The sequence below is a fragment of the Dokdonella sp. genome (genome assembly GCF_035703485.1).
Taxonomy (GTDB): domain Bacteria; phylum Pseudomonadota; class Gammaproteobacteria; order Xanthomonadales; family Rhodanobacteraceae; genus Dokdonella.
Genome location: NZ_DASSYD010000009.1, coordinates 1 through 41,254 on the forward strand (window position 1 = coordinate 1; position 41,254 = coordinate 41,254).

General features: G+C 59.5%; 38 protein-coding genes. 20 read left to right on the forward strand and 18 right to left on the reverse strand.

Features of this window, described 5'->3' with window-relative positions; translation table 11 throughout:
• The coding region (locus VFN25_RS00660) for an XdhC family protein (RefSeq protein ID WP_325137733.1) at positions 1-988 on the forward strand (988 nt) is incomplete at its 5' end.
• Positions 972-1,592 (forward strand): nucleotidyltransferase family protein, encoded by a 621-nt coding sequence (locus VFN25_RS00665; protein ID WP_325137735.1) that lies wholly within the window; start codon positions 972-974, stop codon positions 1,590-1,592. The genes VFN25_RS00660 and VFN25_RS00665, both read left to right, overlap by 17 nt.
• Before the next feature lie 59 nt (positions 1,593-1,651).
• On the opposite strand, the gene VFN25_RS00670 is transcribed toward VFN25_RS00665, so the two are convergent.
• A complete protein-coding gene (locus VFN25_RS00670; protein WP_325137737.1) occupies positions 1,652-2,839 on the reverse strand; it encodes a putative peptide maturation dehydrogenase in 1,188 nt (395 codons plus the stop codon).
• A gap of 170 nt (positions 2,840-3,009) precedes the next feature.
• Between VFN25_RS00670 and VFN25_RS00675 the strand changes: the two genes are divergently transcribed.
• The gene (locus VFN25_RS00675) at positions 3,010-3,315 is read left to right on the forward strand and encodes an NHLP-related RiPP peptide (protein WP_325137739.1); all 306 of its coding nucleotides are present in this window, start codon (positions 3,010-3,012) and stop codon (positions 3,313-3,315) included.
• On the opposite strand, the gene VFN25_RS00680 is transcribed toward VFN25_RS00675, so the two are convergent.
• A complete protein-coding gene (locus VFN25_RS00680) occupies positions 3,282-5,948 on the reverse strand; it encodes a putative peptide modification system cyclase (RefSeq protein WP_325137741.1) in 2,667 nt (888 codons plus the stop codon). The two genes, VFN25_RS00675 and VFN25_RS00680, sit on opposite strands and share 34 nt — an antisense overlap.
• A 327-nt stretch (positions 5,949-6,275) precedes the next feature.
• Here VFN25_RS00680 and VFN25_RS00685 point away from each other — a divergent pair, with 327 nt between their 5' ends.
• Entirely contained in the window at positions 6,276-6,596 is a 321-nt protein-coding gene (locus tag VFN25_RS00685) for an NHLP-related RiPP peptide (protein WP_325137743.1), read from the forward strand.
• On the opposite strand, the gene VFN25_RS00690 is transcribed toward VFN25_RS00685, so the two are convergent.
• The gene (locus VFN25_RS00690) at positions 6,597-9,257 is read right to left on the reverse strand and encodes a putative peptide modification system cyclase (protein WP_325137745.1); all 2,661 of its coding nucleotides are present in this window, start codon (positions 9,255-9,257) and stop codon (positions 6,597-6,599) included.
• Between the two features lie 178 nt (positions 9,258-9,435).
• Between VFN25_RS00690 and VFN25_RS00695 the strand changes: the two genes are divergently transcribed.
• Entirely contained in the window at positions 9,436-10,302 is an 867-nt protein-coding gene (locus VFN25_RS00695) for a pirin family protein (protein ID WP_325137747.1), read from the forward strand.
• Positions 10,303-10,424: 122 nt separating this feature from the next.
• On the opposite strand, the gene VFN25_RS00700 is transcribed toward VFN25_RS00695, so the two are convergent.
• The 3 genes from VFN25_RS00700 to VFN25_RS00710 are packed head-to-tail and all read right to left on the reverse strand — an operon-like array spanning position 10,425 to position 14,280.
• On the reverse strand, positions 10,425-11,156 hold the full coding sequence (locus VFN25_RS00700) for an SDR family NAD(P)-dependent oxidoreductase (protein WP_325137749.1): 732 nt from the start codon (positions 11,154-11,156) through the stop codon (positions 10,425-10,427).
• Positions 11,153-12,481, reverse strand: a complete 1,329-nt coding sequence (locus tag VFN25_RS00705) for an FAD-binding oxidoreductase (protein WP_325137750.1) — start codon at positions 12,479-12,481, stop codon at positions 11,153-11,155. The genes VFN25_RS00700 and VFN25_RS00705 overlap by 4 nt, the downstream gene beginning before the upstream one ends.
• Entirely contained in the window at positions 12,478-14,280 is a 1,803-nt protein-coding gene (locus tag VFN25_RS00710) for a monovalent cation:proton antiporter-2 (CPA2) family protein (RefSeq protein WP_325137752.1), read from the reverse strand. The genes VFN25_RS00705 and VFN25_RS00710 overlap by 4 nt, the downstream gene beginning before the upstream one ends.
• Before the next feature lie 160 nt (positions 14,281-14,440).
• Between VFN25_RS00710 and VFN25_RS00715 the strand changes: the two genes are divergently transcribed.
• Positions 14,441-14,737 (forward strand): hypothetical protein, encoded by a 297-nt coding sequence (locus tag VFN25_RS00715; RefSeq protein WP_325137753.1) that lies wholly within the window; start codon positions 14,441-14,443, stop codon positions 14,735-14,737.
• A gap of 15 nt (positions 14,738-14,752) precedes the next feature.
• Here VFN25_RS00715 and VFN25_RS00720 read toward each other — a convergent pair whose 3' ends face one another.
• Positions 14,753-16,237, reverse strand: a complete 1,485-nt coding sequence (locus VFN25_RS00720; protein ID WP_325137755.1) for a RimK family protein — start codon at positions 16,235-16,237, stop codon at positions 14,753-14,755.
• Positions 16,238-16,528: 291 nt separating this feature from the next.
• Here VFN25_RS00720 and VFN25_RS00725 point away from each other — a divergent pair, with 291 nt between their 5' ends.
• Complete coding sequence (locus tag VFN25_RS00725; protein WP_325137757.1) at positions 16,529-17,026, forward strand: GNAT family N-acetyltransferase; 498 nt, start codon at positions 16,529-16,531, stop codon at positions 17,024-17,026.
• Between the two features lie 14 nt (positions 17,027-17,040).
• On the opposite strand, the gene VFN25_RS00730 is transcribed toward VFN25_RS00725, so the two are convergent.
• The gene (locus VFN25_RS00730; RefSeq protein ID WP_325137759.1) at positions 17,041-18,492 is read right to left on the reverse strand and encodes a hypothetical protein; all 1,452 of its coding nucleotides are present in this window, start codon (positions 18,490-18,492) and stop codon (positions 17,041-17,043) included.
• A gap of 128 nt (positions 18,493-18,620) precedes the next feature.
• Positions 18,621-19,298, reverse strand: a complete 678-nt coding sequence (locus tag VFN25_RS00735; RefSeq protein ID WP_325137761.1) for a hypothetical protein — start codon at positions 19,296-19,298, stop codon at positions 18,621-18,623.
• 120 nt (positions 19,299-19,418) lie between these two features.
• Here VFN25_RS00735 and lptM point away from each other — a divergent pair, with 120 nt between their 5' ends.
• From lptM to VFN25_RS00780, 9 genes are all read left to right on the forward strand, one after another.
• Positions 19,419-19,550: an LPS translocon maturation chaperone LptM gene (lptM, locus tag VFN25_RS00740; protein WP_325137763.1), complete on the forward strand. Its 132-nt coding sequence runs from the start codon at positions 19,419-19,421 to the stop codon at positions 19,548-19,550.
• An 11-nt stretch (positions 19,551-19,561) separates the two neighbouring features.
• Complete coding sequence (gene dapF / locus VFN25_RS00745) at positions 19,562-20,392, forward strand: diaminopimelate epimerase (protein WP_325137765.1); 831 nt, start codon at positions 19,562-19,564, stop codon at positions 20,390-20,392.
• Entirely contained in the window at positions 20,385-21,068 is a 684-nt protein-coding gene (locus VFN25_RS00750; protein ID WP_325137767.1) for a DUF484 family protein, read from the forward strand. The genes dapF and VFN25_RS00750 overlap by 8 nt, the downstream gene beginning before the upstream one ends.
• A gap of 4 nt (positions 21,069-21,072) precedes the next feature.
• Positions 21,073-21,969, forward strand: a complete 897-nt coding sequence (locus tag VFN25_RS00755; protein WP_325137769.1) for a tyrosine recombinase XerC — start codon at positions 21,073-21,075, stop codon at positions 21,967-21,969.
• 163 nt (positions 21,970-22,132) lie between these two features.
• Positions 22,133-22,474 carry a PRC-barrel domain-containing protein gene (locus VFN25_RS00760; RefSeq protein WP_325137771.1) on the forward strand — a complete coding sequence of 114 codons (342 nt, stop codon included), beginning with the start codon at positions 22,133-22,135 and terminating at the stop codon, positions 22,472-22,474.
• Positions 22,475-22,666: 192 nt separating this feature from the next.
• Complete coding sequence (gene hslV / locus VFN25_RS00765; RefSeq protein ID WP_325137773.1) at positions 22,667-23,200, forward strand: ATP-dependent protease subunit HslV; 534 nt, start codon at positions 22,667-22,669, stop codon at positions 23,198-23,200.
• A gap of 169 nt (positions 23,201-23,369) precedes the next feature.
• Positions 23,370-24,707 carry an ATP-dependent protease ATPase subunit HslU gene (hslU, locus tag VFN25_RS00770; RefSeq protein WP_325137775.1) on the forward strand — a complete coding sequence of 446 codons (1,338 nt, stop codon included), beginning with the start codon at positions 23,370-23,372 and terminating at the stop codon, positions 24,705-24,707.
• 128 nt (positions 24,708-24,835) lie between these two features.
• On the forward strand, positions 24,836-25,450 hold the full coding sequence (locus VFN25_RS00775; protein WP_325137777.1) for a hypothetical protein: 615 nt from the start codon (positions 24,836-24,838) through the stop codon (positions 25,448-25,450).
• Between the two features lie 121 nt (positions 25,451-25,571).
• Entirely contained in the window at positions 25,572-25,919 is a 348-nt protein-coding gene (locus VFN25_RS00780) for a DUF971 domain-containing protein (protein WP_325137779.1), read from the forward strand.
• Positions 25,920-26,043: 124 nt separating this feature from the next.
• Here VFN25_RS00780 and VFN25_RS00785 read toward each other — a convergent pair whose 3' ends face one another.
• The 9 genes from VFN25_RS00785 to rpmH all read right to left on the reverse strand — a co-directional run bounded on the left by VFN25_RS00785 (position 26,044) and on the right by rpmH (position 35,989).
• Positions 26,044-27,927: a DUF2207 domain-containing protein gene (locus VFN25_RS00785; protein WP_325137781.1), complete on the reverse strand. Its 1,884-nt coding sequence runs from the start codon at positions 27,925-27,927 to the stop codon at positions 26,044-26,046.
• Positions 27,924-28,457, reverse strand: a complete 534-nt coding sequence (locus VFN25_RS00790) for a LemA family protein (RefSeq protein WP_325137783.1) — start codon at positions 28,455-28,457, stop codon at positions 27,924-27,926. The genes VFN25_RS00785 and VFN25_RS00790 overlap by 4 nt, the downstream gene beginning before the upstream one ends.
• A 25-nt stretch (positions 28,458-28,482) precedes the next feature.
• The gene (locus tag VFN25_RS00795) at positions 28,483-30,720 is read right to left on the reverse strand and encodes a S9 family peptidase (RefSeq protein WP_325137785.1); all 2,238 of its coding nucleotides are present in this window, start codon (positions 30,718-30,720) and stop codon (positions 28,483-28,485) included.
• Between the two features lie 63 nt (positions 30,721-30,783).
• Complete coding sequence (locus VFN25_RS00800; RefSeq protein WP_325137787.1) at positions 30,784-31,476, reverse strand: glutathione S-transferase N-terminal domain-containing protein; 693 nt, start codon at positions 31,474-31,476, stop codon at positions 30,784-30,786.
• Positions 31,477-31,567: 91 nt separating this feature from the next.
• Positions 31,568-32,182 carry a YdeI/OmpD-associated family protein gene (locus tag VFN25_RS00805; protein ID WP_325137789.1) on the reverse strand — a complete coding sequence of 205 codons (615 nt, stop codon included), beginning with the start codon at positions 32,180-32,182 and terminating at the stop codon, positions 31,568-31,570.
• A 40-nt stretch (positions 32,183-32,222) separates the two neighbouring features.
• A complete protein-coding gene (mnmE, locus tag VFN25_RS00810) occupies positions 32,223-33,569 on the reverse strand; it encodes a tRNA uridine-5-carboxymethylaminomethyl(34) synthesis GTPase MnmE (RefSeq protein WP_325137791.1) in 1,347 nt (448 codons plus the stop codon).
• Positions 33,570-33,611: 42 nt separating this feature from the next.
• Entirely contained in the window at positions 33,612-35,339 is a 1,728-nt protein-coding gene (gene yidC, locus VFN25_RS00815; RefSeq protein ID WP_325137793.1) for a membrane protein insertase YidC, read from the reverse strand.
• Between the two features lie 109 nt (positions 35,340-35,448).
• On the reverse strand, positions 35,449-35,829 hold the full coding sequence (rnpA, locus tag VFN25_RS00820) for a ribonuclease P protein component (RefSeq protein WP_325137795.1): 381 nt from the start codon (positions 35,827-35,829) through the stop codon (positions 35,449-35,451).
• 19 nt (positions 35,830-35,848) lie between these two features.
• Positions 35,849-35,989, reverse strand: a complete 141-nt coding sequence (gene rpmH, locus VFN25_RS00825; protein WP_092408490.1) for a 50S ribosomal protein L34 — start codon at positions 35,987-35,989, stop codon at positions 35,849-35,851.
• Positions 35,990-36,156: 167 nt separating this feature from the next.
• Between rpmH and dnaA the strand changes: the two genes are divergently transcribed.
• From dnaA to VFN25_RS00845, 4 genes are all read left to right on the forward strand, one after another.
• Positions 36,157-37,479 carry a chromosomal replication initiator protein DnaA gene (gene dnaA, locus VFN25_RS00830; RefSeq protein ID WP_325137800.1) on the forward strand — a complete coding sequence of 441 codons (1,323 nt, stop codon included), beginning with the start codon at positions 36,157-36,159 and terminating at the stop codon, positions 37,477-37,479.
• 207 nt (positions 37,480-37,686) lie between these two features.
• Positions 37,687-38,787 (forward strand): DNA polymerase III subunit beta, encoded by a 1,101-nt coding sequence (dnaN, locus tag VFN25_RS00835; protein WP_325137803.1) that lies wholly within the window; start codon positions 37,687-37,689, stop codon positions 38,785-38,787.
• A gap of 76 nt (positions 38,788-38,863) precedes the next feature.
• Positions 38,864-39,937, forward strand: a complete 1,074-nt coding sequence (gene recF / locus VFN25_RS00840; RefSeq protein ID WP_325137805.1) for a DNA replication/repair protein RecF — start codon at positions 38,864-38,866, stop codon at positions 39,935-39,937.
• A gap of 75 nt (positions 39,938-40,012) precedes the next feature.
• Positions 40,013-41,254: ATP-binding protein (locus VFN25_RS00845; protein ID WP_325137807.1), on the forward strand; the 1,242-nt coding region annotated here is incomplete at its 3' end.

The following is a 41,254-nucleotide window of genomic DNA, read 5'->3' on the forward strand; positions in this document are numbered from 1 at the left end:
CGGCTTGATTGATTGCGCGAACCGTCTTGCCGAGCAATCCGTGGATGCGGTGGTGGGCGTCGTCATTGAAATTTCCGGCAGCAGTGCGCGGAAGTGTGGGGCGATGTCGTTGTTCGATGGTCGTGGCCATCAAGCCGGAACGCTCGCGGGTGGTGGATTGGAACGATCCCTTGCACAGTCTGCGCGTCAGGTTTTGGCCACGGGTTACGCCTCACTGCTTGTTTTCGATAGCGCAGATGACAGCAGCAACGCGGCCCCTGGTTCGGATCAGCCCGGCGATTCCTTGCGCATCCTCATGTTGCCGATGCCTTCCCAGTCATCGCCGTTGCGAGATGCCTTGGTCAGTGCATGCCGTCGCAGTGCCTGGTTGCGCTTGCGGCTCGAACTCGGCGGTGGCCAGTTTGCTCCCGGTTTCGGCGAAGCACGCATCGGTGCCGAGGTGTTTGGTTTCGACAATCGTGGCCTCGCTTTGGAGGATGCGCATGCATTCGATCGCCATGTCACCTTGAGTCTCGCCCCACCGCCACGCATCGCACTCCTGGGTGGCGGCGCCGAATCGCTGGCCATCGTGCGCCAGGCCCATCTCCTCGGCTGGTTCGCCGAAGTGGTCGATGCGCGCGCCGACGCGGTGACGTCGGCAACCAGTCGTCAGATCGACCAGCAACATGACAACAAGCCGGAGTCGCTGCCGACCTTGCTCTCGGAACGTCACTTCGATGCGGTCATCATCGGTGGCCATGATTTCGACATTGATCTTGCCCATCTGCGCCAGCTAGGTGCCTGCGGAATCGGCTACATCGGCCTGCTCGGGCCACCGGAACGGCGCGAAGCCTTGCTCGCCAGGGTCGGCGATATTGTTGCCACCCAGCTTGAGCCGCGTTTGTACGCACCAGCCGGATTGCGCCTCGGCGGGGACGGACCCGAGGTCACTGCGTTGGCGATCATTGCGCAGCTTCAATATTACTTTTCACATGACGCACACGCCTGAGGATCAGGCTCCTCGGCATGGCGTCATCGTTCTCGCGGCGGGTTCATCACGACGGTTGGGAAAGGCCAAGGCGCTGATCGAGGTCGATGGTGAAACGCTGGTGCATCGAGCCGTTCGATTCGCGCTCGAGACCGCGCCGTTCGATTGCATCGTGGTCAGCGCGGAAGGTGACCCACGAATTCCTGCGGCGGTTGCCGACCTCGCGTGCCGGATCACACCCTGCGCCGATGCCAGGCGTGGAATGTCGGTTTCATTGCAGGCCGGGCTGCGCTCGCTGGCAGCGGAATGCGAAGCGGCATTGATCGTGCTGACCGATCAACCGGCGCTGACTTCCAGGCATCTGTGTGCCTTGCGCGATGCGTGGTGCAAGCAACCCGCCAATGCGGCGGCCAGTGGCTACGCCGAGACGATTGGCGTTCCGGCGATATTGCCGCGGCGGTGGTTCAAGGACTTGATCGATCGCGACAACGATCACGGTGCACGTGATCTTCTGCGCGCTCGCAAAGATGAGGTCTGCGTGATTGCTGCACCCAGTCTCGCCTCTGACATCGACACCGAAGCTGATCTTGCCCGCCTCGAATTCACGACATCGACAAAGCGATAATTGTAGGAGCCCCCTTCAGGCGCTCCTGCGAAAGCTCGCCGAAGCCACGCTGCAGCCCTTCACGCGCGGGTATCCGCTGCACGTGGCCAAACGCTGCCAAGCGGATCAAACTCGACCTCATCGACGAGATCGCCACGCCAGCCAAAACCGCTGACCGCGAGCACGCCTTCGAGCATCGGATCGAGGCCAAAGATCTCCTCGATATCACGTTCATTGACCGCCGCGGTGATGAAGGCGGCGAGTCCGCGTTCGGCGGCGGCGAGATACAAGGTCTGCGAAAGATGACCGGCATCGAGGATCACCGCTCGATAGGCCTTGGCGTGATTGCGATACTTCCAGAACGTGCGGCGGAAGCGGCTGGCCAGCACGATCAGCACATGGGCTTTCATGAAATGGCGCTGGCCGGCGACAATGCGCAGGGCCAGCTCAGCACTCTCGTTTTCCGGAACATCGCCCAGCGGTTCGAGCGCGTGATCAATCGGGTGGTAGTGATAGAGACCGGACTTCACGCCTTCGACATTCTGCACCAGCAGATAGGCCTCGGTCGGGTGCAAGCCGCCGGCCGACGGCACGGCGCGCTTCATGACGGTGATGCCCGGCTCATCGCTGACCGCGCGGGCGCCGAAGGTGCGGAACATGATGCTGGCGAAATCCTCGGCTGACATCGGTTTCGAGGTATCCCAGTTGCGACAGGTCACGCGTTGCCGGATCAGCGCTTCGAGTTCGGTGTCAGACGGCTTGGCCAAGCCGATGCGTTGTTCGGACGGAACGCGCTCGCGTACGGGCGCTTCAGGAGTGCCCAGCCGCTCAAGGAATGGTCGATCGGTTTCGCGGCCAAAGCGACGCTCGGCTTCCAGCGTATCGATTGCGCGCCAGCGCGTGTGCCGTTGCGCGACGGCCGAGATTCCCTTCCAGTGGCTGGCCCGTACGTTGTCATCCTGATCTCGCATGTCGGCGTGTTCGGCGGCATCGCTGATCAGGATTCCCTTCGCAAGCAGACTTTCAAGCGACGCGCCAGGCTGCCGACTGTTGAGCTCTCCCCAATCAATCCATGCATCGGGGGACAGCTGTCCAAGCGCATGCACTTCGTCGGCATCGAGCACCTGCTCTTCATCGAGATGAGCGGTCAGGGCAATCCATTCGCGGACCGACTCGACACCGGTGCCGCCCTCGACCAATCGGCCCAGGTCAAAATCCAGGCGTTCACGCGGTTCGACAAAAACCACGGCGCAACGGCGTACTTGCATGGAGCAGTTTCCAGACGAAAGAGATCTGCTAGCCTACGCAGCGCGGGGCGTGGGGGACAAGGGTCAAACGTGTTCTTCGTCGCGCGGGCTGATCGGTTGCGGGCGCACGGATGCTTCGCAACGTCGACTGTCGGCCCTCCATCCATTCCAACTAGCCTGGGGAAAGTGAAATGAGCGGATCACGCTTGCCGAAGGAACAAGAACTTCAGCTGATGAAGAAGCTGTCGACTGATGATGACTATCGCGCTCGATACGAGAAGAGTCCTGCCGATGCCTTGAAGGAAATCGGCGTATCAGACGAGCAGATTTCAGCGCTGGATACTGCTGCGCTAAAGCCGGGCAAGCTGGCGGAGAAAGCTGATATCGCAACCGCACACGGCAAGCTGGCCGAGGCGAATATCAGTGAGCATGTCTGTCTGATCTTTCCCTTGATGCGTCTCAACTATGGCGATGATGGTTCGGACAAGACGGCCTGAAGACGCGAAAGTCGAAGTTTGAGGGCCGGGTGCGTTCTTGCATCCGGCCATGCCTCAAGAAATGATTTCATCATTGCGTTGGCTTCTGCGAACTTGTGGCTTTCAGCAGCGAGTTCAGCACCACGCAGAAAAGCGAGCGTTGTGAACTTGACGTTGATGACCATCAGCAAGTGGCCCTGGCTCGATTCGGCATAGGCGCGGCCGCGATGCTGAGCAAGCCACTGAGCCTCGCCAATAGCCTTGTCGAACTGCTTCTGGTCGGCATAGGCGTCAAGCAGGGCGGCATGGGTTAGAAACAACTCACTACCATCGAGCAAGGAAGTGAGCTTGGTAGTCGCGAGTTTGCTATTGCCTTGTGATCGATCAACTTCAGCCTGCGCAACCGCCTGCAGTTTGCGAATCACGGAATAGTCGGGATATGCATCAGCTCTCAATTGCGAAAGCGCGGTTCTAGCCAGACTTGTATCGCCCTGTCGTGCGGCCAGAAAGGCGATCATGGCGATTCCGGAGTCGACCATCGGTCGCGCACCTGCTGCGTCGCCTTGCTGCTGCCTGGACGTAGCCAGAAGCGCCTTGAGCTCGTCCGCAGTTCGCTTGTCGCTGCTTTCAAGCTCCGCCTGCAGGCCAAACGTTGCGATTTCGTAGATGTGCGCCAGGCTGGCTGCACCAGAGGCTTGCCTGGCTGCATTGGCAAGTAGCGTTTGCGCCGATTCAAACCGACCTTGGTCGACTAGAAATGAAGCGGAAAGCATCTTGCGAATACTGCTGACGGCAGGGTTATCCGTGGCGTTGGCGTCGGCGGATTTCGATAGTGTGGCCTCGGCCGCTTTGAACCCGCGTTTTGCGGCCTCGGTCGCCGCGTGATATTCGGTGCGAGCTATTCCAGCTGCCTCGGCATCAGCAAAATTTTCAAACGCCTCGGCAAACTGCTCATTGCCGAGATTGAGAATTCCTAAAAGGTGCAGGGCCGGCGTTCGATTCGGATTCTGCGGGGCGGCTGATGCCTGCGCAGCTTCAAGAACGCTCTTGTCGAAGCGATTGGCATCACGCCAGGCTACATAGGCATATCCTCCGGTTCCGGCGAAAAAATCGGGGTAGGCAGCGGCAAGCGCCTTCCAGCGCGGCAAGACATCCGACTTCGACTCAACCGTCGCCAGCATCACCTCCGCAAACAGCGCATCGCGCGTCGTCAAGCGTTCCCGCTTGGCCAGTGCGAGTTTCAATGCGTTCGTTGCTTCGATTGATTTGCCGGTACTGAAATACATTACGCCAAGACGAATATTTGCGGAAGCGAAGTCTGGATCGATGCCGAGGGCTTGCTGACACAAGGCTATCGCTTCCGGAAACCGGCCTCGGCCATTTTCGGCCGTGCACAAGGAAAAGGCTTTCAGCGCATCGAGATTCTTCGTCGTTACTTTTTCCAACGGCTTGGATTCTGTCGACACCGTCGCCAGGGCCTCACCGAGGCGCACGCGCAGGCGCTCGTTGATCGTATCCAGCGAGGGCAGGATCGATTCCTTGCCGATGCCGTCGGCGGTTTCGGAATAGACCGTCGTCTGCGTGTGCGGATCGATCACTTCGGCGGTAATGCGCACGCGTCCACCGATTTCGGCAATGGTCGGCAGGATCAGTGCTCGCGCGCCATCCCGGATGGCGACTTCAGAGCCGACCTGGCGATCGACTTCGGTCTCGTCCGGATCGCGCTGCATGCGCGTAATCGTGTCGCGGACTTTCAGATCGGGTAGCACGTTGACATAGCGCGATTGTTCGAGGCCGATGCGCAGCGCGCTTTCGAGGGCATCGTCGAATACCGTTTCGCCGGTGAGATTGTGCAGGCTGCCGACCACGACCCAATCCCGACTGGCAAAGGCGATGGCCGGGTCAGGTTTGAGGAACATCAAGGCCGGAATCGCAACCAGAGCGATCACCACGAGCGCTTCGATCACCACCGTTGCCGGACGACGCCAGAATGGCACTTCGCGATGCGCCTTGCTCGACCACGGCGGCGCCTTGAGCGGAGCGAGGCCTTCCTCGCCAACCTCGAATACCGCCACCGGTTCGGGCACGCCACGGAATCGATAGCGACCGTGCGTGCGCCAGCGGATATCGGCGAACTGAGGCCCAAGTTCGCCCTGGGCGCGGTGGGCCAGCGAGTAGGCGATGTTCGAGAGCAGGATCTGGCCGGGCAGGGCCAGGTTCATCAGCCGCGACGTCACCGGTTTGACCAGGCCTTCAACCTCGACCGGCTTGGCCCCCTTGGCAATGTCCTCGGCATTGTTGTCCCAGACCACGACATCGCCGACGTGGATTCCGACCCGGGCCGACAGGTTCGCTTTCTCTGCGGCATTGAGCTGCTTGAGGCCACGCAGGTAGTCCAGGGCATAGGCAACCGCCTGGACCGGACGATCGAACATCATCATGAAACCATCGGTCTTGTCGATCTCGCGACCGTGATGGCGCTCGGCCAAGGTACGGGCCAGACGATCGTGCTTGCGGATCAGTTCCGCCGCTGCCAAATCGCCCATGCGTTCGACCAGTCCGGTCGAATCAACCAGATCGCAAAGCAGCAGAGTACGCAGCAGCGAGCTGGCGACACTGTCGGGCGTTGAAACCGGAGCGTTCAAAGCAGTCACGTGATGGATCGATCCATAGCCAATTTCATATCCTCCCATTGTGCGCTGCATGCATCACGCATGCCACTTTGCACCCTCGCGATCCTTTGAAAATCGCACTAGCAGCCTGTCGGACTATGCCGGTTGAGGCGAAAATTCGGCTGGGCGAGGCCAGATTTTCGACGGTTTGCAGGCCCATAGTGGTGCTATGGGTCAAAAATCGGCGGAAATATGGACCGTTCAGGCGGATTCGCAGCCCAGCCGAGTCAACTCCGACAGGCTGCTAAACTCAGCATGCCAGTCCAGACGGCTGGCCACGTTACTGCTGCGACCATGCCAGGATGCTGATTGTGGCAGTTTCGTGCGACCAATCCACAGGGGGAAGTCCAAATGCCAGATTCAACATTGAGCAGAGACCAGGCAGTCACACTGCTCCGCAAGCTTGGTAGCGACGATGCATTCCGTAGTTTGTTTGAGGCCCAGCCAGCAGAGGCGCTTCGATCAATCGGTGTTGCTGCGGAGACGATCGAAAAACTGGATGCCAAATGCATGACTCCGGCCAAGCTGGCGGACAAGGGCGCATTCCTCTCCGCATCGGGCCAGCTCAACGATTCAGTTGTGACCAACGCGATGACGATGAATACGCCGAAGCTCAATCTCAAAAGCTGATCAATTGGCTTGCTTGGCGAGTTTGGCACGGAGAGTTTTTGCACGAGCCGCAATCCACTCCGGACTACCGTCAAGCGGCCATACCTTTTCGAACTCGGAAAGTGCCCGTCGAGCCGACTCCTGTTGGCCAAGTTGGCTCGAATATTCCGCGTCGTAGAGCAGCGCAAGATTTGACTGCGCGACATCAAACGGGACGAACGCAGAGCCAACACTTGACTGTGTGTAAGCACGACCCCGATGACTTGCCAGCCATCGGGCTTGTTCGCGAGCTGATCGGTAGTCACCTGTTCGTTCAAATGCCTCCATCAAGAGCAAGTGGGTGACATTCAGTTCGGTGCCATCGACAAGGCCGTTCAATGTTTGCACATCGACTGATGAAGACTTGTTGGATAGTTTGCGTTGCGCGTCGACAATCGCCTTCAGCTTTATGAGATCCGGGAAGTCTGTCGTAGTCAGCGCCGTGTCCACCTTGTCCAGCAATTTCGTTGCGAGGGCATCGTTCATGTATTTGCTTGCCATGTAGGCGCGGAACAACAAGCTCGAGTTTCGTGAATATTCGCTCTCATCCGCGCTCTGCATGGATTCTTGCCCGCTGAGCAATTTGTCGGTTCTACCCAGACCTGACCGCTCATTCTCGGATGCAAGAATCATTCGCGTGCCGAGTTCGGCATCGTGCAGCTGTGATGCATTTTCCTCACTCAGGCGCATGCGCTGGCGGTCCGGGCCATCGAGAAGCAAACGTGATTCGTCCCATTTGCCCTGATCAATCGCAAAGGCCAGTTTGTAGGTTTGTAGCGAAATCCGAGTATTTTCGGAATCGGCAGCTCGTCCCGCAGCCAGAAGTTGCGCAACCTTCTTGTAATTCCTCTGAGCAGCGTACGCGGCCGCATAGAACGTGTTCTGGTAGTGGATCCCCAGGCTCTCGGCGAGCGCGAACTGCTGCGCGGCCTCGCTGTATTGCTCGCGCCCGGTCAAAAGCGTGGCGAGCAGGTAGATACCGGTGCCCCTGTTCGGGTTCTGCGCTACCGCGTTGCGTTTCGTCGCTTCGAGTGCTTCGGAATAGTCATTTGCGTAGGCCCACGCATAGAATCCATAGGTGCCCTGGGCCGGGAAAAAGTCGGGAAACGACTGCGCAAGCGCCTTCCATTTTCGCAACGACTCCCGGGGCGAAACGAAATCGGCGAGCATGGCTTCAGCCATGAACTTGTCGCGAGGGGAAAGACGTTCTTCGGAAGTCAAAGCCGTATTGAGCTGCTTTCTGGCTTCTTCACGGTGTCCCTGGATCAACAAGGCTCCGGCAAGATCGATTCTGGCCCGTGAAAAATTGGGATCAAGAGCGATCGCATTCTTCAACAACACATTGGCCTGGATGATGTCACCCTTGTTGCTTGTCGTTGTTGCAAGGGAAAAAGCCTTCAGCGAATCGAGGTTTTCAGTCGCGACCTTTTCCAGCGGCATGGATTCGTTCGACACCGTTGCCAGGGCTTCGCCGAGGCGTACGCGCAGGCGCTCATTGATCGTGTCCAGTGAGGGCAGGATCGACTCCTTGCCGATGCCGTCGGCCGTCTCCGAGTACACCGTGGTTTGCGTGTGCGGATCGATCACTTCGGCGGTGATGCGCACGCGCCCACCAATCTCGGCGATGGTTGGCAGGATCAGGGCGCGAGCTCCGTCACGAATGGCCACTTCCGAGCCGACCACACGATCGACCTTGGTCTGGTCCGGATCACGCTGCATGCGTGTGATCGTGTCGCGCACTTTCAGGTCGGGCATCACATTCACGTAGCGCGATTGTTCGAGGCCGATGCGCAGCGCGCCTTCGAGTGCATCGTCGAACACCGTTTCACCGGTGAGGTTGTGCAGGCTGCCAACCACGACCCAGTCGCGCTGGGCAAAGGCGATGGCCGGATCCGGCCGCAGGAACATGACCAGCGGCACCGCGATCAGGACGGCGATGATCAGCGCCTCGAAAACCACTGTAGTCGGCCTGCGCCAGAAAGGAACTTCACGATGGGCCTTGCTCGACCACGGCGGTGCCTTGAGCGGAGCGAGGTCTTCCTCGCCGACCTCGAAAACCGCTACCGGATCGGGAACGCCACGAAAACGATAGCGGCCGTGCGTACGCCAGCGCGCGGTTTCCAGATACTCGCCCAATTCTCCTTGAGCCCGATGGGCCAGTGAGTAGGCGATATTCGAAAGCAGGATCTGGCCGGGCAGGGCCAGGTTCATCAGGCGTGAGGTGACCGGTTTGACCAGACCTTCGACTTCGGTTGGCTTGGCACCCTTGGCGATGTCCTCGGCGCTGTTGTCCCAGACCACGACATCGCCAACGTGGATGCCGACCCGGGCTGACAGGTTCACTTGCTCGGCTGCGTTGAGCTGCTTGAGGCCGCGCTGGTAGTCCAATGCAAAGCCGACCGCCTGGATCGGGCGTTCGAACATCATCATGAAACCGTCGGTCTTGTCGATCTCGCGACCGTGATGGCGATCGGCCAGGGTGCGTGCCAGACGGTCATGCTTGCGGATCAGTTCCGCCGCGGCGAGATCGCCCATGCGCTCGACCAGTCCAGTTGAATCGACCAGATCGCAGAGCACCAGAGTACGCAGCACCGAACTGGCTCTGGATTGTGGTTCCACTTCGGCGACAATGCCTGCGCTCACGTCCCATCCCTGTTTTTCGCAGCGGGACAAACTATTGTGCGCCAGGTAGTGCACAAATTCCAGCTCAGCGGCGGTCGGCAACCCGTTCTGGGCGCGAAACGGACCGTTCAGCAGGCGACACTTGCAGGCAGGACTGACAAGCTCCATGTAGCTGGTCTTCCCGCAATCGGAGCTTTGCATGAACACTCAGGCGTCCATACCCTCGGGTTCTCGTTCAGTTAGCCGAGTCGTCAAGGGTCAAGCGGTCAGCGACGGAGCCGGGGTCAAGCTCAACCGGATCATCGGTCAACGCGATTTCGACATGCTCGATCCATTCCTGATGCTTGATGAATTCCGTTCTGATCAAGCCGACGATTATCTGGCCGGTTTCCCGAATCATCCGCATCGTGGTTTTGAAACCGTGACCTACATGCTCGCCGGGCGCATGCGCCATGCCGACAACCAGGGCAACAGCGGCTTGCTCTCGCCCGGCAGCGTGCAATGGATGACCGCCGGGCGCGGCATCCTGCACTCGGAAATGCCCGAGCAGGAAGACGGTTTGATGTGGGGCTTCCAGCTCTGGGTCAACCTGCCGGCCCGGGACAAGATGACCGCACCCCGCTATCAGGACATCCCTGCCGACAATATCCCCGAACTTGAACCGACCACAGGCGTTGCCTTGCGTGTGATTGCAGGCCGGATCGACGACGTGGTCGGGCCGGTCAGCGGCGTCGCCACCGAGCCGGTCTATGTTGACCTGTCACTGCAGCCGGGCCGCGCGTTTGATGTGCCATTGCCCGCAGGCCACAACGCGTTTGCCTATGTATATGAGGGTTCTGCTTCGATCGGTGCCGGGCCGGCTGCGAAAACCGTTGATCGTGGCGGACTGGCGGTGCTCGTCGAAGGTGATCGTGTGCATGTCGCGGCTGGCGACAGCGCCACCCGGTTGATCATCGTCGCCGGCAAGCCGCTACGCGAGCCGGTCGCCAAACACGGCCCGTTCGTGATGAACACTCCCGAGCAGATCGTCGAAGCCATCCGCGATTTTCAATCGGGCGCGTTCTGATCTGGCGGATCAAAGACCTTGAGTTATCCCTTCTCCCGAGGGTGGAGAAGGGACTGTTGATCCAACACCATCGAATCTGGCCCATCGTCTGCACTCGAATGCGAAGACTTGCCAGCGAATCCTCACTCTTTCATTTTGCGAAAAGCAAACCAGGGCAGGCTGCGGATGAGCAGGGCGATCACGCCCCACCAGCGCGGTTCGTAGCGATCGAATGAGCCACGCGCCAGTCTGGAAACAACCTTGCGCGCGACGGCGTCCGGCTCGGCCGCGGGTAGCGGCAATTTCATGCCGTAGGTGAGATTGCTGCGCAGGAAGCCAAGCCGGTAGAACTGCACATGCAATGAAACCGGAGAATGTCGGTGACGCAGACTCTCGAAGAAGGTTTCGAGACCCCGCTTGGCCGCCGCATAGACGATATTGCGGCTGCGCCCGCGGGCCGCGGCAATGCTGCCGAAGCCGACGATCGAGCCCTTCGTTTCGAGCAGGCCGGGCAACAGCGCATGGGCGATGGCCAGTGGCGCATGCAGGTTGATGGCGAGCAGCTGGCCAATTGCAGCAACCGGCAACGAACCATCGTCATCGCTGCGCGACATGCCAACAGCAAGCAGCAGGGCGCTTGGCGGCGGAAGTGCGGCGAGCGCCTGCAGCACGCAGCCTCCCGGATCGGCGGTCGCGGCCAGGTCCATCGCCAGGGTTTCCACGACAGCCTTGAATCGCAGCCGAAGGTCGCAGGCAAGTGCTTCGAGATCGCGCGCATCCGAGGCGATCAACAGCAAGGCTTGGCCCGTGCGCGCCAGTTCCAGACTGAGGGCGCGGCCAAGGCCGCTGGAGGCGCCGACAACGATGGCCGTCACAGCTCCAGCCTCCGCGTCAGTTCGGATTGTTGCAACTGATTCGGGTCGAAGACACGTAGACCATCGCGATGCGAGGAGAAGTCCGCGATACCGCGTTGCACACAGGCTGCGCTGAGACTTGAATCCTTGATCAGATTGGGCCGACCGGCGTGGATCAGGGCCAGTTCGGTGAGTGACTCGATGAAAGCAGCCTGCGTTTTCGCCTTCGGTTGCGGAATCTGGATGGCCAGCGATATGCCCTTGCCATCGAAGCTGAAGCCCTCGGCAACGCCATCGAACAATTTGCTCGCAATCAGGCTGATTCGCGGTCGAAGGCGCGCGACTTCGGCCTCAAGTGAGGCGACGAACTCGTCGTAACGCGCATGCGGCAGCAACCATTGCGCCTCGACAAATCCTTCAGCGCCGAAGCCGGCGTAGTAGGCGCGCGCATCATTGAGTGGAAATAGCGCGGATTCGATTCCGACATGGGTTTGGCCGGGACCATGGCGACGGCGAATCAGTTGGTTCATCGCCGCGATGCCGCCGCGATTCCAGGCGCACACGGGCCATGGCTTGACTGCGATCGGCAGGTCAGCGGCGCGCTTGGTCTTGCCCGTGATCGGCTCCTTGGATTCGAGACCGAAGCGAATCACGCCGCGACCGAAACATCCGGGTTGGCCATCATGCCAACCGTACAACACAGGTGCAGTGGCGTGCGCGAGCAGGACTTCGCGAGCCTCACGCAGACCGGCCACGGCGACGCTGCGCAGCGAGTAGCCGCTCGCAGCCGGAACCAGCCGCAAGGTTGCCGTGGCGATGAGCCCCGGAATGCCGAAACCGGCGAAGCAGGCAGCAAAACGTGCGCCATTCTCGGTGCGATCGAGCTTCAGCCAGCCACTGAGCGGATCAAACAGTTCGATCGTCTCGACGTGACGACGGAAGGTTCCATCGCGGGCCGGGTTCTTGCCGTGCACATCGGCAGCAATACAACCACCGACGCTGGCCCGGGGGTGACCCGGTGCGACCGGCAACAACCAACCCTGCGAGAGCGCGAAACGCACGACCACAGCGATCGGCACTCCGGCTTCGACCTTGATCAATCCGCGCTCAGCATCGAATTCGAGAATTCGATCAAACGAGGAAATATCCTGCGCAACACTGTCATTGGCAAAACTCGCAGCGACATACGAAACACCGGCACCGCGGGTGATGCGTGGCACATCGGCAGGCAGCGCCTCGATCAAACGATAGCGATCGGGTCGCTGCACATGACAACGCAGCGAGACACTGCGATCGAAGCTGCGCAGCTCGGTTTCGGCGAGCGCAAAACCGCGTCGGCGACTCACGACTCAGCCTCTTTGCCGGATCTGCGGTCGCGCGCCATGTCGGCCTCGAACAGGCGATTGAGATCTTGCTGGGCATCGCGGGCGTTCTGGATGATCGCCGCTTCGTCGTCGTAGAACAGATGCTGCTCCAGCAACAGCTTCTCGTCGAACTCGCGAAACGTGTCGACGCGTCGTGCGGCAAGCGCGGCATCGAGGCCAAGCTGTTCGAGCACGTGCTGGGTCATGGCCAGGCTGGAATGGAATGTCTCGCGGACGACCTTTGCACCGAGATCCATGAGCCGGAAGGCGTGCTGGCGATTGCGCGCGCGGGCGAAGACCTTGAGCTCGGGATACAACTGCCGGACCAGACGTACGGTACGAATGTTGGTTTCCGGATCATCGGTGGTGACAATGAAAACTTCGGCCTTGCCGACATTCGCCGAGCGCAGAAGGTCACTTCGTGAAGGGTCACCATAGTAGATCTTGTTGCCAAAGCGCCGTGAGAATTCGACCTGCTCGATTGAGCTTTCGATGGCCGTGAATGAAATCTGATTGGCGCGCAGAACGCGGGCGATGATCTGACCGAATCGACCGAAACCGGCAATGATTACGCGCGGAAGTTCATCCTCATCGATTTGATCATAGACGGGCTTGGCCGCCGTCTGTTTTGGCTTCAACCGTGCGAAGCCGATCACCAGCAACGGCGTCACCGCCATCGACAAGGTGATGGCGACGATCAGCACATTGCGAAGATGCGTATCGAGCAATTGATTCTGTACGGCCAGGGTGAACACGACGAAGGCAAACTCACCACCCTGGGCGAGTACCGCGGCAAGCTTGAGCGAACTGTCGTTGGCCTCGCCGGCGAGGCGGCCAACGCCAAACAGGATCAAGCCCTTGATGGCGATCAAGCCGGCGAGGATGGTCACGATCAGCAGCGGCTCCCTGATTGCGAGATGGATGTCAGCGGTCATGCCGACACTCATGAAAAACAATCCGAGCAGCAAGCCCTTGAACGGGTCGATGCGTGCTTCGATCTCGTGCCGGTATTCGGAGTCGGCGAGCAGGACACCGGCGAGAAACGCGCCCAGTGACATCGAGATGCCGCCGAGCTGGGCAAACCATGCGGTGCCGAGAACGACGAGCAAGGTGCAGGCGGTGAAGACTTCAGGCAGCTGCGTTCGCGCGGCGATGCGGAACAGCGGTCGCAGCAGCAGGCGTCCGCCGACAATGACGATGGCGATGGTCGCGACGACGCGCAGCACGATGGCCCAGGTCGGCAAGCTGTTGTCGGCACCCTGGCTGACGGCGAGTAGCGGAACCAGTGCGAGTATCGGAATCGCGGCGACATCCTGGAACAACAGGATGGCGAAGCCGAGGCGGCCGTGTGGGCTCTGCAATTCCTTGCGCTCGGCAAGAATCTGCAAGCCGATCGCGGTCGATGACAAGGCCAGGCCGAGCCCGATGACCAGCGCGACCTTCCAGTGCAGTCCGAAGGCCAGACATATCGAACCGATCACCAGCGCGCTGAGCACGACCTGGACGCTGCCGAAGCCAAACACCTGGCGGCGCATGACCCAGAGCCGCTGCGGTGACAGTTCCAGACCAATCACGAACAGCATCAAAATGATGCCGAGTTCGGAGATGTGGGCGATTTCTTCGGCGTTGCCGATCAGGTTCAGCAATGACGGGCCGATCAGGGCACCGGCGGCGAGATAGCCGAGTACCGCGCCAAGCCGCGTGCGTTTGGCCAACGGCACGGCGATGACGGCAGCAAGCAGCAGAACCACCGCGTACTGGATGAACGGACTCGATTCCACGCATCACTCCATTGAAGGCGGGCGGATTATCGCATGCGTGAAGTAATGGGACTGTTGCCTCGACGACGCGAAGCAGATCCGCAATTCATGAATCATCGCCGCATTCTCAGCTGCTGAGATCGACGCTTTGCAGGATGCTGAAAACCACCGGAGATGTCGCATGTTGCTTGCCCCGTTCACCTTGACCGAAACCGCCACGCGAACGCGCCGCATGGCCCGCACTGAAACCCGCCTGGTGCCGCTGTGGCTGCAGATCTGGGCGATTGGCGGAATCCTCGCAAGCGTCTTGTTTCCGTCGCTTCGCGGCGGCGACATGACCGGCATGAGTCTGCCGTTCTGGCTGGTCGCCGCGCCCTTGATCAATATTGCCTGGCTGGTGCGTTCGCGCGGTCTGCTGCAATTGCGAAGTTTGCTGAAACGCCGATCTCACACCAGGCGCAGTCGCCGGATTCGTTGAACCGCTCGCTCTTGCTCAGCGGCGGGTGCCGAGGCGCTTGCCTTCCATACGCCGCAGGAACTCGGCCATGATGCGTCGATAGAGCTCCGCACCAAGGTGCGCGTCCTCGACACCGGCATCAATCGAGGGATTGTCGTTGACCTCGATCATGGCCAGGCGTTGGCCATCCTTCTTGATATCAACACCGTAAAGGCCGTCGCCAATCGCCGCGGTGGCCCTGAGTGCGAGTTTGACCACATCTGCCGGCGCCTCTTCGATCGGCAGGGTTTCGAAACCGCCGGATTTCGCCGTGCCTTTGGCCCCGTGGTTGTAGATCTGCCAATGGCCGCGCGACATGAAGTATTTGCACGCATACAAGGGCTCGCGATTGAGCACCCCGATTCGCCAGTCGAACTCGGTGAACATGAATTCCTGGGCCAGAATCAATGCCGAATGCTGGAACAGTGTGTCGGCCGCCGCTTTCAGCTTGTCGACGCTCTCGACCTTGACGATGCCGCGCGAAAATGAGCCATCCGGAATCTTCAGGACCAGCGGAAAGCCGAGCCGGGCCGCACTTTCATCGAGTTTCCTGAAATCGTCGCGATAGAGAATTTCGGTACGCGGAATCGGCAGCTTGCGCGCCAACATGAGGTCGTGCAGATAAATCTTGTTGGTGCATTTGAGGATCGACTCGGGATCGTCCATGACGACCATGTCTTCCTTCTCGGCACGATGCGCGAAACGATAAGTGTGGTTGTCGAGTGCCGTGGTCTCGCGGATGAACAGGCCGTCATATTCGGCCAGACGCTGGAAATCGTTGCGGCCGATCGGATCGACTTCGATACCGAGCTCGCTGCCGGCCTCGATAAAGTGCTTGAGGGCCTTCTTGTTCGAAGGCGGCATGACCTCGTTGGCATCGACGAGCATGGCCAGATCGAAACGAAACTTGCGCCGCGCGCGCGGTTTGCGCCAGAGCTTGCGCGAGAAGCGGTCGAGGATCTGCGCAAAGGCGTCTTCCTGCTCGTCGGAAAGCGTATGCAGACCGGTCGGTTTGATCGCACTGATCTGCCAGACCCGATCACGCTCGAACTCGATGCGCAGAATCGGGCTCGGAAAGGCTTCGAACACCTGGCGGGCGAGGTCTTCGAGGGTCGGATACGAAGTCTCGCCGAAATAAACGAGGATGCCGAAATCGGTGGTATCGCGACCGCCGGCCGGCAGGAACTTGCCCAGCCGGCTGCTCAGATCCTCGATATCGAGGCCGTACAGCGAGCGTCGACGCAGATCGTTGATCGTGCGCACCGAGGGAATCACCTTGTGCCCACGTGCCTCGGCGAGCAGGGAAACGTAGTAACCGGTGCCCAGATATTTGTAGCTGCGGCAAAGATTGATGACCTGGGTGCGTTCATCATCCTCATTGAGCGGTTGCTTCAGGTATTCCTGTGCCGACACCACGTTGTCGGACGGGTAGTACGAACCCCAGTCCGAGGCTTTTTCGACAACGATGACGAGACGACTCATGCAACTTGGCCATTCAGAAGGAGGATCGAAACTCGGCGACAGACCGGCTTTCTGCACGATCACCGTTGCGCGCGGTCGCAATCGCGCGAAGTTTGCCACGTCGAAGAGGCTTCGCAACGCCCGCGCCGTCAAGGCGCGAAGGTGTCGTTCAGCTTGTCCGGGAAATGCCTGGCCAGAATCTGCCTTGACGATACTGCGGTAACAGCCACGCGGGTCCTGATTTCCCTGCACCAGCCTCGATCGGGCGAATATCACATGGTCGCGCGTCGCACTGCGGGATAATCTTGATCCATGAAACAACCGGCCGATTCCCGAAGCGACAAGATCAGCCGAACCGGCATGCGAATCCGTCGTGCGACGCTGGATGACCTGAACAGCCTGGTCGCGCTAGAAAACGCAACCTTCAGCGCCGATCGACTGAGTCCACGCCAATGGCGACGCCATCTCGTCAGCGACAGCGTGTGCGTTCTGGTTGCGGCGGATTCGCAGCGCGTGCATGCCGCTGCGTTGCTGCTGTTTCGCCGGAACAGCCGCGTTGCCCGCCTGTATTCGATCGCAGTGGATGCCGGAGCGCGCGGACTCGGACTCGGCGCGGCGCTGCTTGCCGCCAGTGAAGAGGCCTCACGCCAGCGTGCCTGCACGCAACTGCGCCTGGAGGTGCGCCGGGACAACATCGCCGCGCAAAAGCTCTACCTGAGCCGCGGTTACCAATTGTTTGCGACGCGACCCAACTACTACGAGGATGGTGAAGATGCGTTGCGCTTTGCACGATCGCTATCTGGAGTCTGACTCAGGGCAGGGGCTCAGCGTATGCGTTCAGCGCGCTCAAATGAAGCTTGCTTGATGCCTTGTTCGAGCCAGCCGCTGCGCAGGTAGCGGCGTATCTTGATCTCGCCCTTGTCGACACCGACAATTTCGACGCGCATCCGCGACTTGCCTTTGCAATAGAGCATGAAGCGCTGTCCCACCTCGTCACGCAGTTTGGCGTAGTCGTCGATGATTCGTGGCCGCTCTTCGTGAACATCCGTTTCAGCGTAGAGAATCTCTTCCCGCGCGGCCGTTTCGACAACGGGCGGGCTGTTGGCGGCGCCGGGGTTGGGCGCTGCAACATCGGCCGTCGCGGCCGTTGGGGTCGGGACGCGTTCATCCGCCGCGGAAGCCGCCATCGTCGTTGTTCGACGCTCCTGCTCGATGCGCACAATGTCCCAGGTACTCTTGATCTCGTCGTTCTGCGGAAACGGCTGTTCATCGATGCTGCGCAGGCTCAGCGCGGTGCTGCGGCCCTGCACCGAGAGCTGGCCTTGCGTGCGCGCCAGCCAGCGACTCCAATCTGCGCCCTCGCTTTCCCCGGCATCAATTGTCGGTGAGTAGTTGACGACGAGATCGAGGTTGCCGCCGTTCTCGACGAAATGGCGATAGCTGGCGATGGTTGTCTCTCTCGCCTGCATGCCGATCGCCGCGAGTATGCGCTGGACCGATGCCAGATGACGCGCGGTGAATTCACTCGTGGAGATGCCGTCCTTGTTCGCACAAAACTTGTTGCGCGCAGCGACAAATCCCTCATCGACGACATGCCATTCGCTCAAGGCGAGTTCGTCTTCCTCCCCAACTTCAAGACTCAGCAAGGATTTCTTGTCGTGGACAAGCAGTTCACCGCGATAGTCGACGCGGCCGACACCTGGAGTCTCGATCGATTGTTGCTTGACGATGCGATCGGGTTTTCGCTGCCAAGCCATGGTCAGTCGGGTCGGCTTGGCATTCAGGCCCATGCCGGGTAACTCATCCGAATTCCAGGAACCATCCTCGGCACAGCCTTCCGCTTCGAACGGAGACGCGCTGGCTGTACCGAATACGGACAACTCGGGTGAAAACGGCCAGCCCATGGCTCCGCTACCGCCTTCAAAGCGCAGGGTCACCTCCTTGACGGCAGGAATTCTTTCGAGCAAATCAAAATCCCATGCGCTGCGAAAAAACTGAAAGATCGGGATTTCGACAGAGACGTTGTCGAAGTGGTAGGACTCCTCCTTATCTCCGTCGATCGGCACCAAGAGCACATCGCTGACCCATGCGCCACCCAGCGGCCGGATACTTATGCTGCCGTAGTAGATATTCCAATCAGGAAATGCCAGCCCGATCGAACGATGCGCAATCAGGTCGGCTTCGTTGCTGCAACTCCACCAGAAGGCCAGGACTCCGAGCAAAATGATGAAGATCCGCCGCTTGGTAAAGCCGCGCTTTTCGGAACTGCGAACCATGGATTTCAAGTCTTTGTCGGGTTGATCTGCGATCGCCTCTCGAACGCGCAAAAATGATACATCGAACCTTGTGCCGAAAAACAGGGGTTCGATGAATGATCAACAGACTAGCCCGGGCCAGGGCTCTACTACCAACCCGCTTCGCGCAGCTTCTGCTCGGTCATGGCATCGGCTGGTCGCGCCACGAGGCCACCCGCCGGAGCCAGGCTGACGTGGTATTCGCCACCATCGACCAGTGGCAGGTAGGCGGCACTGCCGTAGTCGGCATCAACCCAGGGCAACCATTGTGGAAAACGGCGCTTCAGGTCGAGCAAATCCAGGGGGTTGGGCTCATGCAGCGCGACCACGCTGCGTTCGCGCTCGCTCTCCTGCGCGGCATCGGCGTAGCGCCCGCTGATGCGGTCGAGGCGATACAGCACCGGCGCACCGAGCATCACCGCACGCGGTTCCCACTTGACCACGCGTGCATCAAGCTGCCATTGATCACCGGCAACACCGACGTTGCGATGGGTTCCATCCGGAAAGTCGATGCGCACATTGAAGCGTTGCGGCCCGAGTTGTCGCGCCTGCAAAGTGGCCAGCAGGGTTTCCGTGGTCAGCCTGCGATAGCCAAGCAAAGCCGATGCTGAAAACGCGCCGAGCACGGTCAGCAGAAGAAATACCATCGTCCACAAGCTGCGATGACAGGCCGAAAACCGATGGCGTTCGCGCCAGCGACGGCGCGCGCCGAATCCGCTGATCAATGTGAAAAGCGCACAGAAGCCAGCGAAAATATAAAGGACAATCAGGATTGGCGTCAGGGGCATGCTTGCGAGCATACCTGTTTCGCCCATGCCAAAGCATGAATCGACGGCACGCGTTGGTGACGGATCGACGCCGCCGCAGCGCTATACTCGCGGTCAGTTTCCTCGCCGTGAATCCTGCTGATGTTGCGTACTTTCCGAAATTTGCTTTGCTTGCTTGTGCTCGTCGGCCTGGTCGGCTGCGGCAACAAGGGTGATCTGATCAAGCCCTCGGCGCCGACCGCTTTGGTTTCGGCGGACGCAGCGCAGGGCTGAGGCTTGCTTGCATGGGCATGGCCTTCAGCAAGATGCACGGTATCGGCAATGATTTTGTCGTGATCGACTGTCGGCAAAGGCCGATGGCGCTCGATACCGTCGCCATTCGTCGACTCGGTGACCGTCACTTCGGTGTCGGCTTTGATCAGTTGCTGAGTATCGAACCCAGCCCCGATCCGGAATGCGCATTTCGCTACGGCATCTGGAACCGTGACGGATCGCGCTCGGGGCAGTGCGGCAATGGTGTGCGTTGCGTGGCCGCGTGGCTGGCCCGCGATGGCAGCCTCGGCAAGGGGCTGGTCAGTCTGATGAGTCCGTCCGGCCCGGTACGTGTTGAAGTGCTTGCCGATGCGCGCGTTCGCGTCGACATGGGTGAGCCGCGGTTCTCTCCATCGGCCTTGCCACTCGATGTGCCGCACGAGCGCGATCACTATGACATCGATGTCGCTGGAGGCTCGGTGCGCATCGGCGCGGTGTCGATGGGCAATCCGCACGCGCTGATCGAGGTTGATAATGTGGATGCCGCTGAAGTCGATGTGATTGGCCCGGCGGTCGAGCACGCCGAGGCGTTTCCGCGCGGCTGCAACGTCGGCTTTGCGCAGATTCAATCGCGCTCGACAATCGCCTTGCGCGTCTGGGAACGCGGCGTCGGCGAAACCCGCGCCTGCGGCAGCGGCGCCTGCGCGGCGGTCGCCATATTGCGCCGGCGCAATCAGATTGATGCATTGGCCGAAGTGCATTTGCCCGGAGGCATGCTGGAAATCCAATGGCAGGGCCGCGATCATCCGCTGTGGATGACCGGCCCGGCATCGTTTGTCTTTGAAGGGGTATGGCATGAGTGAACTGAGCGTGCGTGATGGACTGAACGCAATGGAAGTGGCCAGCTATCTGCGCCGCAATACGGACTTCCTCAAGGAATTCCCGGACCTCGCGATGCTGCTGCGGCTGCCACGCGAGCAGGGACCGGCCGCCTCACTGGCGAGTTACCAACTCGAGGTGCTGCGCGACAAGAACAACGAGTATTCGCGTCGCTTGCACGACCTGATCGAGATCGCCCACGAGAACGAGACCCTGATGGTTCGCGTGCATACGCTGACCCTGGCCTTGATGCGCGCCAACAGCCTGGCCGACACGGTGACTCGCGTCGTCGCCAGCCTGACCGAGGATTTCCACACCGATCTCGTTCGCATCGTCCTGTTCGATAGTGACCCGAATCTGCCGGCGGCAGACTGGCTGCTGGTCGAGGCTGACGGGCGCAATTCGATGCCGGCCTTTGCCGAGTTTCTGAAACGTGGCGAGCCACTCTGCGGACGCTTGCAGCAGGACAAGCTCGATGCCTTGTTCGGCGATCGCGCCAATGAGGTGCAATCGGCGGTTCTGCTGTCGATCGGCGACGTCGGCATGCTTGCCATTGGCAGTCTCGACTCCAATCGCTTCCATCCCGGCATGGGCACGGTGTTCCTGCGCCTGATCGCCGAGGCCATGTCGGCGGCGGTTGGTCGTTACGCCGGCGATTGATGACATGGACGCGTCGCTTTCCCGTGCAATTGACCGATTCCTCGGCTATTTGCGCGTCGAGCGGCGCTACTCGCCATCCACGCTGGACAACTATGCGCGCGCGCTGGCCAAGCTGATCGCCTATGCCGAGCGCATCGGCATCGGCCAATGGAATGAGCTGCGCAGCAGCCAATTGCAAGCGCTGGTCGCCGAGCAGCATCGCAGCGGCCTGGCCCCAGCCAGCCTCGGCCTGTTCCTGTCATCTTGCCGCAGCTTTTTCCGCTATCTGGCCCGCGACGGTGAGGTCAAGGTCAATCCCGCAGTCGGCGTACGTTCGCCAAAGGTTCCACGCAAATTGCCGAAAGTGCTCGATGCTGACGAGATGAGCGCCCTGCTTGAATTTCCCACCGACGATGTCGACGCCGTGCACGATCGGGCCATGCTTGAGCTGCTCTATTCGAGCGCACTGCGCGTCGCTGAAATCGTCAGCCTGCGCTGGCGTGATCTGGATGCTGGCGAAGGCATGTTGCGGGTTACCGGCAAGGGTTCAAAGACCCGTATCGTGCCCGTCGGGCAGCAGGCCCTGGACGCGCTTGAAATCCTGCGCGTGCAGGATCAGGCCGGCGATGATGACCTGATCCTGCGCGCCCGAAATGGACGTCCGCTGAGCACCCAGGGCGTGCGCACACGACTCAAACGCCGGGCCAGGGATCAGGGTGTCTGGCAGCGCGTCTATCCCCATCTGCTGCGTCATTCCTGCGCCAGCCACCTGCTCGAATCCTCGGGCAACCTGCGTGCCGTGCAGGAATTGCTTGGCCATGCCGATATCGGCACCACCCAGATCTACACCCATCTGGACTTTCAGCATCTGGCCAAGGTCTACGACGCAGCGCATCCACGGGCGAAGCGCCGTACCAAATAATTCGCTTCAAACCGTGTTGGCTGAACCGCACATGCTGCGGAGCTGACGATCAGATGAATGGAAAATTGGGATTCTGCGCGCGATTCAGGATCGTTCGGGCAGGCTTGCAACCACACAGCGAGACAGCCGAACCGGCTTCCGCAACAAGCTCAAGGAGAACCCGATGACGAATACAAACAAGTTCATGTCTGCGACCACGTTGATTGGCGATGGCATCAATAATCCGCAAGGTGAATCGCTCGGTGATCTGAAGGAAATCATGCTCGATACGACCACCGGAACGATTGCCTACGCCGTTGTTTCCTACGGCGGAATCCTCGGCATGGGTGACAAGCTGTTTGCAGTACCGTGGAAGGCTTTCAGCATTGATCACGCCAATCACAAGCTTGTTCTGAATGTCAGCAAGGAGCGCCTCAAGGATGCTCCCGGCTTCGACAAGGACAACTGGCCGAACTTTGCCGACTCGGCGTTTGCCTCCAGCTTGAGCACCTACTACAAGAGCTGAGATCGGCGTTCAAGCACCGTGAAGACCTGGAGACCGGCACCCGCCGGTCTCCTTTTTTGTGCATGGCGCACGATGAGCCGGTTCGGCGCTTGAGGATCAGCCATCACGCCCACAGCCCGGCGAAACTGGGCCCCCTTGGAATGACCCGCACAACCCCAAGATTGATCGGCTCGAACCGAATGTGGACTCCCGATGGAATCTTTTCACGCCACAACCATTGTTTCGGTGCGCCGCAATGGCAAGGTCGTCATTGGCGGCGATGGCCAGGTGACGCTCGGCAACACGATCATGAAGGCCAATGCGCGCAAGTTGCGCCGCCTCGGCAAGGGCGACGTGATCGCCGGGTTTGCCGGTGCAACCGCTGACGCTTTCACCTTGTTTGAATTGTTCGAAGCCAAGCTTGAGCGCTTCAGCGGCAACCTGACCCGCGCCGCCGTCGAGATGGCCAAGGACTGGCGCACTGATCGTCGCCTCGGTCGCCTCGAAGCCATGCTCGCAGTCGCCGACAAGGATGTGTCCCTGCTGATCTCCGGCAACGGCGATGTCGTCGAACCCGAAAACGGCCTGATCGCCATCGGCTCCGGCGGACCCTTCGCCCAGGCGGCCGCAAAGGCGCTGATCGAAAACACCGATCTCGGCGCCCGCGCAATCGTCGAACAAGCCCTCAAGATCGCCGGTGACATCTGTATTTATACGAATGGCAATGTGACTGTTGAGGAGCTGTGAGAGCGGGAGTCGGAAATCGGGAGTAGGGAATAGGAAAGCGGAGCGTGTAGCCTTTCGCTTGTGCTTTTCCCACTCCCCACTCCCTACTCCCCACTCCCGGTTCCTCAAACCACATAGCGCCTCAAATTTCATCATCCCGAAACAACCAGAGAAACCCGGCACCCACACAATGCAATCCATGACCCCACGCGAAATCGTTCATGAGCTCGATCGTTACATCATTGGCCAGAATGCGGCCAAGCGGGCGGTGTCGATCGCCCTGCGCAACCGCTGGAGGCGGATGCAGCTCGAACCCGAGTTGCGCAACGAGGTGACGCCGAAGAACATTCTCATGATCGGTCCGACCGGCGTCGGCAAGACCGAAATCGCCCGGCGTCTGGCGGCATTGTCGAATGCACCGTTTATCAAGGTTGAGGCAACCAAATTCACCGAGGTTGGCTACGTCGGCAAGGATGTCGAGCAGATCATTCGCGATCTCGCCGACGCCGCGGTAAAGATGGCGCGTGAACAAGCCAAGACGCGCGTGCGCTCACAAGCCGAGGATCGCGCCGAAGATCGCATCCTCGATGCGCTGCTGCCACGGCGGCAAAGCGTTGGTTTTGCCAACGAGCCCCAGCAGGTGGACGAGCGCGCGGCGGAAACGCGGCAGAAGCTGCTCAAGCAATATCGCGAAGGTCAACTCGATGATCGCGAGATCGAGATCGACGTGGCGCTCAATGTCGGGGTCGAAATCATGGCCCCTCCGGGCATGGAGGAGATGACCAACCAGTTGCACGGCATGTTCCAGTCGCTATCCGGCTCGAAAACGCAGAAGCGGACGCTGCGCGTCGCCCAGGCTCGACCCGTCCTGATCGAGGAAGAGGCCGGCAAGCTCGTCAATGACGAGGAAATCAAGACCGAAGCGATCTACAACTGTGAGCAGAACGGGATCGTCTTCATCGACGAGATCGACAAGGTTGCGCAGCGCGGCGAGTTCAGTGGAGCCGGTGTCAGCCGCGAGGGCGTGCAGCGTGATCTGCTGCCGCTGGTTGAGGGCTCCTCGGTATCGACCAAGCATGGCATTGTGCGCACCGACCACATCCTGTTTATCGCTTCCGGTGCGTTTTCATTGGCCAAGCCCTCGGATCTGATTCCGGAACTGCAGGGCCGCTTTCCGATTCGTGTCGAACTCAGCGCGCTCAACGCCGAGGATTTCAAACGGATTCTGAGCGAACCGCAACACGCCCTGACCAAGCAATATGCCGCCCTGCTTGGTACCGAAGCCGTCGAACTTGAGTTCACCGATGAAGGCATCCAGCGCATCGCCGTAGTCGCTTTCCAGGTCAACGAGCGTACCGAAAACATCGGCGCGCGTCGTCTGCACACGGTACTTGAGCGCCTTCTCGACGAAATCTCGTTCACCGCCTGCGATCACGAAAGCGGCAAGTTCGTGATCGACGCCGCCTACGTCGACAACCACCTCGGCGAACTCGTCAGGGACGAGGATCTGTCGCGCTACATTCTGTAGCGGGAATAGGGAATGGTTACCGCAAAGCTCGCGATCCCTGGCTTTTCGCCCTTCCTACACCCTACTCCCCACTCCCCACTCCCGTCGCCGCAGTTGCGGCGACAAGCCATTCATCCGACCATAGCGCCATGAGTACTGTTGTTCCTTTCAAATCCCGGGGTGTCCGCGCTGTTTTGCGCGAGGCACTTGAAGCCCGCATACCCATGCGCTTGGCCCGTGAACGCATCCAGCCTGGCTGGATTCACGGCTATGTCATTGGCCTTTCGCGCGACTTCTGCCTGATCGCCGAAGTCGGTGACGCCATGCGCTTTGATGGTTATGTGGTGGTGACAATCGCTGATTTGAGCCAGATCGAAGAAGACCCCTCGCGCGAATTCGTCGAAAAGGCGTTGGCGCTGCGGGATGAGCCCTTGATGATTCCGAAGGATTTCCCGCTCGATGACTGGCCAAGTATCGCCAAGGCCGCAATGCTCTTTGCGCCCTTGTTGTCAGTCAACGTGGTCGAGGATGAAGACGGCGAAGTCAGCTATATCGGTCAATTGGCCGGTATCGAAAGCGATGCGCTGCTGTTGCGCGAAGTTGATCCGAATGCGCACTGGCATGACGACGCCGGAGATTACGGCTTCGATGAAATCGCCTCGATTGGCTTCGGCACCGGCTATCTCGAAGCGCTCTGGCAGGTCGCCGGCAACCCGATCGACCCGATGAGTCCCCGCGTCCCGCGCTCGGATTCGGTGCACTAGGGCCGGGAGTGGGGAGTGGGAAATCGGGAGTGGGAAAAGCCGTTCAGCGCGGTTTGCTGCTTCTCGCTTCTGCTCTGCCTTGACCCAATCCCGATTTCCCATTCTCGATTTCCCCCAGAAAATGCCTACCCCAACCCAGCTCACCCTGCACCGCGCTTCACATGCACTCGAAGTCGGCTTTGATGACGGCAGCAGCTTTCGCCTGCCTGCGGAATATTTGCGCGTGAATTCACCGAGTGCCGAGGTGCAGGGACACGGCAACAAGGTGCTGGTTGGGGGCAAGAAGGATGTCGCCATCGATGAGATCGTTCCGGTCGGCAACTACGCAGTCCTGCTCAAGTTCAGCGACGGCCACCAGACCGGAATTTTTTCCTGGGATGTACTGCACGAACTCGGTCGCGATCAGGACAAGAACTGGACCGAATACCTCGCCGCGCTCGATGCCGCGGGAAAGTCGCGCTTGGGGTGAGATTGAGCCGGCATTCGGGATTCAATATGTGGGATGACCAGCCGTTCGGCTGTTGAAAGCCGTAGATGCAACAGCCGAAGCGCGCTTCGCTGTTGCGAATCCCTAATCCCGAATCCCGGCCTCTCTACCAGCCACCGCCGCCACCGCCGCCGCCACCGCCGCCAGACGATCCACCGCCGCCACCGCCCGAGGACGATCCGGGTGCGGTTGCCGAGGAGCTGATTGCGCTGCTCAGACTGGAACCGAGCGAGCTGCCAAAACTGCTCGCATCAAAACCTCGACCCATGTCGCCGGCATACCAGGCCATGCCCGCCGCGGCAGCAGCAACCGCGGCTGGCCCAATCGCATCGGCGAGCTTGTCGCCCCAGGTTTTCTCGACATCAAGCGCGAGCGCGTACGGCAGCAGGCGCTGGTATTCGTCGACAGTCATCGGTGGCGCCTTGGCCCGGGCCAGATCGTCGCGTTCGGCAACGCCGAGATACAGGCGAAGTCCTTCGAGACGATCAAGCAACTTGCGACCCTGCACGGTCGGTGCGCGCATCCAGTATGCAAATGGCACCTGAATCCCGGCCAGCAGCGCAACCAGGATGGCGAACAGGACGCTGGCATTCAGGCTCAGTATCCCCGCGGCGACAACCAGCGCTGCGACAGCAATCAATGCGCCAATGCTCAGGCCGATCGGTCGGCCTCCATCCTGCCAGGCAGCGATGGCTTTGTAGGTGACGGTACTCGCGGCAGTCGCGGCTATGAAAGTGAGGACGGTCGGAATGATGACTTCCGGAGCCATCGAAAGGCGATCGATAAGAAACGCGCCGACGATCGCCGCGATGGAAATCAGGATGCCGAGGCAACCAATGCCGTCATTGCGACGGAAATTGTCCTTGGCGTATGTCTTCTTCAGAAAGCGATCGTGCGCACTGCGTGCGGAGCCGATCGTGGAATGGCTTTCGTTCTTGAACACCAATGATGTTCTTGTGCCGAGCAGGCCGTCATAGAGCTCTTGTGCGGAATCGGGGACCGCTGCTCCGGGCTTGTTCGCTCGTTCGATCGAGAAAACGGATTTCTCCGATTTGCTGATTTTCACCATGCCGCAGACGCCGAGATCGACCATGTCGGCGGCAAAGCAGCGATCGTCGTAGCCCATGCGTCGCACATAGCGCGCGGCAGCGGGTGAGATGCCGGTCGGCGGATCGTATTCGGGGATGATGACGCCGCCTTTCGGATCGACACCGACGCGGCGCCATTGCATGTACAGGAACCCGACCAGGATCAGCAAACCGGCGGCGAGTACGGCCTCCCGACGATTGTCGGCAGCGAACCAGGCCAGCTTCTGGTTTGTTGTCGGCGCGGCAACAACGCCCTTCGGAAAGCTGACGACGACGGTGAGTCCGTTTCCGGGTGGAAGCTCGTGCGTCGTCGAGATGATTGCGTGGCCGACGTCATTGACGCTTGCGGTGTAGTTCTGCGCCTTCGAATCTTGTTCACCGGTATAGCCTTCGACCTTGATTTGAGAAGGATCGATATTGCCGGGGAGAGTCACCTCGGCGCTGGCCGAGTCGATCGTGAAGCCCCAGCCATTGCCGGTGACGTTCCAGTACAACTCGTCGTGGTCAGCAAAGAATCCGAGTTGACGTGCGGTCCGATAGCGAAACACATAGGTGTGTTCGCCGTGATTGAGCATGACGTTCGCACTACCAAAATAGACACGCACGCCGTTCGGGCGGCCTTCATCGTGCCAGGGCTCCTGATGGCCATCTCGGGTGACATCGAGAGGTTCGAACAACACGTTGATCCGATTTCCGTAGCGATCCCGATAGTCGGTCGGAAAGTCACGATAGATGCCGCGGCGGATGCGATCACCTTCGGCATTCACCTTGATCGTCTCGGTGATCGTCATTGAACCGTCGGCAGCGATGACGATGTCACTGTGGAAATCCAGAATGCGTTCGTCGGCATGCGCCGACAGGCAACAGAACATGGCAAAGATGGCGGCAAGCAAACGGATCATGGCGCGCTCCTTTGTTCGGCATTGGCCTCAAAGAACTCCCCTGGCTTGAACCCGGTCAGGCGGGCCACGATCAGGTCCGGGAAGTGTTCAATACGGGTATTCAGTTGGCGAACGGCACCATTGTAGAAGCGTCGTGCATATTGCAGATGATCCTCAATGGCAACGAGATCACGCGAGAGTTGCATGAAGTTTTCGCTCGCCTTGAGATCGGGGTAGCTCTCCTGCAAGGCGAGCAGGCGTTCGATCTGATTGCCGAGCTGATCCTCAAGCCTGGCCCGGTCGGCGAGTCCTGCAGCGGCCTTGGTCCGCGCGCGCAGCTCGGTGATTGTCTGCAAGGTATCGCGCTCGTGTGAGGCATACGCCTTGACCGCGGTAACCAGCTGCGGAGTCAGATCGTGACGGCGCATCAACTGCACGTCGATATCACTCCAGGCCGCGCGCATCTGGTTGCGATCGGCAACCAGGCGATTGAACATGACGATGCCGCCCAGCAAGACCACGCCGATGGCAACGAGAATTACGATCAACATGTTGGGCTCCACATCGTGCGCGAACTCAGGGTTCTTCAGCCTGATTTTTGGTCGAGGGTTGCAGGTGCCTGTCCATCCAGTTGACGATCGCGTGATAGGCATGCAGTTTCATCGAGGTTGTCGACAGACCATGCTTTCCACCCGGGTAGGTCATCAAGTCGAACTCGATGCCACGCGTTTGCAGTTCCGACATCAGCGCTGTGGAATTGGAAAAAAGAACATTGTCATCGGCCATGCCGTGAATCAGGAACAGTGGTGAACTGAGTCCATCCAGCCAGGCAAACGGCGCGCTGCGGATATAGCCAGCCTTGTTGTCCTGCGGCGTCGACAGATAGCGTTCGGTGTAGAAAGTATCGTAAAGCGTCCAGTCGGTGACCGGAGCAACCGCCACCCCGGCAGCAACTTCCGCCGAGGCTTTGCTCAGCAGCATCGTCGTCATGTAACCGCCGTAGCTCCAGCCGAACACGCCGATGTGCTCGCCATCGACCCAGGGTTGCTCCTTCAGCCAGTGGATGCCGGTCAGCTGATCAAGGACTTCGGCATTGCCGAGCTGGCGATAGATGACATCGGAGAACTTGCGTCCACGCCGGTCCATACCGCGGTTGTCGAGAGTGAAGACGACGTAGCCCTGCTGGGCCATGAACTCAAGGAAAAGATCACCCCATGCGCGCACGACTTTTTGTACGTGGGGTCCACCGTAGTAGAAGATGAATACCGGATAGCGTTTGCCCGGATCGAAACCGGCTGGCTTGTACAAACGGTAGTACAAGGTCTGCTCATCCTCGGCCTTGAGCGTTCCGAATTCCGGTGCGATGTGCGCTTGGCGATAGGCCGCATACGGATGCGTGTCATCGAGTCTGTTTTCCTCGATCCAGGCAATGCGAGTGCCATCGGCCGAGTGCAAGCTGACCTGGGGCGGTGTGCCCGGATTGCTGAAGCTGTCCAGATAGACCGAAGCGTCTTCGGCGAAGGTTGTCGTGTGGGTTCCATTGCGCTTGCTCACCCGGGTCGGTGTATTCGCTGTGCTGCCATCGAGCTTCAGCCCGTAGACCTGAGTATCGGGGACGTAGTCGCGGTTGGATTGCACATAGACCTGGCCTGAAGCTTCATCGACGCCGAGCAGCTTGTCGATATTCCAGTCACCGCTACTGATTGGGTGGCGCAACTTGCCATCGAGGCCATACAGATAGAGTTGCTTGTAACCACTGCGTTCGCTGGCCCAGAGAAAGGCATCATCATTCTTCAGAAAGTGCAGATCCGAGTTCAGATTGATCCAGGTTTCGCTACTCTCCCTGACCAGCACGCGTTGCTCGAGCGTGGCGCTGTCGACGAGACGCAGTTCCAGACTTTGCTGATTGCGCGGCATCAGTTGATAGCTCAATTGCTTGCCTTCTGGCAGCCATTTGACGCGAACCAGATAGATGTCGGTGTCTTCGCCAAGGTCAATCCAGCGAGTCTCGCCGCCTTGCGGCGAAATCAGGCCCAGTTTCACCGTGACATTGTTTTTTCCGGCCGCCGGATAGCGCTGACTGATGACTTCAGTGTGGTCGGCGTAGACCTCGGCACGCTTGACCACGGCGACATGGGATTCGTCATAGCGCTCGAAAGCGATTGCCGAATCATCGGCTGCCCACCAGTAGCCCTCGCTGCGATCCATTTCTTCCTGGGCGACAAATTCGGCTTCGGCATTGTGGATGACCCCGCCGCCATCGGTTGTCAGCGAGCGAACCTCGTTGCTGGCCAGATCGATGACCTTGAGATTCTGGCCCTGAACAAACGAAACATAACCACCCTTCGGCGAAATCTGCGGGTCAATGAACGCGCCGTCGGTGGGCAATTCCCGGACCGCTTTGTCTGCTGTCGCTGACATCGTGTACAAATAGAGCTTGCCGCCCAGCGGGAACAGCAACGACTTGCCGTCGGGTGACCACTGATAGCTGACGATGCCGCTCAGTCCGGCGATGCGGGCGCGCTCGCGACGACTCTTTTCGGCATCGCTGAGCTCGGCGCCGCTGTCCAGCGTATCCGCATCGACAAGGCGTCGAGTGACCTTGTCGCTGATGTGATACTCCCAGAGATCAAGGCGATTCTGGTCGTCGGCGCGTGCGCGCAGGAATGTGACGCGCGAGCCATCTGGCGAAATCTTCAGCTCGCGCGGGACCGGACCATCGAGGCCTCCGCCGCCAAAGATGGCTTCAAGCGTCAATGAATCGGCCATCACATGGACCGGCAAAAGTAATAGAGCAAGCAACAAGACACGCATCGAATCCTCCCTTGGTCGTCCGATTATCCCGATGCCTGATCTTGATTGATACCGCGTTCGCGCTCAATCGACCGGTCGCTGAAACAGATTGCGCCTAGCCTCCTCGCTCAGCGGCTGGCCTGAAGGACTGATCGCTTCGCCTTTTTCATAAGCGCGGACGGTTGCCGGTCGATCACGAATCGCCTCGAACCAGCGCTTGAGTTGCGGCGTATCGTTGAGGTCCTGATGCTGTGCTTCGTAAGGCACGATCCATGGATAGACTGCCATATCGGCGATCGAGTAGCTCGCGCCAGCAACGAATTCGTGCGCGGCCAGTTGTTTGTCGAGAACGCGGTAGAGTCGGCGCGTTTCGCGTTCGTAGCGCTCGATGGCGTAAGCTATTTTTTCCGGAGCATAGCGATTGAAGTGATGATTCTGCCCGGCCATCGGACCGAGTCCGGCCATCTGCCAGAACAGCCACTCATTGACGACAACGCGTTCGCGCAACATCGTCGGCAGGAACTTTCCGGTCTTTTCGGCAAGGTATTGCAGAATTGCGCCTGATTCAAAAACACTCAGCGGCGCGCCGCCATCGGCCGGAGCGTTGTCGACGATGGCCGGCATGCGATTGTTCGGCGATATCTTGAGAAAGTCCGCCTCGAACTGCTCCCCCTTGCCGATATTGACCGGCTTGATCGTGTAGTCGAGGCCGACCTCTTCGAGAAACATCGTGATCTTGTGGCCGTTCGGTGTTGGCCAGTAGTGAACATCAATCATCGTGGGATCCTTGATACGCGCCTGATCGAGTCTGCATGGTGCGCGTTGCTGCGGGTTTCGAGACCAATCCGGCGAAGACGGACATGCAGCACTAGCGTTTGCTCATGTACTTCCAGTTTCTCGGTTTACCTTCGCTCATCCATTCGATGGCCTGGGCACAGCGACGGTTTCGGGTGGCGGCTTGTTTGGCTTCGGCGATCCACTCCATGTACTCGCGTTGCTGACCTGGAGGAAAGTTTTCAAACTGTTCGCGCGACTTCTTGTTGGCCGCGAGTGCCATCGCAAGTTCGGCAGGCATCGAGACTGCCCGGCCCCTCGGATTGCGCTTTGGCGCCGCGCGCCTGATGCCTTGCTCATTGAGCTTCATGGCCTGACGAATCAAGCCTGCCAGTTCGCGCTTTGCGGGCAGATCGGCGAGGGTTTCAATTCGACCGAACTGTCCCATCCCCGATTGGCTCCTCTGTTCTTCTGTGATCCCGTCGATCAGCGCCGATTTCCAGAATCCAAAAGCAACGTGCTGCTTGAACGCAGCCATGTGGCAGAGCATCGCCCCGGCATACAGGAAGTGCGGGCTACCCCACTTGATGGTTTCCTCGACATCCTTGCAACTGGCATGAACGACGGCACGCAGGTGCTCAAGAATGGGTCGGGCAAAATCCGCCGAGCGGGCGATGTAGGCATCAATACGTGGATCGTGGCTGGACATGAAAACCTCCGGTTGCGATCCATGGTAGCGCCATGGACGATTACTTGCCGATGCAGAAGTCCGCGAAGATGCGGCCGAGCAGGTCATCGCTGCTGAAGGTTCCGGTGATTTCTCCCAACTCATGTTGCAGCTGGCGCAACTCTTCGGCAGCGAGTTCACCGGCGCGCTGTTCGCATAGAGCGTATCGGGCGGAATGCAGATGTTCACTGGCACGTTCAAGTGCTTCGACGTGACGGCTGCGTGCGCTGAACGCTCCATCGCCGCCTTCGCCAAGCCCGGCGGCGTTGCGCAACTCGGCATGCAGTTGGTCCACGCCGGTTCCGGTTTTGGCGGATAGCCAGAGGTGCACGACATTGTCGATGAGCTTGCGTTGTGCGTCTCTGGTATCGAGATCGATCTTGTTGTGGATGATGATGCGGGCGCGGTTTGCAGGGAAGCCGTCGAGCAAGCCGAGATCGGTTTCGACCTGCGCGTCGCTGCTGACCAGCACGGCCAGATCGGCACGTTCCAGCTCCATGCGTGCGCGACGGATTCCCTCGATCTCGACGCGATCTTCGGATTCGCGAAGTCCCGCGGTATCAACCAGGGTGATCGCGGTTCCGTCGAGATCGATGATCTCGCGCAAGACGTCACGGGTGGTCCCGGCTACCTCGGTGACGATGGCACGATCGCTTGCGGCCAGTGCGTTGAGCAGACTCGATTTGCCGGCATTCGGTTGGCCGACGATGACCACATGCAAACCGTCAGCCAGACGAACTCCACGTCGGCTCGCGACGAGCAATTCATCTAGCGCGTGGCGCAGCGCGGCGAGGTCCTCGACAAGACGTGGCGTGGCCAGGAAATCGATTTCCTCTTCCGGGAAGTCAATCGCCGCCTCGATCCAGATGCGCAAGCGCACGACGGACTCGGTCAGCGCATGGACCTGGCGTGAAAATTCTCCATCCAGGCTGCGTACGGCTGCGCGGGCGGCGGCTTCCGACCCGCTGGCGATGAGGTCGGCAATGGCCTCGGCCTGGGTCAGATCGATCTTTCCGTTGAGGAACGCGCGCTCGGAGAACTCGCCCGCTCGGGCTTGTCTGGCACCGAGCGCGATAACGCGTCGTAGCAAAAGAGCAAGCACAACCGGACTGCCGTGAACCTGCAGCTCGATGACATCTTCGCCGGTGAAAGAGTTCGGTGCAGGGAAATACAGCAACAGACCCTGATCCAGAAGCGCACCATCAGCGTGGGTAAACGTGCAGTAATGGGCGTAGCGCGGCTTCGGTTTTCGGCCGAGCAGTGTGGTCGCGATATCAAGCGCCTTGAAACCCGAAACCCGAATGATGCCGATGCCGCCAGCGCCGGCGGCGCTGGCGATGGCGGCTATCGTTTCAGCTTGCGGTTTCATGGCCTGTCACCCGCCGGTCTCGTCGCTGGCGTCGGCCCGCAGCTATTTGGCGCTGGCCGAAACCAGGGGTTTGTCGCCCGCTTCGATGCGCTTGGTGATGATCCATTGCTGGAGCAGACCGATGGCGCCATTGGCAGTCCAGTAAAGGACCAGTCCGGCAGGGAAGAAGGCGAACATCACCGAGAAGATCAACGGCATGAACTTCATCATCTTCGCCTGCAGCGGATCCATGCCGGTCATCGGCGTGAGGTACTGCGTGGCCAGCATCGTCGCTGCGTTGAGGACCGGCAGCACATAGTAAGGATCCGGCGCGGTCAGGTTGTGGATCCACAGGATAAACGGCGCCTGGCGCAGCTCGACACTTTCCAGCAAAACCCAGTACAGACCCAGAAAAACCGGAATCTGCACGAGCATCGGCAGACAGCCGCCGAGAGGGTTGATTTTTTCCTTCTTGTAAAGCTCCATCATGGCTTGATTGAGCTTCTGCTTGTCATCGCCGTAGCGTTCCTTGAGCGACGCCACGCGCGGCTGCATCTTGCGCATCTTCGCCATCGAGCGGTATTGCGCCTCGGAAAGCTTGAAGAACACCGCCTTGATCGTCAGCACCAGCAAGATGATGGCGAAGCCCCAGTTGCCGGTGAGCTTGTGGTACATCGACAGCAGCCAGTGCAGCGGCTCGGAAATCACGGTGAAGATGCCGTAGTCGGCAGTCTTGGCCAGCCCCGGGGCAATGTCGTCGAGTGTGCTTTGCAGTTTCGGACCGACGTAGAGGCGGGCGCTGAAGCTGTCCTCCGAGCCGGGAGGAATGGTCAGTGTCGGCGACTGACTGCGCACCAGATAGCGTTTGGTGTTGCCATTGAGTTCGGTGGTGGTGAATTTGTCGACTTCGGTTGCCGGTGGAATCCATGCGGCAAAGAAATAGTGTTGCAGCAAGCCGACCCAGCCACCGGTAACGCTCTGGTTGAGCGGTTCCTTGTTGAACTTGTCGAAAGCCAGCTTCTGGAATTTTTCTTCCGGGCTGTACCAGGCTGCACCCATGAAGCTGTAGCGCGAAGTATTCGTATAGCCCTTGATACCCGAATTGTCGATGATCAGCGGAACACGCTGAAGCTGCCGATAGGCGTTGCCGACCCATGGCGTTGCGCTGTGGTTGCTGATCTGCTGGCGCTGCTCGATGACGTAACTGCCGCGCTCGAAAACGAAGGTTTTGGTCACCGTGATGCCGGAAGCGTCTTGCCAGGTCAACGGGACTTCGAGGCGGTTTTGTCCATCCGCCAATTTGTAGGTGCGGGTCGCGGCTTCGAACATCGTCTCGTGATTCGGTGCCGGACTGCTGTTGCTGACCAGACCACTCTGGGCGACGAAATAGTGCTCCGGGCTTGGATCGAGCAAACGTACCCGCTCCGGTTGCTTCTGCTTCTCCGGATAGGCAAGCAGGTCGGCGCTGATCACGCTGGCACCACGCGGGTCGATTTCAACGCGCAACAGATCGGTGGTGACGACGATCGGATTGGCCGACACACTCATCGTCGAGCTGGCGGGTGCAGTGGCGGTCGCTGCTGCGGGGGTCGGCGTGCTCGCTGTCGGAATCTCCCCGCTAGCCGGCGCAATTGCTTGCGCGGCCGGCGTGGCGCCTGGCTCATCCTGCGCAACACTGGTGGTCGGTGCTAGTGTTTTGACCTGCGGGTTGTAATCGATCTGCCACTGCGAATAGATCAGATAGACGAGGGCAAACAGGGCAACCAGCAGAAAGGTGCGGGGATTGTTCATGGCGGCTTCGGTTTCTTCGACGAGCTCGCCGGACTCCGGCGAAAGAGGAGGGTGTCGCGACCCGGGTTGTCGGGCAACGGCGGCACAATAGCGCGGTGTTAATGCACGATCAGCCGCGCATTGTGCCGGTGCCTTGCGCTGCCTTCAACGTCGCGAGCTTTTTCCAGAGACTGGCAAGATCTGCACGCAAGTCTGCGGAAGGCGTTTTCACCGCACTCGATCGGGCGATCAGCAGAATATCGACACACGGCAGATCGGCAAGAACATGACGATAGCTTTCGCGAACGAGCCGCTTGATTCGATTTCTGTCTACAGCTCGCTTGGAGACACGACGAGAAACCGCCTGGCCAAGTCGGCTAGTCGGTTGTTTGTTGCTTGAATACTCGGCCAGAAAGTGGCGGACGCCGATGCGTTTCGAGCTGCCTCGCAGCGCGGCGAAATCACCGGGCTTGAGCAGTCGCGCGGTGCGCGGATAGGCAAACTGCCCCATGCCACCGCAGACAGCGATTTCAGACGGCGAGACGCTTGCGGCCTTTGGCTCGACGCGCGTTGATGACGGCGCGACCACCACGGGTCTTCATGCGGGCGCGGAAACCGTGGGTACGGGCGCGTTTGAGGTTGCTCGGCTGATAGGTACGTTTGGTGGCCATGAGTCGGCGCCAGGCTTGGAGAAAAGGGCGCGAATGATAGGCGTGCGATAGTGTGCGAGTCAAGGCGTGTCGCTGGCGTGTCTCGCTGGTGCGCGAGTAGACTGCACGGTTCGCGCCGGGAGCACTGCTCCCAGACGTTGTCGTTCCAGCTAAAACATCGAGGAATCATGAGCGAGCTTTGGGGGCGCTGCATCGAGCGCCTGGAAACGGAATTCGGGCCCGAGGATGTGCAGACATATCTGAAACCCTTGCAGGCTCGCGAAAGTGAGGACGGCTTGCACCTGCTTGCGCCCAATGATTACACGCTGGAAGTCGTCCGTGAGCGCTTTCTTGCGCGAATTCGGGCAGTGATCGAGTACCAGCATGGTGCAGCGGTCAAGATCAATCTGGGGGTTGGCGCGGTTGGCGGGCGCAAACCCGCTGTCAAGAAGCCGGCGAGTGCGGCCAAGGTCATCGAGCGTTCGGTCGATGCGCACAATCTCGATCCGAATTACACCTTTGACAGCTTTGTCGAAGGCAAGACCAATGAACTCGGCAAGGCGGCCGCGATTCAGGTCGCGACAAACCCGGGCAGCGCATTCAATCCCTTGCTCCTGTATGGGGGCACCGGCCTTGGCAAGACCCATTTGATGCACGCCACCGGCAATTTGATGCGTCACAACAACCCGCGTTGCAAGGTTTTGTATCTGCGCTCCGAGCAGTTCGTCGGCAGCATGATTGATGCGTTGCGCACAAAGAACATGGACGAGTTCAAGCGTCGCTTTCGCAGCGTCGATGCATTGCTGATCGATGACATTCAGTTTTTTGCCGGCAAGAACACCACCCAGGAAGAGTTTTTCCACACCTTCAATGCGCTGTTTGATGGCAAACAACAGATCATTCTGACCTGCGACCGTTTCCCGCGAGAGGTCGAGAATCTTGAACCGCGTCTCAAGTCCCGCCTCGGCTGGGGCTTGTCAGTGGCCATCGAACCACCGGATTTCGAAACACGAGCAGCCATCCTGCTCAGCAAGGCGGCCAGCAAGGGGGTCGATCTTCCCGAGGATGTCGCGTTCCTGATCGCCAAGCGCATGCGTTCGAATGTCCGCGATCTTGAAGGCGCTCTGAATACCCTGATAGCTCGATCGCATTTTGGCGGGCGGCCGATTGATGTCCTGTTTGCCCAGGAAACCTTGCGCGATCTTCTTACGGTGCATGCGCAGGCGATCACGATCTCGAATATCCAGAAGATCGTCGTCGAGTATTACCAGTTGCGCATTGCGGATTTGCTCTCGAAGCGTCGCAGTCGCTCGGTGGCCAGGCCGCGGCAGATGGCCATGGCACTGGCCAAGGAATTGACCGAGCACAGTCTTCCTGAAATCGGGGACGCTTTTGGTGGGCGCGACCATACGACGGTGCTGCACGCCTGCCGGACAATCAGGAATCTCAAGGAAACCGATGGCAAACTCAATCAGGATTGGGACAAACTGGTTCGCAACTTGACCGGTTGATTAGCTGTGGACAACCTGGGGGTTATTGAAAGCGTTAGAATTATCCACAGACGATGCACAGCCGGACCGACCCTTAGTCCACGACAAGATTTATCTTCAAGATATTGAAAATAAAAGGTTTTGTGCTGGCTTTTGAGTTATCCAGCGGACCTGCTACCACCACTATTCTTTAATCAGATCAAAATCAGAAACAGGAAGGGACCGATCATGCGCTTCATTCTTCCTCGCGAGGCCTTGCTGAAACCGCTACAACAAGTTGTTGGTGTTGTTGAAAGACGTCAGACACTTCCAGTTCTTTCGAACTTGTTGGTCAACGTCACCGATGACGGTGTTTCCTTCACCGGTACCGATCTCGAAGTCGAGATGGTTGCGCGGGTTGGCGCAGAAGATCTGTTGCCGGGGGAAGTCACGATTCCGGCGCGAAAGCTGTTCGACATCTGTCGAGCTCTGCCGGATGGCGCCCGGGTCAAGATCGAGTTGAATGGTGATCGCGTATCGGTGAGTGCAGGGCGTAGTCGTTTTACCCTGGCGACCTTGCCGGCCAGCGAGTTTCCGACCATCGATGATATCGAAGTCGTCGAACGTGTCAGTCTGGCCGAATCGGTTCTCAAGAGCCTGATCGCACGAACTGCTTTTGCCATGGCGCATCAGGATGTTCGTTACTACTTGAATGGTCTGTTGCTGGATCTTCGCGACAAGACACTGCGCTGTGTGGCCACCGATGGCCATCGCCTGGCGATGAGTGATTCGGAGCTGGAGAAGGAGGTTTCCGCGCGTCGCCAGATCATTATTCCGCGCAAGGGCGTACTTGAACTGCAGGGCTTGTTCGAAGCGGGTGAAGGTCAGGTCGAGCTGGAACTGGGGCGCAATCACATTCGTGTGCGTCGTGACTCGGTTACATTCACGTCGAAGCTGATCGACGGACGCTTTCCGGACTACGAGGCAGTCATTCCGATCGGTGCCGACAAGGAAGTGCGTCTGGGTCGCGAGGAGTTTCGTTTTGCCTTGCAACGAGCCGCTATTCTTTCCAACGAGAAGTATCGCGGGGTCAAGCTGGATGTCAGTCCGGACAAGCTGCGCATCGTCGCGCACAACCCGGAACAGGAGGAGGCGGTCGAAGAGCTCGAGGTGAACACCACAGTGTCGGACCTCAGTGTCGGATTCAATGTGAACTATCTGATGGACGCTCTCGCCGCGCTGAGTGGAGAGGAGATCATTCTGAGCCTGCGTGATGCGCAATCGAGTTGTCTGTTGCGCAAGGTAGACTCGGATGACACCCAGCATGTCGTGATGCCTTTGCGACTCTGACGCGGATGCGCATGATCGGCCTTGGGACCCGCGCAGCGACGGTTGCGCGGGTTTTTATATTTTTGGGGACTGTCGAATGCGTCTGAATGAACTGCGGATCAACGATTTCCGCATCATTGAGGATAAGACGTTGGAGCTGGTTCCTGGCTGGAATGTTTTTACCGGTGCCAACGGCGCGGGCAAGACCAGTGTCCTCGAAGCGGCGTTCATGCTGTCTCATGGTCGATCGTTCAGACGGAGCTTCAGGGATTCACTGAGCCGCATTGGAAGCCAGGGCTTTTCGGTTTTTGGCCGTTTGCGACGTTCGGACGGTTCTGAGGTTCGACTTGGTTTGGCCCGGCGTGGCGGAAAGCTTGATGCGCGAGCAGACGGTGAGGTGGTGGGAATAGCCTCATTGGTCAGATGTTGCGCGGTGGTTTGCTTTGAACCGGGCTCGCATGAGCTGATCAACGGGATTGCCGAGGAGCGACGGCGCTATCTCGACTGGGGTGTGTTCCACGTGGAACCCGATTTTCTTGAGCAATGGCGACGATACCAGCGCGCTTTGCGACAGAGAAACAAGGTGCTTCGAGATGGCGGTGGCGATGATTACCTCGAGCCGTGGGAGATCGAGCTTGCTGCCTGTGGCGAGCGGATCGCTCTGTTGCGTGGGAATTATGTTGATGCGTTGCACGCCTATCTGGCGCCATTGCTGGAACGTTTCCTCGGTGAGCTTGGGGAGTTTCAACTGTCGCTGGATTCAGGATGGAAGGCTGATCTGTCGCTCGCCGATGCGCTGGGGGAAGGGCGAAGTCGGGATCGCGAACGAGGCTTTACCGGGCGTGGCCCGCATCGGGCAGATTGGTCGATAAGCTTCGACAGGGCGCCCCGACGCGAGCACCTCTCACGGGGTCAGGAGAAGCTGTGTGCATTGGCTCTGGTTCTGGCGCAGGCGCAGCTCTATTCGGAGCAGGTGGGTGAATGGCCGATTCTGTGTCTTGATGATCTGTCCTCGGAGCTCGATCTTGCGCATCAGACCGAAGTAATAGGTCAACTGCAGGCTAGTGGCGCCCAGGTCCTTTTGAGCGGGACGGAACGACCCCAAGTATTTGATGCTTCGTCCTCTAGCTTGCGTGTGTTCCACGTGGAACACGGCCAAATCATGGTCTGACTGCTATAATCCCGGGCTTGTGTCACGAGTCTGGCGCAGCTTGCGCCGAGTGGCGGCTGATAACAGCGGAGTCCCATGAGCGAGCAATACGATTCAAGCAGAATCAAGGTTCTGAAAGGCCTTGATGCCGTCCGCAAACGTCCGGGCATGTATATCGGCGATACCGATGATGGCTCCGGTCTGCATCACATGGTATTCGAGGTTGTCGACAACTCGATCGACGAGGCCCTGGCCGGACATGCCAACAAGGTTTCGGTGACGATCCACGTCGATGGCTCGGTCAGCGTGGTCGACAATGGCCGCGGTATCCCGGTCGGCATGCACGAGGAAGGTCGATCCTCGGCTGAAATCGTCATGACCGTTCTGCACGCCGGCGGCAAGTTTGATGACAACAGCTACAAGGTTTCCGGAGGCTTGCACGGGGTGGGCGTCTCGGTCGTCAACGCCTTGTCCGAGCATCTCTGGTTGACCATTCATCGAGACGGTCAAGAGCACTATCAGGAATACAAGCTGGGCGAGCCGCAATTTCCGCTCAAGGTCGTCGGCGCGTCATCACAGCGCGGCACCACCGTGCGCTTCCTGCCGAGCAGGTCGGTTTTCTCGGATGTGGAGTTCCATTACGAAATCCTGGCCAAGCGCCTGCGCGAGCTTTCTTTCCTCAACTCCGGCGTGCGTATCGAGCTCACTGATGAGCGCAGCGAGCGCCACGATGTGTTCGAGTATGTCGGAGGAATCCGCTCTTTCGTCGAGCATTTGGCCCAGTTGAAGACACCACTGCATCAGAAGGTCGTCTATTTCACCCTTCAAAGCGATGCAATCACGGTCGAAGCGGCGCTGCAGTGGACCGATTCCTACCAGGAAACCTGTCTTTGCTACACCAACAACATTCCGCAGAAGGATGGCGGTACGCATTTGGCCGGCTTGCGCAGCGGACTGACCCGGACCCTGAGCAACTACATCGACAAGGCCGGTTTGCAGAAGACCGCCAAGGTCGGTTTCTCCGGCGATGACATGCGCGAAGGTTTGATTGCCGTGTTGTCGGTGAAGATGCCCGATCCCAAGTTTTCGTCGCAAACCAAGGACAAGCTGGTATCGAGTGAAATCAAGGGCATCGTCGAATCGTCGATCAACCAGAAGCTCGAAGAGTTCCTGCTGGAAAATCCGCATGAGGCCAAGGCCATTGCCGCCAAGGTCGTCGATGCTGCGCGCGCACGTGAAGCGGCACGCAAAGCGCGTGAGATGACGCGACGCAAGGGTGCGCTCGATATTGCCGGATTGCCTGGAAAGCTGGCGGACTGCCAGGAAAAAGATCCCGCC

Excerpts from the sequence above, each read along its gene's own strand:
- VFN25_RS00670 (WP_325137737.1), bottom strand. The coding sequence starts at position 2,839 with ATGCAAGTACGCCGTTGCGCCGTGGTTTTTGTCGAACCGCGTGAACGC.
- VFN25_RS00750 (WP_325137767.1), top strand. The coding sequence starts at position 20,385 with ATGAGTGAACTGAGCGTGCGTGATGGACTGAACGCAATGGAAGTGGCC.
- VFN25_RS00775 (WP_325137777.1), top strand. The coding sequence starts at position 24,836 with ATGAGTACTGTTGTTCCTTTCAAATCCCGGGGTGTCCGCGCTGTTTTG.
- hslV (WP_325137773.1), top strand. The coding sequence starts at position 22,667 with ATGGAATCTTTTCACGCCACAACCATTGTTTCGGTGCGCCGCAATGGC.
- lptM (WP_325137763.1), top strand. The coding sequence starts at position 19,419 with ATGTTGCGTACTTTCCGAAATTTGCTTTGCTTGCTTGTGCTCGTCGGC.
- VFN25_RS00715 (WP_325137753.1), top strand. The coding sequence starts at position 14,441 with ATGTTGCTTGCCCCGTTCACCTTGACCGAAACCGCCACGCGAACGCGC.
- VFN25_RS00760 (WP_325137771.1), top strand. The coding sequence starts at position 22,133 with ATGACGAATACAAACAAGTTCATGTCTGCGACCACGTTGATTGGCGAT.
- VFN25_RS00730 (WP_325137759.1), bottom strand. The coding sequence starts at position 18,492 with ATGGTTCGCAGTTCCGAAAAGCGCGGCTTTACCAAGCGGCGGATCTTC.
- VFN25_RS00780 (WP_325137779.1), top strand. The coding sequence starts at position 25,572 with ATGCCTACCCCAACCCAGCTCACCCTGCACCGCGCTTCACATGCACTC.
- VFN25_RS00675 (WP_325137739.1), top strand. The coding sequence starts at position 3,010 with ATGAGCGGATCACGCTTGCCGAAGGAACAAGAACTTCAGCTGATGAAG.
- VFN25_RS00720 (WP_325137755.1), bottom strand. The coding sequence starts at position 16,237 with ATGAGTCGTCTCGTCATCGTTGTCGAAAAAGCCTCGGACTGGGGTTCG.
- VFN25_RS00755 (WP_325137769.1), top strand. The coding sequence starts at position 21,073 with ATGGACGCGTCGCTTTCCCGTGCAATTGACCGATTCCTCGGCTATTTG.
- VFN25_RS00665 (WP_325137735.1), top strand. The coding sequence starts at position 972 with ATGACGCACACGCCTGAGGATCAGGCTCCTCGGCATGGCGTCATCGTT.
- VFN25_RS00735 (WP_325137761.1), bottom strand. The coding sequence starts at position 19,298 with ATGCCCCTGACGCCAATCCTGATTGTCCTTTATATTTTCGCTGGCTTC.
- VFN25_RS00695 (WP_325137747.1), top strand. The coding sequence starts at position 9,436 with ATGAACACTCAGGCGTCCATACCCTCGGGTTCTCGTTCAGTTAGCCGA.
- VFN25_RS00800 (WP_325137787.1), bottom strand. The coding sequence starts at position 31,476 with ATGATTGATGTTCACTACTGGCCAACACCGAACGGCCACAAGATCACG.
- rnpA (WP_325137795.1), bottom strand. The coding sequence starts at position 35,829 with ATGGGGCAGTTTGCCTATCCGCGCACCGCGCGACTGCTCAAGCCCGGT.
- mnmE (WP_325137791.1), bottom strand. The coding sequence starts at position 33,569 with ATGAAACCGCAAGCTGAAACGATAGCCGCCATCGCCAGCGCCGCCGGC.
- VFN25_RS00790 (WP_325137783.1), bottom strand. The coding sequence starts at position 28,457 with ATGTTGATCGTAATTCTCGTTGCCATCGGCGTGGTCTTGCTGGGCGGC.
- VFN25_RS00795 (WP_325137785.1), bottom strand. The coding sequence starts at position 30,720 with ATGCGTGTCTTGTTGCTTGCTCTATTACTTTTGCCGGTCCATGTGATG.
- yidC (WP_325137793.1), bottom strand. The coding sequence starts at position 35,339 with ATGAACAATCCCCGCACCTTTCTGCTGGTTGCCCTGTTTGCCCTCGTC.
- VFN25_RS00805 (WP_325137789.1), bottom strand. The coding sequence starts at position 32,182 with ATGTCCAGCCACGATCCACGTATTGATGCCTACATCGCCCGCTCGGCG.
- dnaA (WP_325137800.1), top strand. The coding sequence starts at position 36,157 with ATGAGCGAGCTTTGGGGGCGCTGCATCGAGCGCCTGGAAACGGAATTC.
- hslU (WP_325137775.1), top strand. The coding sequence starts at position 23,370 with ATGCAATCCATGACCCCACGCGAAATCGTTCATGAGCTCGATCGTTAC.
- rpmH (WP_092408490.1), bottom strand. The coding sequence starts at position 35,989 with ATGGCCACCAAACGTACCTATCAGCCGAGCAACCTCAAACGCGCCCGT.
- VFN25_RS00725 (WP_325137757.1), top strand. The coding sequence starts at position 16,529 with ATGAAACAACCGGCCGATTCCCGAAGCGACAAGATCAGCCGAACCGGC.
- VFN25_RS00785 (WP_325137781.1), bottom strand. The coding sequence starts at position 27,927 with ATGATCCGTTTGCTTGCCGCCATCTTTGCCATGTTCTGTTGCCTGTCG.
- dapF (WP_325137765.1), top strand. The coding sequence starts at position 19,562 with ATGGGCATGGCCTTCAGCAAGATGCACGGTATCGGCAATGATTTTGTC.
- recF (WP_325137805.1), top strand. The coding sequence starts at position 38,864 with ATGCGTCTGAATGAACTGCGGATCAACGATTTCCGCATCATTGAGGAT.
- dnaN (WP_325137803.1), top strand. The coding sequence starts at position 37,687 with ATGCGCTTCATTCTTCCTCGCGAGGCCTTGCTGAAACCGCTACAACAA.